Source organism: Stenotrophomonas maltophilia group sp. SKK55 (assembly GCF_057179845.1).
Genome location: NZ_JBXUHP010000011.1, coordinates 338314 through 388680 on the forward strand (window position 1 = coordinate 338314; position 50367 = coordinate 388680).

A 50367-nucleotide genomic window follows, 5' to 3' on the forward strand; every position below is an offset into this window, starting at 1 on the left:
TTGTTGATCTCGCCCTACTTCGTGCCAGGCAACGAAGGCCTGGATGGCTTTTCGGCCATGGCCGGGCGGGGCGTGCAGGTCGGCGTGGTGACCAACTCACTGGCTGCCAACGACGTCGCCGCCGTGCACGGCGGCTACATGAGCTACCGCGTGCCGTTGCTCGAAGCGGGCGTCCACCTGTACGAACTGAAGGCGCAGGGTCAGTCCGGCGATGCCGGCATGTTCGGCAGCAGCGGCGCGAGCCTGCACACCAAGGCGTTCGTGGTCGACGACCGCCGCGGCTTCGTCGGCTCGTTCAACCTCGACCCGCGCTCGGCCTACCTCAACACCGAAATGGGCGTACTGTTCGACGACCCGGTGCTGGGGGCGCGGCTGCGCGATGAGTACCTGCGCCTGGCAGACCCCAGGCATAGCTGGTGGCTGGCGCTGGACGACCGTGGCCGGTTGCGCTGGCTGGAACGCGAGCCGCCACCGCACTGGGTCGAGGCCGAGCCAGGGGCAACGGCGCGCAAACGCTGGCTGTCGCGGGTGATCAGCTGGCTGCCTGTCGAATCGCAGCTGTAGCACTCAGGCCGCCGGGCCGGCCTGGTCCTGTCCGGCCTCATCCAGCGTTTCCACGCTGCGCCCATGCAGGCGCCGCCAGATCCAGCGCAATGCATGCGGCGGCGCTGAAGGCAGCTGCTCCAGCAGCGCCAGCATGCGGCTCTGGCTGGCATGCCCATGGCGGCACAACAGGCTGGCCGCTGCGGCGGCGCTGGCCAGGCGCAGGCTGTCGGCCAGCGCCCCTTCTGCATCCACGGCCAGGGCCTGGTGAACCGGCTCAGGCAGCTCCCATGCGGCGGCCACCCGCTGCGCCAACGGTAACGACCACTGCTGCAGCAGCTGCAGGGCCAACGCCGGCTCCACGGCCTCGCCGCGGGCCTGCGCTTCCTGCAGCAGCTGGCGCATTACCAGTGACGCGCCCAGTCCCTGCACCAGGCCCAGCCACTGCGCAGCGAAGGCATCACCGAAGGTGACCGTACGTGCGTGATCGGCGGCCGCGCGCGAGGCCAGCAGCGCGTGCTCCCAGATGATCGCGCTGAACTGCGGGAACACTTCGCACTGCACCTGCATCACCGGCTGCACCAGTACCGCGCTGATGATCTGCCGCACGCCTTCGGTACCCACCAGTGTCACCGCCCGCTGCAGGCTTTCAACCGGGCGCTCATGCACCTTGTAGGCCGGGCTGTTGGCGATGCGCAGCAGGTTGCCGGTCAGTACCGGGTCCTGGCCGATGATCGCGGCCATCACCCGCGCTGAGGCGGCATCGTCGTTGACGGTCTGGATCAGCTGCGGCAGCAGTTGCGGCCGGCGGGGCAGCTGCCTGGCCGCCCAGTTGCGGTCCTGCAGCGCGCGCGCCACCGCCTCGCCCAGCCCTGCGGCCTGCACCGGCGTGGATTCACCGGCCAGACGCGGGTACAGGGCCAGCGCATGCAGGCCACGTTGCAGATGTGCAGCGATCTCGGCCGGGGGCAGCGCCTCGCCCTGCAGGCTCGCCGCTGCGGCGGCCACCGCCTGGCGGGACGCAGCAACCAGCCGCGACGGTGCCGCCCCGGTCGAACGCGCCAGCCAGCCGCGCAGCGATCGCCACCAGGCCGCTGTCATCGCCGCCTGCCCTGTCGTTGTGGTGCCCTTGCCGTCACTGACCGCCTGCCTCTTCACGCGAATCCGGCCACCCGCCGTCGTCGCAGCATCGGCCGCATTTTCATCTTCTTTAACTGCAAGGCATGCGATGTCGACGGCACCGGCCGGGGGAATGGACTAGAATGGCGCCGCGCGACCCGTCCCCCAGCCATGACGACGTCGCTTTTTTTGTTTTGGGACCCTACCGTTCACTGGCCGTTCGCTGCAGTTCGCCGCTGTTCGCGCCATCGGAGACGCCATGCTATTCGAAACCCTCGCCACCACCGGCCACGAACAAGTGGTGTTCTGCCACAACCACGATGCCGGCCTGCAGGCGATCATCGCCATCCACAACACCACCCTGGGCCCGGCCCTGGGCGGCGTGCGCATGCGTCCGTATGCCAGCACCGACGAGGCGCTGGCCGACGTGCTGCGGCTGAGCCGGACGATGACCTACAAGAATGCGCTGGCCGGCCTCAACGTCGGTGGTGGCAAGGCGGTGATCATCGGCGACCCGAAGGTGGACAAGACTGAAGTACTGTTCCGCGCCTTCGGCCGTTATGTCGACTCGCTGGGAGGGCGCTACATCACCGCCGAGGACGTCGGTACCGACGTCAACGACATGGAGAACATCTACCTGGAGAGCCAGTTCGTGACCGGCGTGCACCAGGTCCATGGCGGCTCCGGCGATCCGGCCCCGTTCACCGCCTACGGTGCGCTGCAGGCGCTGATGGCGGCGATGCGCTTCAAGTTCGGCCATGAGGAAGTGGGCAAGACCAGCATCGCAGTGCAGGGCCTGGGCCACATCGGCATGGAGCTGGTCAAGCTGCTGCGCGACCGCGGCGCCAAACTGTATGTCACCGACCTGGACAGCGCGCTGGTTGATCGCGCGGTCAGCGATTTCGGCGCCGAAGCGGTCAAGCCGGACGAGATCCACGAAGTGAACGCCGATGTGTTCGCACCGTGCGCGCTGGAAGGCGCGATCAACGCCGACACCCTGCCGCGGATCAAGGCGAAGATCATCTGCGGTACCGCCAACAACCAGCTGGCGAGCCTGGAAATCGGCGATGAACTGCATGCGCGCGGCATCCTGTATGCACCTGACTACGCGGTCAACGCGGGCGGCGTGATGAACGTGTCGCTGGAGATCGATGGCTACAACCGCGAACGCGCGATGCGCCTGATCCGCAGCATCTACCACAACCTCACCCGCATCTTCGAACTGTCGCAACGCGAGAACATCGCGCCGCAGCGGGCAGCCGACCGCATCGCCGAAAGCCGTATCCTGTCGATCGGCAAGCTGAAGATGCCGCTGGGCCGCAGCACCCCGCGCCTGGGCAACCTGCGCGGCGGCTGAGCCTGCCGATGTCGCGCCGGGCCTTTCGACCCGGCGCGACCGCCCGTTCAGAAGCCGGTGCTGTAGCGCAACGCCGCCTGGCGCGCGCCTTCGCCTCCGACGCGCTGGTCAAAGCCCAGGCTCAGGCGGCCGTTGCGGCCCCACCACGACTCCAGCGCCACGCCGAACAACGCACTGCCTCGCGGCGCGTTCCAGCCCGCCAGTGGCGCCCATGCATCAACGCCGACGAAACTGGCCTGCCAGTCCGCATCGGCACCATCGAGCCGCTGCTGCCATTCGGCATGCCCGCGCAGGGTCCAGCGCCCCCAGACACGTTCGCCGCGGATACCGGCCAGCATCTGGCTGCGCTGTACGCGGTTGGCATCGCCACGCAGGCCGAAGCCGAACCCGCCCAGTTCGTTGAAGGCATCGGTATCCACGCGCGTCGTGCTGGCGCCCAGATACGGTGTCAACGACGCACCCGCGTTGCCGAAGCGATAGCCGCCTTCGACACTGGCACTGCTGAAACGTCCGCCGTAACGTGCAGAGACACCGTAGGCGCCGGCGCCCAGCAGCAACTGGCGATCCAGCGCACGGGTGAACTGGCCGCTGCCGACCTGCGCCAGCGCATAGCCCCGGCCCAGGTTCCAGCCGGCGTACAGCTGCGCCTGCGCCTGGCGATCACGCCCACGATCACCGCCGAAGCCACTGCCACCATTGCTGCGGGTTTCGCCGAAGGCCACACCCATCAGCCCATTGCTGCCCAGCGGCAGGTCCTGGCCGGCCATCCAACCACGGCTGTCGGCGGCATTGCCGGCGAAACTGCCCTGCCCGGCTTCGCCGAGCGCGCTCTGCCAGGCCCCGCGCAGGCGCGGCGCCGCCTGCACGCGATCGAAGCGCTCGGCGATCGCGCGGCGTGACATGTCGATGCTGTCGAAGGTGGCCGACTCGGCCCGCGCATGCGCCTGTCCGGACAGGCTCTGCAAACTGGCCTCGAGGCCTTTGCTGCCACCGCCGGTCCACTGCAGCGCACCGGCGGCCGTACCGAAGGCCGAGCCCTGCAGCGTCGTATCGCCATCAAGCGCGCTGAACGCACTGTCCACGCGTTGCGCAGCCGACTGCGCCGAGGCCGTGAGGCCGGTCGCTGCCGCCGTGACGCTGACCTGGGTCAGGTTCAACCAAGCGTTGTTGCTGTCATAGCCATAGCTGCTCTGCAGCAGCGACAGGCCCTGCAGGCCGCTGGAGGTGGCCGGGCTGCTGAAGGTGCCGTTGAGGCCGCCGGCGGCGTGGATCAGGTCCTGGCGGCTGCCGTTCTGCGGCACATAGCCGGAGACGAAGCCGTGCACGCGCACGCCCCCGTTGATCGTGGCGTTGCCGGTGACCTGCAGCGCATTGGCACCCAGTGCGATCATCAGCTGTGCACCGGCCTGCTGGGTGTAGTTGCCCTCGATGGTGCCGGTGGTGTTGCCGGTGGTGAGGAACACGCTGCTGCCGTTGACCACATTGCCGATCACGCGCGGCGTACCGCCATTGAACTGCAGGCCGGTCGAATCCGGATCGGGCTGCGCCAGGATCGTCACGTTGGAGCGGATCACGCTGCCGTTCTGCAGTGACAGGATGCCGCGCTCGATGCGGGTGGCGCCGCTGTAGCTGTTGTTGCCACCCAGCACCAGGGTTCCCCCGCCCTGCTTGACCAGGCCACCGCTGCCGACGATGTCGTTGCTCCACAGCGAGCCACTCGATGGCGCATCGACATTGGCCACCACATCGCCCCAGTCGAAGCGCCCCGGCCCCTTGATCGCCCGCGAGATGTCGAGCAGGCCGTAGCCGAACACCGCATCCACGCCGGGCGCACCGATGTCCTTGGCGGTGCCCAGCAGGGTCTGCCGCACCAGGTTGTTGTCGAAGTACGGGTAGCGCTGCCAGACCAGGGCGGCGGCGCCGGAAATCAGCGGGGCGGCAAAGGACGTGCCGTAGTTCCAGTAATAGCTGCCGCCGTTGGCATCGGGATAGACCGCGCTGCCCGGCGCCGCCAGGCAGTAGCGCGCGGCCTGGCCGCAGGCATTGGCGTAGCTGGCCAGCGTGCCCGGTGCATACGGATCCACCGCAGTGGCCACCAGCCAGCCGCGCTCCAGATCGGCCGCTGGCAGCGAGCCGGCAACGCCCAGCTGGCTGGGCAGCGCGGCCAGACTGCTCGGCTCGGGGCGCGCATCGTTGCCGGCCGCGAACACCACCAGGCCGCCATGATTGATGACGAACGGCCGGTACTCGGCCGCCACCTGCGCGGTGGTCGGCAGGTCGGTCCAGTACAGGCCGCCCCACGAATTGTTCATCACCTTCACGTTGTAGCTGATCAGGTCCTGGTGGACCTGCGCCACGCCCAGTGGGCCGCTGAAGGAATTGCCCTTGCCGCTGCCGTCATCGACGGGCGGCTTGTCGGCGATGATCCGCGCCGAAACGATCTGTGCGCCGGGGGCGATGCCGCCCGGCCAGGACCCCACCGGAGCACCCGCGGCCAGGCTGGCCACCGCCGTGCCGTGACCCACCACGTCGTCCACCTGCAGGTTGTTGCGGGCGGGGTCGATGTAGTTGAGGTTGGCGACCACGCGCCCGTTCAGCGCCACTGCGTTGCGCTGCACGCCCGAATCGACGATGCCGATGCGCACCCCCTGCCCGGTCAGGCCGGCGGCCTGTGCGGCACGCGCATTGGTCACGGACAGGTGCGCGTCGAAGGCCGGCTCCTGCGGCTTGGCCGGAGGCGGGGTGGTCGGCGGGGGCGTGGTCGGGGGCGTCGGGGTGGTCGGGGGTGGATCGATGCGGACATTGCCGCCGCCTCCGCCGCCACCACATGCCGTCAATGCCATCGCCAGCGCCGACGCCAGCGCCGACCTCACCATCATCGTGCGTTCCATCGATTCCTTCCCATGAACGTTGGCCTGCCTACATCCCGGCAGGCGTGCGGTGCCGCCCAGCGGCGGCCCTCCCCGACCCTCTATACTTGGGTCGACCCCCACGCAGTCTGCCGGGAAATCGCGGCGCTTCCAACGTCTTCGGTCTCCTTTCCGAACATTGCTTACGCATCAACGAGATTGCCATGTCCAACATCGTCATCGCCGCCGCCAAGCGCACCGCCATCGGCTCCTTCCTCGGCCAGTTCAACGGCGTGCCGACCCCGACCCTCGGCGCGGCCGCCATCGCGGCCGCCCTGGAACAGTCGGGCGTGCCGGCCAGCGACGTCTCAGAAGTCCTCATGGGCTGCGTGCTGCCGGCCAACCTCGGCCAGGCGCCCGCCCGCCAGGCGGCGATCGCCGCCGGCATTCCGCTGTCGACCGGTGCCACCACCCTCAACAAGGTGTGCGGCTCGGGCATGAAGACCATCATGCTCGGCCATGACCTGATCAAGGCCGGTTCGGCCAGCATCGTGGTTGCCGGCGGCATGGAATCGATGTCCAACGCCCCGCACCTGCTGCCCAACTCGCGTACCGGCAACCGCTTCGGCAACTTCCAGGCGATCGACCACATGGCCCACGACGGCCTGGTCAACGCCTACGACGGCAAGGCCATGGGTGAATTCGCCGAATGCGCCGTGGACAAGTACCAGTTCAGCCGCGAGGAACAGGACGCCTATGCGATCGAATCGGTCAAGCGCGCACAGGCCGCACAGGCCAATGGGGCATTCGCCGACGAGATCGTCGCGGTGAAGGTCGCCACCCGCAAGGGTGAGGTCGAGGTCGCCACCGACGAGCAACCCGGCCGCTCCGACATCGCCAAGATCCCGACCCTGCGCCCGGCCTTCAAGAAGGACGGCAGCGTCACCGCCGCCAGCTCCTCCAGCATCTCCGACGGCGCCGCTGCGGTGGTCCTGCTGACCGAGGAAGACGCCAACGCACGTGGCATTACCCCGCTGGCGCGCATCGTCGGCCACGCCACCCATTCGCAGGAACCGGAGTGGTTCACCACCGCCCCGATCGGCGCGATCCGCACGCTGCTGGCCAAGACCGGATGGTCGCTGGACCAGATCGACCTGTTCGAAATCAATGAGGCCTTCGCCGTGGTGGCGATGGCACCGATGCGTGAACTGGGCATCCCGCACGACAAGCTCAACGTGAATGGCGGGGCCTGCGCACTGGGCCATCCCATCGGTGCCTCCGGTGCACGCCTGGTGGTGACCTTGGTCAACGCCCTGCGCACGCGCGGTGGCAAGCGCGGCATTGCCACCCTGTGCATCGGTGGCGGTGAAGCAACAGCCATCGCCATCGAATTGATTTAAAAAGATTTAACGACGATTTCGCAAAAATGAATGCGGGATCGCTTGACACCCAATCTTGGCTTGTCATCATGTTGTCGGCGCGCAGCATGCGCGTTGCCTAATTCTAACGACGAGGATTTACACAATGAGCATCAACAAGCTGCTGGTCGCGATGTCCCTGGCTCTGGCCCTGGCCGCCTGCTCGAAGCAGGAAGCTGCCCAGGACGCCGCTGCTTCGGCCAACGAAGCCGCCACCGAAGCCCAGGCTGCTGCCGACCAGGCCGCCGCTGCCGGCGCCCAGACCGCCGACGCTGCCCAGCAGGCTGCCAACACCGCCGCCACCGCTGCTGACGCTGCGACCGACGCTGCTGCCAACACCGCTGCTGCCGCGACCGACGCTGCTGCTGGCGAAGCCAAGGACGCTGCCAAGGCTGCCGAAGCTACCGCTGAGCAGGCCAAGGACGCTGCTGAAGAAGCCAAGAAGTAATAACTTCTTTCTTCAGGCTGTTCTGGAAAAGCCGCTGGTTCGCCAGCGGCTTTTTCTTTGGCCTGCTGCCTGCGCGCGCCTCGGATCGCGACCCCGTCTTCACAACGGCATGAATAGGCTGGCGTCCCCATCCATTGCAGTACCGGAGACCGCCATGAAGATTCGCCCGATCACCACCACGCTGCTGGCCGCCTCCCTGCTGCTGGCCCTGGCCGCCTGCAAGGGTCCGGAAGCCGAACAGGCCAAGCAGGACGCGCAGCAGGCCGCCGACAGCGCCGGCGCTGCCGCCCGTGACGCCGTGGACAGGGCCGCCGAAGCCACCCGCAACGCTGCCGACAAGACCGCTGCCGCTTCCGAGCAGGCCGCCGCCGATACCCAGCAGGCATTGGACAAGGCCGCAGACGCCACCGCAAACGCCGCAGACAAGGCCAAGGTTGCGGCAACCGACGCCGCTGCACATGCCAGCGACGCCACTGCGGACGCCGCACAGAAGGTTGCTGACAAGGCCCGTGATGTCGCCAATGACGCCAAGGCGAACGCCGCCAAGGAAGAAGCCAAGCACTAAGGCGTACCGGCAGCCGGGCATCGGCTCGGCGCCACAGGAAAAGCCGCGGCACTGCCGCGGCTTTTCTGCTTTTCGCTCTCTGCTCTTTCGGTTGATTCCGTGCTGGACGCGTACGGAAAGTGTCCAAGGACGCGCGGGTAGGTTGCGCAGGGGCGTAAGCGCCATGGATGGCGCGCCCGCGCCTACAAGGACGTATTCACGGCGCCCCCTGCACGACCTACCCGCGCGGCCCACCCATCAGTATCAGCGGCCACCACGAGGGGCTTCGCCGTTGGCCGCCCCTAAGGCAGCGCGCGCGCCAGCATTGCCGACAGATCCACACCCGCCGGCAGCGTCCCGAACACCAGCCCATGCTGCCCTTCCAGCCGGCTGCGCACGAACGCTTCAGCCATTGGACTGCCCGCCCGCAACATCAACGCCGCCTGCAGCAGCAACGCAGTGCGCTCGCAGAAAAGCCTCGCCTGCGACTCATCCGGTGCCGGTGCCGCTGCCCAACGCTGCAATGCCGCTGCGTAGCGCGCATCACGATCGGCCACCGCTGCCAGCTCGGCGCGCAGCGCCGCCAGTGCCTCCGGTTCACGTGCCAGCGCGCGCAGTACGTCCAGGCACTGGATGTTGCCACTGCCTTCCCAGATCGAATTCAACGGCGCCTGCCGGTACAGCCGCGGCAGCATCGATTCCTCCACATAGCCTGCGCCGCCGAGGCATTCCTGCGCTTCGTTGACGAAGGCCGGCGCGCGCTTGCACAGCCAGTACTTGCCCAGCGCCGTTCCCACCCGTGCCAGCGCAGCTTCGTTGGCATCCACGCCTGCGCGATCCACCGCGCGTGCGATGCGCATCGAAAGTACCGTGGCTGCTTCCGATTCCAGCGCCAGGTCGGCCAGCACGTTGGTCATCAACGGGTGCTCGACCAGCAGCTTGCCGAAGGTGCGGCGATGGCGTGCGTGGTGCAACGCCTGCGCCAACGCCATGCGCATTTCCGCCGCTGCGCCCAGCATGCAATCCAGGCGGGTCATCATCACCATGCCGATGATGGTGGCCACGCCACGCCCCTCCTCGCCCACCCGCCATGCCTGCGCGCCGCAGAACTCGACTTCGCTGGAGGCATTGGCCCAATCGCCGAGCTTGTCCTTCAACCGCATCAGGCGGAACGCGTTGCGGTCACCGTCGGCCAGCCGGCGCGGCATCAGCAGGCAGGTCAGTCCTCCCGGCGCCTGCGCCAGCACCAGGAAGCCATCGCACATCGGTGCGGAAAAGAACCACTTGTGGCCGACAAGGCGATAGCGCTCACCATCGATCGGTTCGGCGCGCGTGCTGTTGGCGCGCACATCCGAGCCGCCCTGCTTCTCGGTCATGCCCATGCCCAGGGTGATGCCGGCCTTGTCAGCCACCGGCACGTCGCGCGGGTCATAGACCGGCGCTGCGGCCTTGCGTGCCCACTCGGCCAGATGCGGCTGCGCGTGCAGCACCGCTACTGCTGCATGGGTCATCGTCAAGGGGCAACTGGTGCCGGCCTCGGCCTGGTGGTGCAGGTAGCTCAACACCGCACGCGCGACGTGCGCGCCGGGTTGCGGTTCGTGCCAGGACAAGCCGGCGACACCGTGCGATTTCGCCGTTTCCATCAACTGGTGATAGGCCGGATGGAACTCCACCGTATCGATGCGATGACCCTGCGCATCATGCGTGCGCAGGCGTGGGCGGTCGCGGTTGGCATCAAAGCCGAGCCGGTACAGCTCGTCGCCGGCCAGCGCGCCATAGACCGCCAGGCGTGGCGCGAAGCTGCCAGCGCCTTCGCGCTGCACGGCTTCCATCAGCGCCACGTCGTCAGTCCACAACTGGCGCCCCGCGAACGGTGGCGGCTGGTTCAACACCACATGGGTTTCGTAGGGCGCGTCGCTGCTGAAGCTCGGTCCACTCATCCGGTCCATCCTGGCGGCAAGAGGTATGCGGTCCGATTGTGCCGCATGACTTGCCAAGCCCGTGTTCAGGCCGGTTCTCGCCCTGTGCACGAGCGGCAGGCCACAGTAACCGCATGGCAGCCAACGACGATCTGGTGGTGTTGCGCCCGGAAGGGCTGTACTGCGCCGCCGGCGATTTCCACATTGATCCCTGGCGACCGGTAGCGCGCGCGGTCATCACCCATGGCCACGGGGATCACGCCCGCCCGGGCATGGGCGAGTACCACTGCAGCGAAGGCAGCCTGCCGATCCTGCGCTGGCGCCTGGGCGATGTGCCGGTGCAGGCGCACGTCGAGGGCGTGCCGTTCCGCCTGGGCCGGGTACAGGTATCGCTGCATCCAGCCGGTCACGTCCTGGGATCTTCGCAGGTGCGCATCGACGACGGGCGGCAGGTCTGGGTCGCCTCCGGCGACTACAAGCGGCAGCCTGACCCAACCTGTGCGCCGTTGGAAGTAGTGCCCTGCGATACCTTCATCACCGAAGCCACCTTCGCCCTGCCGATCTACCGCTGGCCAGACACGCCGGCCGTCGCTGCTGAGATCGTGGCGTGGCGCCGCGAATGCGAACAACGCGGCGAGGCTGCGATCCTGCTGTGCTATGCGCTGGGCAAGGCACAGCGGGTGCTGGCAGAGCTGCGGCCACTGGACGATCGGCCGGCCTGGCTGCATGGCGCCATCGCCAATGGCGTGGCGGTGTACCGGCAGGCCGGCGTACCGATGCTGGAGACGCTCACCGTAGCCGAACAGGGCCGCCAGCCCGATGCCGCCGGCCAGTTGATCCTCGCCCCGCCCTCAGCTGCGGGCACGCCCTGGATGCGCCGCTTCGGCCGTCACCAGCTGGGCTTCGCCTCGGGCTGGATGCAACTGCGCGGCAACCGCCGCCGCCGCAACGTTGATCGTGGCTTCGTCATTTCCGACCACGCCGATTGGCCCGCACTGCTGCAGACGATCGAACAGACCGGCGCGCAGCGTGTGATCGCCACCCATGGCAATACCGATGCGTTGATTCCGTTCCTGCGCGAACGCGGCGTGGCTGCCGAAGCCTTCCGTACCGATTTCGGGAGCGAGGAATGAAGGCCTTCGCAGCGCTCTACCAACGCCTGGACCGCAGCACTGCCACGCTGGACAAGCGAGCGGCACTGGTCGATTACTTCGGCCAGGCAGGCGCGCACGATGCGGCGTGGGCGCTGTACCTGCTCAGTGGTGGCAAGGTGGGCGGCGCGCGCAGGAAGATCGCCGCCAGTGGCGAACTGCGCGCCTGGATTGCCGAGGAATCAGGGTTGCCACCGTGGCTGGTGGAGGACAGCTATGCGCAGGTGGGTGACCTGGCCGAAACGCTGACCCTGCTGCTGGACGACCCACCGAACCCCTCGCCTGACCGGCCCCTGGCCGAATGGATCGAACAGCACCTGCTGGCGGTGGCCAACCAACCCGAGGCGATGCGCCGTGCGGCAGTCGTGGCCGGCTGGCAGCAGCTGTGCAGCAGCGAACGCCTGGTGTTCAACAAGCTGCTGACCGGCGCCCTGCGCGTTGGCGTCTCGCAACGACTGGTGCAGCAGGCGCTGGCCGAGTGGTCCGGCCTGGACATCGCACGCATCGCCCAGCGCATGCTGGGCGAGTGGGTGCCCTCGCCCGGGCTGCTGGCCCAGCTGCTGTCGCCGGATGAGCTGCCGCTGGACCGGCAGCAGCCCTACCCGTTCTTCCTCGCCTCGCCACTGGAGGGCAACCCTGCCGAACGACTCGGCGCGATCGATGACTGGCTGCTGGAATGGAAGTGGGATGGCATCCGCCTGCAGCTGCTGCGCTGGCGCGGCGAGGTCGCCTTGTGGTCACGCGGCGAAGAGCGGCTGGATGGCCGCTTCCCCGAGATCGAACAGGCGGCGATGGCGCTTCCCGATGGCTGCGTGCTGGACGGCGAGCTGCTGGCCTGGGACGAAGCCGCGGACCTGCCGCGTGCCTTCACCGCGCTGCAGACGCGCATCCAGCGCCGAAAACCCGGTGCGGCCACCCTGCGCAACACGCCGGTGCGGGTGCTCGCCTATGACCTGCTTGAACTCGATGGCGTGGACCTGCGCGAACGTCCGCTGCAGCAGCGGCGCGCGCGGCTCGCCGAGGTCGTCGGTGCACTGAACGATGCACGGATCCAGCTCTCACCCGGCGTTGACGCCGACGACTGGCTTCAGGCGGCGGCAATGCGCGACGTGGCACGCGAACGCGGCGTGGAAGGACTGATGCTGAAGCGGCATGCCTCGCCCTACCAGGCCGGACGCCGCCGTGGTGACTGGTGGAAATGGAAGGTCGATCCGCTCACCATCGATGCGGTGCTCCTGTACGCGCAGGCCGGCCATGGGCGGCGCAGCACGCTGTACACCGACTACACCTTCGGCGTCTGGGACGGCGACACGCTGGTGCCGGTGGCCAAGGCCTATTCGGGCCTGGATGACAAGGAAATCCTCGCGCTCGATCGCTGGATCCGCGCCAACACCCGCGAGCGCTTCGGCCCGGTGCGCAGCGTTCGCGCCGAACACGTCTTCGAGCTGGGCTTCGAGGCGGTCAACCGCAGCAGCCGGCACAAGTCGGGCATCGCTGTGCGCTTTCCGCGCATCCTGCGCTGGCGCCACGACAAGCCCGCCAGCGAAGCCGATCAGTTGGCCACGCTGCAGGCATTGGCACGATGAACCGCAGCCAGGCACTGCGCCGGCTGGAAGACTGGTTCGCGTCCAGAGGCTGGCGCTCACTGCCGTTCCAGCGCGCGATGTGGCGTCACTATCTCGCCGGCGAATCCGGACTGCTGCACACACCCACAGGCAGCGGCAAGACACTGGCGATGTTCGGAGGGCCGCTGCTGCAGGCCATGATCGACCCGCCGCCCTCCCCCCGCCGCGCCAGCGCGGTACGCCCGCTGCAGGTGCTGTGGGTGACCCCCTTGCGCGCCTTGGCCAGCGACACCGCGCGCGCGCTGCAGACCGTGGTCGATGGGCTGGGGCTGGGTTGGCGTGTCGGCCTGCGCAGTGGTGACGCCAGCAACCGCGAGCGGCGCCAGGCGCGCGAAGGCCGCATCGACGTACTGGTGACGACGCCGGAATCACTGGCGCTGCTGCTGAGCTATCCAGATACGCTGCCGCGCATGCAGCGGCTGCGCTGCGTGGTGGTGGACGAATGGCACGAACTGCTGGGAAACAAGCGCGGCGTCCTGCTGCAGTTGAACCTGGCGGTGTTGCGCGATACCACGCCGGCATTGCAGCTGTGGGGACTGTCAGCCACCCTGGGCAATCTGCAGGAGGCGCGCGACGTGCTGCTGCCCGGGCGACCGGAAGCACCTATCGTGCAGGGCGTACGACCGCGCCCACTGAGCGTGCGCAGCCTGTTGCCAGACCCCGGCGAGCGCTTCCCATGGGCGGGGCATCTGGGCCTGGCACAGCTGCCACGCGTGCTGGAGGCACTGATGCAGGCACGCAGCAGCCTGCTGTTCACCAACACCCGTGCACAGGCGGAACTGTGGCATCAGGCGCTGGCGGCGGTCTGGCCGGAAGAACCGGACACGCTTGCGCTGCACCACGGCTCGCTGGATCCGGCGCTGCGCCAGCAGGTGGAGGATGGCCTGCGCGCGGGCGCGCTGCGCTGCGTGGTTGCCACCTCCAGCCTCGACCTGGGTGTCGACTTCCCCGAGGTTGAGCAGGTCCTGCAGCTGGGCAGCCCGAAGGGCGTGGCGCGCCTGCGCCAGCGCGCCGGACGCGCACGCCACCGCCCGGGTGCCAGCGGCGCCATCCTGTGCGTGCCCAGCCATGCGCTGGAACTGGCCGAGTACGCTGCGGTGCGCCGTGCCTTGGCTGAAGGTGTGGTCGAAGCGCGCAGGCCGCCGACGCTGTCGCTGGATGTGCTGGCCCAGCACGCGGTCAGCCGCGCACTGGCGGGCGGCTTCGACAGCACTGCGCTGCTGGCACAGGTCCGGCGTACCCGTGCCTTCGCGTCGCTCGGCGACGACCAGTGGCAGGCCGTGCTCACGTTCATCGTGCAGGGCGGGCAGGCGTTGGCCCAGTACCCCGATTTCCACAAGGTCGTGCGAGATGCCGATGGGTGGTACCGCATGCACGACCGCCGCCAGGCGCTGCGTCATCGGCTGTCGATCGGCACCATCAGCAGCGATGGCAGCGTGCGCGTGCAGTTCCTGCGCGGCGGCAGCCTGGGCGCCGTGGAGGAGCAGTTCGCCAGCCGCCTGCGCCGTGGCGACCGCTTCCAGTTCGCCGGGCGCCTGCTGGAGCTTGTGCAGCTGCGCGACATGACCGCCTTCGTGCGGTTGGCACGAGGGCGCGGAGACGGTGTCGTGCCACGCTGGCAGGGAGGCCAGTTGCCGCTGTCGATGCCACTCGGACGCGAGCTGGAGTGGGTACTGTCCGGTGCTGACGACAGCGCCGAATCACGCTGGCTGTCGCCCTTGCTGGCACTGCAGCAACAGTTGTCGGCGCTTCCCGGCCCGGGCCACCTGCTGGTGGAAGAGGTGCGGCGTCGCGAAGGCCAGTTCCTGTTCGTCTATCCCTTTGCCGGCCGTCACGTGCATGAGGCGCTGGCCGCCCTGCTGGCGCTGCGCTGTACCCGCCGGCAGCGCAACAGCATCGGCTATGCGGTGAACGATCACGGCCTGGTGCTGGCACCGGCACAGGCTATCGATCTGGACGCGGCGCAATGGCGGGCGCTGTTCGCCTCCGATCAGCTGCTGGATGACCTGCGTGCTGCGGTGAACCTGGGCGAGCTGGCGCGTCGCCAGTTCCGCGGCATCGCACGCGTCGCCGGCCTGCTGGTCCCCAGCCTGCCCGGTGGCATGCCACGGGCACTGCGCCAGCTGCAGGCGTCCGCGGGACTGCTCTACGACGTACTGCGCGAGCACGACCCGGATCACCTGCTGCTGGCGCTGGCGGAACAGGAAGTGCTGAATGACAGCCTCGACATGCCGGGGCTGCAACAGGTACTGGCCAGGATTCGGATGCAGACCCTCTCGGTGCAGCGCCCGGCGTCACTGACGCCGTTGGGTTTCCCGCTGTGGGCCGAACGCCTGCGCGGGCAGTTCAGCAACGAAGACTGGCGTACCCGGGTGCAACGCGTGGCCCAGCAGCTGGAGCGTCGGCATGGCCGATGAACTGCCGCTGCTGCGCGCAGGCGAGCCGCTGGTGCTGCTTGGCGCGCGTGCACTGTACTGGCCCGCGCGGCAGGCACTGCTGCTCGCCGATCTGCACCTGGGCAAGGCCGATGTCTTCCGCCGCGCAGGCATCGCGCTGCCCGGCGGCGGTACCGGCAAGGACCTGCAACGCCTGCAGGGGCTGCTGGACGCGCGTGCCTGCCGCGAGGTGTGGATCCTGGGCGACATCCTGCATGGCCCGGCGCATCGTGCTGCGTGGTACCAGCAATGGCTGGGATGGCGCGAACGCAATGCCGCACTGGACGTGCATGTCCTGCGCGGAAATCATGACCGGCAGCTGCCGCATGCCGAGCTGCAGGTGCAGATCCACGACGAAGTACGGTTGCCACCGTTCCTGCTTCGGCATGAGCCGGTGCCCGATGCGGAGCTGCATGTGATCGCCGGGCATCTGCATCCACAGATCGCTTTGCCTCCGTTGCGGCGGCGCTTCCCCGCATTCTGGCTGCGTGACAGGATGACGCTCCTGCCGGCCTTCTCCGCGTTCACCGCCGGAAGCGTTCCTGTTCCCGCTGCCGGCGAACAGATGGTCGCCTGCGTGGACAACGGCCTGGTGGCACTGCCCCTGGCTTGAATCAGGCCGGACGGATATCCAGCTGCGGCATCAGCTGGAACTCAGGCGTGTCCTCTTCCCGTCGCCGCGGCAATGCCTGGATCGCCGCCAGCATCTCCTGCGCGCAGGTGCGGATGCGCGTGTGGTGCTCCGGCGACGCATGACTGATCAGGCTGCCGACATGGAACTCGAACACGTCCTCCAGTACGTCGGGCTGGTCCTCGTGCAGCATCTGCAACAGACCGCGCAGCTTGCAGATTTCCGATTCCAGCTCCTCGACCGCGAACAACATGGCATCCTCCTCTTCGACAACAGGCGGCACATCCGGGCCGCAACAGGCCGCGACGGCAGCGCCTCCCGGGCCACGCGCGATGTTGATCACGGAAAGGAAAACGGGCGACGCGCAATCGCGTGCAACCTACTTCTCGCATATGCGCAGTGAGGCAACCGTTAATTCACGTGACGACGCGTTTCACGCAGTGGCTGTGATCACGTTGATGCGAGGCACCTGCGCCGCAGTGGCCAGCGCGTCGACGAAGGCCGGATCCAGCGCGAGCGAACCGAACCAGCCATGCTGGGTACCGCTGAGCACACGCAGCATGTGACCACGTCCACCCGGCAGGCGCCCCATCGGGCCGAGCAGCACGTCGCGCGCTTTGGCCCAGGCATCGCGATCGGACTGGAACAGCGGCGTCAGCCAACGGCTCCAGCGCTGGTAGACCGCAACGTGTGCCCTGCGCTGCGCCTGGTAGGCCTGCAATGCCGCGGCACCGCCACCATGCGCGCGCAAGGCATCGCGCAGCGCCAGCGCATCGAGCAGCGCCATGTTCACGCCCTGGCCCAGCTGTGGGCTCATCGCATGCGCGGCATCGCCGGCCAGCACCATGCGGCCGTGATGCCAGCGCGTCATCACCGCGTCGCGGTAGACGGCCCGTGCCAGCTGGCCGGCATCACGCAGATGCGCGAAGCGTGCACTGGCCTGCGGCCACAGCGCATGCAGTTCGTCCAGCCAGGGCGTCATGCCGTCGGCCTGCCAACGTTCGAAATCGGCGCGTGGCAGGCTCCAGAAAAAGCTCAGGCGCGGCGTGTCATCACCGGGCCGCGTACCGACCGGCAACAGCCCGATCATCTTGCGCGCGGCCACGTAGCGCTGCCGCAGCTCCTGCAGGTGTGGCCAGTCTTCGGCCGGCAACAGGCACCACAGCGCACCCCACGGATACACGCGATCCAGTCCGTTACCGTCTTTGATCGTGCCGCGCAGCGTCGAGGCCGCACCATCGGCGGCCACCACCAGGTCGAACGCACCGTGCAGGCGCCCTTCGCTGTCACGCAGGCGGCCGTGCTCGGCATCCACTGCGGCGATGCTGACGCCGGCATGCAGCTGGCCCGCACCTGCACGCGCATCATCCAGCAACGAGAACAGGGCGCCGCGCTGCATGCCAAGGCCGTGCAGGCGCGCGTCCAGGCCGGCGTAGCGCATGTCCATCACTGCGCGTTCGCACGGCGTATCGCCGTACAGGCGATGCACCGGCGCGGCATGCGCGCGCACGGCGTCAAGCAGGCCCATCTGCCACAGCACCTGCAGGCCGCTGGGCTGCAGCAGGAAACCGGCGCCAACCGGTCCCGGCGTGGGCACACGTTCGAAGATCTCCACCTCGTGGCCATCACGGGAGAGCAGGATGGACAATGCCTGTCCAGCGGTGCCGTAGCCGATCACGGCGATGCGCAGTCGTTCCTTCATGGGCGCATTGTGCCCGAGCGCAAATCCGGATGCCCAGCGGGGCCTCCGCCCACGGCAGCGCAATTCTTGTCGCAGCGCAAAAAAAAACCCCGCCGGAGCGGGGTTTTCAACGCACTGTCGAGTGGATCACTCGGCCGGCGTGATGTTCGAAGCCTGGGCGCCCTTCGGGCCCTGGGTCACGTCATAGGTGACACGCTGGCCTTCCTGCAGGCTGCGGAAGCCCTTGGAGTTGATGGCGGAGAAGTGCGCGAACACGTCGGCGCTGCCATCCTCCGGCGAGATGAAGCCAAATCCCTTGGCGTCGTTGAACCACTTGACGGTACCGTTCGGCATGGTGATGCGAGACCTTATGCAATGAATGGGTGGTGTACGCTGAACCCGCGCACAAGCTGAGTATGCAAAGCTTGCTCGGGGAAGACAATCACCCCCGCGCCAATTCGCCCACCAGTTCCGGAAGTCCGTTGCTGGCCGCCTGCACATTGGCCAGCACTTCGGCCATCGTAATCTCCTCGCCATCACCGCAGCCGGCGGCCCAGTTGGCGATGATCGCCAGGCAGGCATAATCCAGCCCCAGCTCCCGCGCCAGTGCGGCTTCCGGCATGCCGGTCATGCCCACCAGATCGCAACCGTCGCGGCGCATGCGGGCGATTTCGGCGATCGTTTCCAGGCGCGGGCCCTGCGTTGCGCCATAGCAGCCACCGTCATGGACCGTGACACCGGTCACTTTGGCTGCCGCCAGGATCTTGTTGCGCAGCATCGGCGTGTACGGATGGCCGAAATCGACGTGGACCACGTCGGAGCCTTCTTCTTCACAGATCGTGCTGATGCGGCCCCAGGTGTAGTCGATGATCTGGTCCGGGCAGGCGAGCACGCGCGGACCGAAGTTCTCGGTGATGCCACCCACCGTGTTCAATGCCAGCACCCGCTGCGCGCCCAGCTGCTGCAGCACAGCCAGGTTGGCGCGGTAGTTGATCTTGTGCGGCGGCAGCGAATGCCCCTCGCCATGCCGCGCCAGGAACGCCACGCGATGGCCGAGCAGCGTGCCCACGCGCACCGGGCCCGATGGGCGGCCGAAGCGGGTGTCGACCTCGTGGGTCTGCACGTCGTCAAGCTTGGCCAGGTTGTAGACACCGGTACCGCCGATCACGGCCAGGGCGATCTGTTGCATTCGAAGCACTCCATGAAAAGACGAACGCCGGCACCCGAGGATGCCGGCGATGGAAAAGACGCGCCGCGGGCGGCCGCGCCGTTATTCCTTCATTGCGTAGATGGCCGGCACGCAGCGCAGGGTTTCGTTGACGTCCATGCCGAAGCCGAACACGTAGCGGTCCGGCAGCTCGATGCCCGCGTAATCGGCGGTCACGTCAGGCAGCGCACGGTCGTGCTTCTTCACGGTCATCGCAGCGATGCGCACATCGGTCGCGCCCTGCTCCAGGCACCAGGTGCGAACGCCCTGCAGGGTGTAGCCCTCGTCGAGGATGTCGTCGACCAGCAGCACGCGGCGGCCGAACAGCGAGGTGGCCGGCTTGTGCTTCCAGACCAGGTCACCGCCGGTGGTTTCGCCGCGGTAGCGGGTGGCGTGCAGGTAATCGAACTGCACGTCCTGGCCGCGCGCGCCCAGTTCCAGCGCCAGCTGGCCGGCGAACGGCAGCGCACCATGCATGATCGACAGGAACAACGGCACCTCGCCCTTGTAATCGCGCGCGATGGCGTCGGCGATAGCAGCGATGGCCTTGTCGATGGTGGGGCGGTCGACCAGCAGGTCAGCCTGGGCCAGGGCCTGGGAAATGGTGAGGTTGGGCATCAGACGGTTCTTCCAAGGGTTTCAAGCAGACGGGATTGGGTGTCGCCATGGCGGGCATCGGCCAGCAGGCCGTCCCAGCCGAGCGCGCCGCGGCCGAGCAGGCCCAGCAGCGCAGCAGTATTGAGGGAGCGTCCCTGCACCGCATGCAGGGCTTCATCGACCAGTTCCGGATGGCAGACCAGCACCACGTCGCAGCCGGCGTCCAGGTGCGCGTGCACGCGTGCCGGCACGCCGCCGGCGCTGTGCGAGGCGGCCATGCCGATGTCATCGGAGAACACCACGCCGCGGAAGCCGAGTTCGCCGCGCAGGATGTCCTGGATCCAGCGTGGGGAATAGCCGGCGGGCTCCGGTGCCACCTGCGGATAGATCACGTGCGCCATCATCACCGCATCGGCACCGGCGGCGATGCCGGCCTGGAACGGCACCAGGTCCTGCGCGCGCAGTTCGTCCAGCGCGCGTGGATCGATCGCGGTATCCACGTGGGTGTCTTCCAGCACGGTGCCGTGGCCAGGGAAATGCTTGAGCGTGGCGGCCATGCCGACCGCGTGCATGCCGCGCACATAGGCTGCGGTGAACGCGGCCACGACCTGCGGGTCTTCACTGAAGGCGCGGTTGCCGATGGCGCGGTTGCCGCGGCCAAGGTCGACCACCGGGGCGAAGCTGAGATCCAGGCCGCTGGCGCGGACTTCACTGGCCATCAGCCAGGCGTGCTGCTCGGCCAGCGCCAGGGCCTGCTGCGGGTCGGTGGCGTACAGGGCACCAATGTCCTGCAGCGGCGGAAGATCGCTGTAGCCCTCGCGGAAGCGCTGTACGCGGCCGCCCTCCTGGTCCACGCAGATCAGCTGCGGGCGCGGGGCAGCGGCACGGATGGCCGCGCTCAGATCGGTCACCTGCTGGCGCGAGGCGAAGTTGCGCTTGAACAGCACCACTCCGGCCACGGCGTCGTGCTGCAGCCAGTCACGTTCCTGGGCGGTCAGTTCGGTGCCGGCAACGCCGATCAGCAGCATGGTCGATCTCCACAACGCGCGCCCGCATGGCGCAGTGCCGCATTGTCGCAGAACCGGCCGACAGGCGCAGTGGTCAGAAAAAGGAGCCGGTCAGACCTTGCAGCTGTCCGGGCCGCAGGCCTCGTCGCCGTCAGCCGGGGTGGCCGGGGCGCCCTGTTCGGCCGCGATCTGCTGCAGGGCCTGGGCGAACGCTTCTGGCGGCTGGGCCCCGGAAATCGCCCACTTCCCATCGATGACGAAGGTCGGCACCGAAGAAATGCCCAGTGCATGGGCCTGCGCCAGCTTGGCTTCGACCTCGGCCAGCCCCCGGTCGGAGGCCAGCATCTGCGCGATTTCACCACCGTCCAGGCCGCCCGCCACGCCGGCCTTCACCAGCACTGCGGTATCGGCCAGGTTCTGGCCATGCTCGAAGTGGGCGCGGAACAGCGTTTCACCCACCGCATCCTGCACGCCATGCTGGCCGGCCAGCCACAACACCCGATGCGCCGGCAGTGTGGTCACCCGCACCTGGCCCTGGTTGAAATCCATCGGCAGCCCCTCCGCGCGCGCGGTGGTCTGGGTCTGGCCGAGGATCTGCTCGGTGCGCTCCACGCCCCCGAACTTGCGCGCATAGGCCTCGCGCAGCGGCACCGGGGTGTCGTCCGCATCCGGGTCCAGCTGGAACGGCTGCCAGTGGATATCGAGGTCAGGCGCATTGGCGCCCAGCAACTGCACGCCCTGCTGGAAACGATGCTTGCCAATCCAGCACCAGGGGCAGACCACGTCGGAGTAGATGTCGATTCTCATCCCCACGACATGGGGACCGCCTTCCTCGATAAAAGGGGACGGAGGGGATTAAGTCGCTTTCCGCACAGGCGGGGTAAAGACGACTTAATCCCCTCCGTCCCCTTTTTGGGGGTTCACCACTCTGAATACGGGCGGCTGGCCAGGGCAACGTTGTAGTAGCGGGCGTCATCGGTCACTTCGGCGCCGACCCAGTCCGGCAGGTCGATGGCTTGGTCCGCGCTTTCCAGCTCGACTTCGGCCACCACCAGGCCGGCGTTGTCACCGAGGAACTCGTCCACTTCCCAGGTCAGGCCGGCGTGTTCGACCAGATGGCGGCGCTTGTCGATCAGGCCGCCGACACACAACGCCAGCAGTGCGCGCGCGTCCTCCACGGGGATCGGGTAGTCGAACTCCTGCCGGGTGTGGCCGAGGGTGCGCGACTTCAGGTTCAGCGCGGCGTGGTCGCCTTCGATGCGCACGCGCACCGAGGCGTTCTGGGTGCCGCGGTCGAGCGCGCCCATGTCGTTGATGTAGCCCTGCGCCATCGGGATCACCCGATGCGCGGCGGTGCGCCAGCCATCGCTGCTGACCAGGAATTTGCGTTCGATTTCGATGCCCATGGCGCAATTATGCGCCACGGGTGATGACAGCTGCTCAGCGCTTTTCGAATACCGCGATGCTTTCCACGTGCGCGGTGTGCGGGAACATGTCCATGGCACCGGCGCTGACCAGGGTAAAGCCCTGTTCGTTGACCAGATAGCCGGCATCGCGCGCCAGCGAGCCCGGGTGGCAGCTGACGTAGACGATGCGCTTGAACTGCTTCAGCGGCAGCTGCTGCAGCACTTCGATCGCGCCCGAGCGCGGCGGATCCAGCAGCAGCTTGTCGAAGCCCTGGCGCATCCACGCCGTGCTGCGCTGGTCCTGGGTCAGGTCGGCGCTGAAGAACTGCGCGTTGGCCAGGCCGTTGCGCTCCGCGTTCTCACGTGCACGCGCGACGAGGCCGGCATCGCCTTCCACACCCACCACTTCACGCACACGGCGGGCCAGCGGCAGGGTGAAGTTGCCCAGGCCGCAGAACAGGTCCAGCACGCGCTCGTCCTTACCCGGCTGCAGCAGGTCCAGGGCGTGGGCGATCATCTTCTCGTTGAGCTTGGCGTTGACCTGGATGAAATCCAACGGGCGGAACGCCAGCTCGACATCCCACGGCGCCAGCCGGAACGACAGCGCCACGCCCTGCCCGTCCAGCGGCTGCACGGTGTCCACGCCGCCGGACTGCAGGTAGATCACGAACCCATGCTGCTGGCCGAAGGCAGCCCAGGCCGCGCGGTCCGCATCGCTGAGCGGTTGCAGGTGGCGCACGGTCAGCACCACCGCCTGGTCACCGGCGATGAACTCGATCTGCGGGATGTCGCGCTTGCCATCGAGCGTTTCAATGAAGGTGGACAGCGCCTCGACCTTGGTGCCGATTTCCGGAATCACCGTCAGGCATTGGCTGAGGTCGGCGACGAAACGCGGATCCTGTTCACGGAAGCCGACCAGGGTCTTGTCCTTCTTCTCGACCCGGCGCACCGAGAAGCGGCCCTTGCGGCGGTAACCCCAGCTCTCGCCGACCAGCGGCGGCAGCACGGTGCCCGGCTTCACATGGCCGATCCGCTCCAGGTTGTCCATCAGCACGCGCTGCTTGGCGACGATCTGCTGGGCCTCGTCCAGGTGCTGCAGTACGCAGCCGGCACAGGTGCCGAAATGGGGGCACTTGGGGGTCACCCGCTGCGGCGAGGCCTGCAGCACCTCCAGCGTGCGCGCCTCGTCGAAATGGCGGCTGCGGGCTGTCTGTTCGGCCATCACCACCTCACCGGGCAGGGCGCCGCTGACGAAGGTAACCTTGCCGCCCTCGCCTTCACGGCGGGCGACACCGCGACCATCATGGCTGAGGTCGAGGATCTCGGTCTGGAACGGGGTACGGTCGGTGCGGGAGCGGGATCGGGCCACGTGGCAACAGGCTGCGGGCAAAAATGGGGGCGTATTGTCGCAGATCCTGACCGATGGGGCCCGGACCCGCTTGCGCCCGTGGCCGCCGTGCTTGATGATTGGGACAGCTGACATGGAGGCAGCCCTGATGCAGATGACCCCGCGGGCCGCACGGCCCCGCTTCCTGCTTGTCGAGGACGACATCATCAGCCGCGGTTTTTTCAAGGCGGCGTTGGAAACGTTACCGGCGGATGTGGATACCGCAGATTCGCTGGCCAGTGCCCTGGCCAGTGCCGAGCCCGGCTCGCATGACCTGTGGCTGATCGACGTCAACCTGCCGGACGGCAATGGCGCGCAGCTGTTGCGTGAGTTGCGCCGTTCACATCCCGACACGCCGGCACTGGCACATACCGCCGACGGCGATGCCTCCATTCACGCCCGCCTGCGCGAAGCTGGTTTCAGCGACACCCTGGTCAAGCCACTGGGCCGCGACCAGCTGCTGAAGGCCGTGCGCCGAGCGCTGGTCAACAGCCCGGCGGGGATCTTCGTGGCACAGGCCCCGGCCGCGGTCGAACTGGCCGTACAGGACTGGGACGAGACCGCAGCCCTGGCAGCGCTCAATGGCCAGCGCAACCACCTGATCGCACTGCGCGAACTGTTCCTGGCCGAGTTGCCGGGCGTGCGCGACGCGGTCGAGCAGGCGGTCGACCAGCACGACGAGCGCCAGTTGCGCAGCCAGCTGCACCGGTTGCAGGCCAGTTGTGGCTTCGTCGGCGCGGCACGGCTGGGGCGCGCGGTGCGGCAACTGCATCACGCGCCCGAGTCCGGGCAGGCCCAGGCGGGGTTCCGCGACGCGGTGGCGGCCCTGCTGCATTGAGGGTTGCTCGGCAGGGCTGCGCCCTGCACCCGCAGAGGCTTCAAGCCAAGGCAACAGCAAAAGCTGGCATTCCGTGGGCTGGCGGGGCGGTGTCGGAGTGCGGGGACGCCGCAAGTACGTCCCTGTAGGCTTGGCAGCCGCATCCATGCGGCTGACACCCCGCCCTCCGATACCGCCCCACCTCTGACAGTTTTCCGCGATCGGGTAGATCCACGCCATGCGTGGATGAATCTCTGTCAGATATCGAAATCAATCTGGGGTCGGATCCGTTTTCCTGTGGAAAACGGATCCGACCCCATGCCATTCCGACAGCTCGCAAGAATCTGTCGAAGGCGGGGTGGGTCCGGTTGAGGGGGCGTGAGCCGCATGGATGCGGCGACCGAGCTTACATGGGTGAGGGGGCTTTGCTTGCGAAGCACTGCTTCGCAAGCGCCCGAACGCACAGCCGCCAGCGGCTGGGCCGGGCCCCGGCGGGGTACTTACAGCGCCCCCCTCAACCGGACCCACCCCGCCTCCCCACGGATAGCCAGCTTCTGCCGTTGACGTTGACTCTGCAGGTGCAGGGCTGCAAGCCCTGCCGAACACCCCCTACCTGCGGGGCGCGAGCTGCTCGAGCATTTCCCAGGACTTCAGGCCGCGTGGCCCCAGGTGATGGGCCAGCACCCGCCGCATCGGCAGGCGCAGGCTGGCCAGATCGGCGGCATCCGGCTCTTCGTCAGCCGCCAGCGCCAACAGCGCCGACCCGGTGGCGGCTGCCCGGCGCTCCCCGCCGCGCTCGCTCAGCAGGCGCTGCGCACCCTCCTGCGGGTCCAGTTCGTAGCGTGCCGCCGGGTCGATCGGCTGGCCATCGCTGGCGCTGTCCAGCTCGAAACCCAGGCCCAGTGCAGACAGCAGCTCGCGTTCGAAACGGCGCAGGGTCCAGGCCAGGCCAGCGCCCACCGCCAGCCGCGCACGCGCCTCGCCGTAGGCGAGGTACAGCTCCGGCAGCGGGTCCTGGCGCGGGGCCAGGCGCAGGGTCAGCTCGCTCAGGTAGAAACCGGCGAGCATCGCCTGCCCGACCAGGCGTGGCGCGGCATCCAGCGCCTCGGCGCCACGCAGCTGGGCCAGTTCCCCCCGCTGCTGGGCACTGAAGCGGATCCACTGCAACGGCTGCAGGGCGGCGCGCAGCACCTGGCCCTTGGCAGTGGACACGCCACGCGCAAGCAGGCCGATACGGCCATGCTGCGCGCTCAACACTTCGACCAGCAGGCTGGTCTCGCGGTAGGCCCGTGCGTGCAGCACGAAGCCGGTGTCGTCCTCGATCATCATCGAAGCGACTACAACGCCTTACTCGTAACCGAAGGCCTTCAGCGCGGCCTCGTCGTCGGACCAGCCTTCACGCACGCGCACCCAGGTTTCCAGGAACACCTTGGCCCCGAACAGACGCTCCATCTGCAGGCGGGACTTGGCGCCGATCTCCTTCAGGCGAGCGCCGCCCTTGCCGATCACGATGGCCTTCTGGCCTTCACGCTCGACCCAGATCACCGCACCGATGCGCAGCAGGTTGCCGTCCTCGGTGAAGCGCTCGATCTCGACAGTGGTGGCGTACGGCAGTTCCTCGCCGAGCTGGCGCATCAGCTGCTCGCGCACCAGTTCACCGGCCAGGAAACGCTGGCTGCGGTCGGTGATCTCGTCCTCGCCGAACATTGGCGGGGCTTCCGGCAGCAGCTTCAGCACGTCGCGCACCAGCGCTTCCAGGCCGTTGCGCTTCTGCGCGGAGATCGGATGCACGGCGGCGAAGTCGCGACCCTCGGTCACCTGCTGCAGGAACGGCAGCAACGCGCCCTTTTCCTTCAGGCGATCGATCTTGTTGACCACCAGCACCACCGGGATGCCGGCGTCGCGCAGCACGTTGAACGCCAGGCTGTCCTCTTCATCCCAGCGACCGGCTTCGATCACCAGCAGGCCGGCATCGACGCCTTCCAGCGAGCCACGCGCGGCGCGATTCATCACCCGGTTCATCGCACGCTTCTGCACCTTGTGCAGGCCGGGGGTGTCGACCAGCACCAGCTGGCCTTCCGGATAGGTGGCGATGCCCAGCAGGCGATGGCGCGTGGTCTGCGGACGGTTGGAGACGATGCTGACCTTGGCGCCGACCAGGGCATTGGTCAGGGTCGACTTGCCCACGTTCGGGCGGCCGATGACGGCCACGCTGCCGCAATGATGGGGAGTTTGTTCGCTCACTTGGAATCCAGTTGTTCTAGGACGGCCGCAGCCGCCTGTTGTTCGGCAAGCCGCCGCGAGGCGCCTTCGCCCTCGGTGCTGGCGGCCGGGTCGGCTACGTTGCAGCGTACCCGGAAGTGCTTGGCGTGGTCGTCACCGGATTCTGACACCAGTTCATACTGCGGCAACGGCTTCTGTCGGGCCTGCAGCCATTCCTGCAGGCGGGTCTTGGGGTCCTTCTCGGGTCGGCCGGAGGCCGGCAGTGCCTCGATCGAAGCGCTGAACCAGGGCAGTACCACCGCCCGGCAGGCCTCGAAACCGGCGTCCAGGTAGATCGCAGCCACCACGGCTTCCACCGCGTCGGCCAGGATCGAATCACGACGGTGGCCACCGGACTTCATTTCGCCCGGGCCCAGGATCAGCCGCTCGCCCAGCTCCAGGCTACGTCCAATCACCGCCAGCGCGCCCTCACGCACCAGTTCGGCGCGGGCACGGGTCATCGCGCCCTCGTCAGCCTTGGGCCAGCGTCGGTACAACGCCTCGGCCGCCATCATGTTGACGATGCTGTCGCCCAGGAACTCCAGGCGCTCGTTGTGTGGCGCACCGGCGCTACGATGCGTCAGCGCCTGCTTGAGCAGCGCCGGGTCGCGGAAGGGATGACCGATCAGGTCACCACGTTGGAAAGGTTTATTCGGCACCGCTTCGGGTCAGGTCCTGGGATGAATCGAATTTGCCAACCACGTCCAGGTTGCCGACCAGCGGACGGCGCACTTCGTAGTTGACCTTGAGAGTCCAGCCGTTGTCGCGACGGTCGAACTTCACGTTGGCCGGCTTCACGTTTTCCGAGTAATTGATGTACAGGCGCTTGAAGAACAGATCCTGGATCCGGGCCGGCTCCATGCTGCCCACACCCGGCTCCTTGGCCAGGCTCTTCATCGCCGAGCGCACCGCGTAATACTCCTGGTACATCGGGAACAGCTTCATGCCGATGTAAAGGAAGAAACCCACCACGATCAGGACCGCCAGGAACGAGGTCAGGGTCATGCCACGCTGCGTGTTCATCGTCTTCATTGCGTTCTCCCCAGATACGCGTTGGATGTGAAGGTACTCAGTTGATGCTCGAGCCGATCCGCGACGGCTCGAAGCCATCCTTGCAGAACCAGCCCTGGCAGTTCAGCCAGATCAGGAAGGCCTTGCCGCGCAGGTTTTCTTCCGGCAGCAGGCCCCAGAAGCGGCCATCGTCGCTGTTGTCACGATTGTCGCCCATCACCAGATACTTGCCGGCCGGTACGGTCCACTGGCCCTGGCCACGCGGATAGTCGGTCTCCAGCACGGTATGGGTACGGCCCGGCAGGTGCTCGACCAGCAGGTTGGCGCCCTCGCCCTGGCCCTTGTGGCCGGCATAGATGCCCTTGTTGTCGTACTTCAGCGGTTCGCCATTGAGGATCACGCCGTCGCCTTCGAAGACCACGGTGTCACCCGGCACGCCGATCACGCGCTTGATGAAGTTCTCGCCCTTGGCCGGGTCGTTGTCGCTGTGGCCGGGAAAGTGGAACACCACCACGTCGCCGCGCGACGGCTCGCCGAAGGGGACGATCTTGGTGTTGCTGATCGGCAGGCGCAGGCCGTAGGAAAACTTGTTGACCAGGATGAAATCGCCGATCAGCAGGTTCGGCATCATCGAGCTGGACGGGATCTTGTACGGCTCGGCGATGAAACTGCGCACGATCAGCACGATCGCCAGCACCGGGAAGAATGCACGCGAGTAGTCCACCAGCACCGGCTCGGTGTCGAGCAGGCCCGCGCGCTGGGCGCGGCGCTTGGCGAGGTACAGCTTGTCGGCGAGCAGGATCAGGCCCGAGGCCAGGGTCAGCACGACCAGGAGGATCTCAAACAGTTTCATTCAGGGTCCTTTGCAACGTCACCAGACGACCGGCCCCGCGAGGCCGGTGCGGGCTTACTTGTTGTCCATCTGCAGCACGGCCAGGAACGCTTCCTGCGGGATCTCCACGCGGCCGACCTGCTTCATGCGCTTCTTGCCTTCCTTCTGCTTTTCCAGAAGCTTCTTCTTGCGCGAGACGTCGCCACCATAGCACTTGGCCAGCACGTTCTTGCGCATCGCCTTGACCGTGGTGCGGGCGATGATCTGCGAGCCGACGGCGGCCTGGATGGCCACGTCGAACATCTGCCGGGGGATCAGGTCCTTCATCTTCTCGCACAGCTCGCGGCCACGGCGGTCGGCGTGGCTGCGGTGCACGATCAGCGACAGTGCGTCGACCTTGTCACCGTTGATCAGCACGTCGACGCGCACGAACGGGCCGGCGTCGAAGCGCACGAAGTGGTAGTCCAGCGAGGCATAGCCACGGCTGACCGACTTGAGCTTGTCGAAGAAGTCCAGCACCACCTCGGCCATCGGCAGCTCGTAGCTGATCTGCACCTGGCTGCCCAGGTAGTTGATGCCGATCTGGCTGCCGCGCTTTTCTTCGCACAGCTTGATGATGTTGCCGATGTATTCCTCGGGAGTGAGCACATTGGCGCGGATGATCGGCTCGCGGATCTCCTCGACCTGGTTCACCGGCGGCAGCTTGGCCGGGTTGTCCATGTTGATGACCGAGCCGTCGGTCTTCAGGACCTCATACACCACCGTCGGCGCGGTGCTGATCAGGTCCAGGTTGTATTCGCGTTCCAGGCGCTCCTGCACGATCTCCATGTGCAGCATGCCCAGGAAGCCACAGCGGAAGCCGAAGCCCATCGCTTCGGAGCTTTCCGGCTCGAAACGCAGCGCGGCATCGTTCAGGCGCAGCTTGTCCAGCGCTTCGCGCAGGTCCGGGTAGTCCTCGGCATCGACCGGGAACAGGCCGGCGAACACGCGCGGCTGCATTTCCTGGAAGCCCGGCAGCGGCTTCGGCGCCGGATCGCCGGCCAGGGTGAGGGTGTCGCCGACCGGCGCACCATGCACGTCCTTGATGCTGGCGGTGACCCAGCCCACTTCACCGGCACGCAGCGCCGGCAGCACCTTGCGCTTGGGAGTGAACACGCCGACGTTGTCGACCTGGTGGTTGCGGCCGGTCGACATCACCTGCAGCTTGTCACCGGCCTTGATCTCGCCCTGCATCACGCGCACCAGCGAGACCACGCCCAGGTAGTTGTCGAACCACGAGTCGATGATCAGCGCCTGCAGCTTGTCGGTGTCGCGCGGCACCGGCGGCGGGATGCGATGGACGATCGCCTCCAGCACGTCCTGCACGTTGAGGCCGGTCTTGGCACTGACCGGCACGGCGTCGGAAGCGTCGATGCCGATCACGGCCTCGATCTCGGCCTTGGCGCGCTCGATGTCGGCGGTGGGCAGGTCGATCTTGTTGATCACCGGCACCACTTCCAGGCCCTGCTCCACTGCGGTATAGCAGTTCGCCACCGACTGCGCTTCCACGCCCTGCGCCGCATCGACCACCAGCAGCGCGCCCTCGCAGGCGGCCAGCGAGCGGCTGACTTCATAGGAGAAGTCGACGTGGCCGGGGGTGTCGATGAAGTTCAGGTGATAGGTCTGCCCGTCCTTGGCCAGGTACGGCAGTGACACCGATTGCGCCTTGATCGTGATGCCACGCTCGCGCTCGATGGGATTGGAGTCGAGCACCTGCGCTTCCATCTCGCGGGCCTGCAGGCCACCACAGAGCTGGATGATGCGGTCGGCCAGCGTGGACTTGCCGTGGTCGACATGGGCGATGATGGAGAAGTTGCGGATGTTCCGCATCGAATCAGAAGACATAGGTGGCGGCGGCGCGCGGCGTCGTCAGGGTAACGGTCGATTATCGCATGCCCGGCGCCCGGCCGCGAAAACTGCCTCATCGGACCGGGGCCAGAACGGCCGAAGCCCCGCCGGGGCGGGGCTTCGGGGGCCGCGCCGGCGCCGCCGAAGCGGCCCCGGCAGGAGCCTTACTGGCCGGCCTTCACCGCCACGAAGGCGCTGTTGCCGTTGGCCGTGCGGACCAGCAGCATCACCACGTCGTCCTTCTTGAAGCTGGACAACGCCCGGTTCAGGGCATCCACGCTGCCGACCGCAGTGCGGCCGACCTGCAGGATCACCATGCCCGGCGACAGGCCGGCATCGCGTGCCGCCTGGCCCTTGACCCCGGTGATGCGCACGCCTTCATTGCCGTTGAGCCCCAACTGCTTGCGCTGGGCCGCGTTCAGGTCGCTGACATCCAGCCCCAGCAGGGCGTTGGCACCGGTCTGCGGAGCCGCCTCGCCACCGCCAGCCGACGGCCCGCGGGCATTGGCCTGCCCGTCCTCGCTCAGTGCGGTCAGCGTGGCACTGAGCTCATGCGGCTTGCCGTCGCGGTAAACCACCAGGTTCACCTTGCTGCCCGGCGCCATCGCACCGATCAGCGGCGGCAGGTCGGACCAGCTGTTGACCGCGCTGCCGTTGACCGAGCGGATGACATCGCCCACCTGCACGCCGGCCTTGGCGGCCGCACTGCCGGCCACGATCTGGTTGACCAGCGCGCCGCGGCTGTCTGGCAGGCCCAGTCCCTGCGCCTTCAACGAATCGATCGGTTCGACCACCGCGCCGAGCTGGCCGCGGGTGACCTTGCCGCTCTTCTTGATCTGCTCGACCGCGCTCATCGCCAGGTCGATCGGGATCGCGAAGCTGATGCCCATGTAGCCACCGGAGGCCGAGAAGATCTGCGAGTTGATGCCGACCACTTCGCCGCGGGTGTTCAGCAGCGGCCCACCGGAATTGCCCTGGTTGATCGCCACGTCGGTCTGGATGAATGGCACGTAGCGCTGGTCCGGCCCCCCCGTACTGCGACCGACGGCGCTGACCACGCCGGCGGTAACGGAATGGTCGAGGCCGAACGGCGAGCCGATCGCGACAACCCATTGGCCCGGCTTCAGGGTGTTGGAATCGCCCACGCGCACGGTGGGCAGGTTCTTGCCATCGATCTTGAGCAGGGCCACGTCGTACTGCTGGTCGCTGCCCACCACCTTGGCAGTGAACTCGCGGCTGTCGCCCAGCTTGACCTTCACCTCGCTGGCGTCGGCCACCACGTGGTAGTTGGTCAGCACATAGCCATCGGGCGAGATGATGAAGCCCGATCCCATGCCACGCCCCTTGATGCTGGGACCGCCATCCTGCCCACCCGGCCCCTGCCCCGGCATCGGGAAGTCAGGGCCGAAGAAGCGGCGGAAGAACTCCGGCATGTCATCGTCGCCCATCGGGCCGCGCGAGGCCTGGCGGTTGTTGCGGACGATGGTGGTGTCGACGTTGACCACGCCCGGGCCGACCTGTTCGACCAGGTTGGTGAAGTCAGGCAAGCCACTGACCAGCGGTTGTGCAGGCGCCCGCGGCGCCGCGGCCGGCGCAGGCTGGGCCGGGGCGGCAGGCGCCGGCGCCTGCGCGCAGGCCACCAGGGGAAGGGTCAGGGCCAGCAGGCCAATGGCCTGCGTGCGAAGTCGGGGAGTCATCGGACGGCAACCTCCGGGTCGGATGGAAAGAGGAATACGGGCCCCGCCGACGGCGGGGCGTGAAGGCGCCCGGCTCAGTCGCGCGGGCGCGGCGGCACCGGCAGGTCGTCCTGCAGGCGCGGCTCGAACGGGTAGAACGCGGCACCGCCGGCGCGGGCCGGGAAACTGGCATTGAGCGCACCACCCGCGGTCGGCGCCAGGCTGGAGCGCGGCCACGGCCGGGCCTGCAGCCCGCCGACCTCACCGAATGGCAGGTTGTGGTTGGCGTTGGCCGGTACGGTCGGAGCCAGCGGTGCCTGCAGGGCGGCGATGGCGCGCTGCGGAGCGTCATCGCGCTGGGCGGCACGCGCGGCCTGCTGGCTGCGGGTTGCACTGGCGCGGCGGGCGTCCTGGCGACGGCTGGTGGCAGCCATCGCCACAGCCGGCGCCGCCGCCACGGCCATCGCGGCGGTATCCACCGATGCTTCGGTCACCGGGGCCGGCGCGGTTGGCGCCGGCGGCAGTTCCGCCTGGCTGGCGATCACCTGCGGCGCCAGCGGTTCACCCGGCGTGGCCTCCTTCAGTTTCTCGCCGCCGATGAACAGCGCGACGGCGGCCACCGACGCGGCCAGGGCGGCGCCGCCGCCCCAGGCCCGCCAGCCACTGCGACGTACCTGGCGACGCGGCTCGGCCTGTGGCGCCGGCTCGGCCGCGATGGCGGCAGCCACGGCGGCACTGAACCCGGCCGGAGCCAGTGCCGACGCCTGCCCGCGCATCACGTCGCCCAGCAGCTGCCAGCGCTCCTGGCAACCGGCCAGCTCGGGGTCGTGCTCCATCCGGCGCAGCAGGAAACGCGCTTCATCGGCGCCCAGCTCGCCATCGACCAGGGCCGACAGCTGCTCGCGATGGCGCTGGTCCAGGCGCTGCCCGGCGGGCGATTGATGGTTCTGCGATTCGTTGAACGGGTTACTGGTCATACGCGGCTCTTCTCACGGGTGGCGCTGCCGATGTCCAGCAGCGGCCGGAGTTCGGTGTCGATCGCCTCGCGCGCCCGGAAGATCCGTGAACGCACCGTGCCGATCGGGCACCCCATCTTCTGCGCGATATCCTCGTAGCTCAGGCCTTCCACCTCGCGCAGGGTGATCGCTGACCGGAGTTCTTCCGGCAGCGCGTTGACGGCCTTCATCACCGTCTGTTCCAGCTCCTGGCGCATCAACTCGCGTTCGGGCGTGTCGGTGTCACGCAGGCGCGTACCACTGTCGAACTGTTCGGCATCGCCGATGTCGATGTCATCGGTCGGCGGCCGTCGATTGTGTGAAGCCAGGTAGTTTTTGGCGGTATTCACGGCGATTCGATGCAACCAGGTTGAGAACTGGGCATCGCCACGGAAACTCCCGATCGCGCGGTAGGCACGGATGAAAGTGTCCTGGGCGACGTCCTGACATTCGCTCCAGTCGGCGATGTAGCGACCGACCAGGGCCACCACCCGATGCTGGTACTTGCGCACCAGGACATCGAAGGCGGCACTCTCGCCGTGCTGCACGCGCCGGACCAGTTCCAGATCCAGCTCCTGTGGTGTATCAACCTCGGCCATGAGGGGCCGCACTCCTGTCAGCCCAACCGACGTCGGGCAATGAGACTGCCAATCCCGGGAAAAGTTCAGTCGCCGATCACCTGGCGCCGCACCAGCTTTTAACCACCGTTCCGTTAGCGTCCCGGTCCACGGCCATGGATCCGGGGGCGCCACTCCCCTGCTATTGGGATTTGACGCGGGGGAAACAACCTCTGGATCATAGCCGCTTCTCCATACACAACCGGATGGAACGTCCATGCTCTCAGGCTTCGATGGTCTCCGCTTCAGCCACTGGCACCCCGAGATCCGCGACGACGGCGTGGTGGTTCTCTCCCTGGATCGTCAGGACAGCAGCGTCAACGCGATGTCGCAGGACGTGCTGCTGGAGCTGGGCGACCTGCTTGAGCGCATCGCGCTGGACCCACCCAAAGGCGTGGTGGTCCAGTCACTGAAGAAGGCCGGCTTCATTGCCGGTGCCGACCTGAAGGAGTTCCAGGAATTCGACCGTCGTGGCACTGTCAACGACGCGATCCGTCGTGGCCAGGCGACCTATCAGAAGCTGGCCGAGCTGCCCTGCCCCACCGTTGCGGCGATCCACGGCCACTGCCTGGGCGGCGGCACCGAACTGGCGCTGGCCTGCCGCTACCGCGTGGCGTCCAATGACAGCAGCACCCGCATCGGCCTGCCGGAAACCCAGCTGGGCATCTTCCCGGGCTGGGGCGGCAGCGCCCGCCTGCCGCAGTTGGTGGGCGCGCCGGCGGCGATGGACATGATGCTGACCGGCCGCACCCTGTCGGCCTCGGCCGCGCGTGGCATCGGCCTGGTCGACAAGGTGGTGGCGCCAGCGGTGGTGCTCGACACCGCCGTCGCGCTGGCGCTGTCCGGCACCACCCGCCCGTTCAAGCAGCGCGCGACGGCGTGGGCCACCAACACCTGGCTGGCGCGCAGGCTTCTGGCGCCGCAGATGGTCAAGCAGGTCGCACGCAAGGCGAAGAAGGACCAGTACCCGGCGCCGTACGCGCTGATCAGCACCTGGCAACGCAGTGGCGGCAAGCCGATCCAGGCCCGCCTGGACGCCGAGCGGCGCGCCGTGGTGAAGCTGGCCAGTACACCGACCGCGCGCAACCTGATCCGTATCTTCTTCCTCACCGAGCGACTGAAGGGCCTGGGCAGTGGTGATTCCGGCATCCGTCACGTGCACGTGGTCGGCGCCGGCGTGATGGGCGGCGACATCGCCGCGTGGGCCGCTTACAAGGGCTTCGAGGTGACCCTGCAGGACCGCGAGCAGCGCTTCATCGACCCGGCCATGGAACGCGCGCAGGCGCTGTTTGCCAAGAAGGTGCGCGACGAAAGCAAGCGCCCCGCCGTGGCCGCACGCCTGCGTGCCGACCTGGAAGGCAATGGGGTTGCCGAAGCGGATCTGGTGATCGAGGCGATCATCGAGAACCCGGAAGCCAAGCGTGCGCTGTACCAGACGCTGGAACCGAAGATGAAGCAGGACGCCCTGCTGACCACCAATACCTCGTCGATTCCACTGGTGGAACTGCGCGATCACATCCAGCGCCCGGCGCAGTTCGCCGGCCTGCACTACTTCAACCCGGTAGCACAGATGCCGCTGGTGGAAATCATCCACCACGATGGCATGGCGCCGGAGACCGAGCGCCGCCTGGCCGCGTTCTGCAAGGCGCTGGGCAAGTTCCCGGTGCCGGTGGCCGGCAGCCCGGGCTTCCTGGTCAACCGCGTGTTGTTCCCGTACATGCTGGAAGCCGCCACCGCCTACGCCGAAGGCATCCCGGGCCCGGTGATCGACAAGGCCGCCGTGAAGTTCGGCATGCCGATGGGCCCGATCGAACTGATCGATACCGTCGGCCTGGACGTGGCCGCCGGTGTCGGCCGCGAACTGGCGCCGTTCCTGGGCCTGCAGATTCCGGCCGCGCTGCAGACGGTGGAACCGGACAAGCGTGGCAAGAAGGATGGCCAGGGCATCTACACCTGGGAAAACGGCAAGCCGAAGAAGCCGGACGTGGCCAGCGACTACCAGGCCCCGGCCGACCTGGAAGACCGCCTGATCCTGCCGCTGTTGAACGAGGCAGTGGCGTGCCTGCACGAAGGCGTGGTGGCCGATACGGACCTGCTGGATGCCGGCGTGATCTTCGGCACCGGTTTCGCTCCGTTCCGCGGCGGTCCGATCCAGCACATCCGTGCGGTCGGTGCCGATGTGATCGTCGAGCGGTTGAAGGCGCTGCAGCAGCGCCACGGCGACCGTTTCGCCCCGCGCCCGGGCTGGGACAACCCCGTCCTGCGCGAACCGGTGGTCTGAGTTCATCGGCCGGGCCTGCGGCCCGGCACCCGCAGAGGCAACCGCCGAAGCAAAAGCCAAAGCCAGAGCCGGAGCAACAGCCGGCTCTGGCTTTTCTGTTTGTTGGGCGGGACGGTGTGGGCAGGCAGGACACGCCGTAAACCCCGCTCCGCGGTCCGGCCCAGCCGCTGGCGGCTGTGCGTTCGGGCGCTTGCAAAGCAGTGCTTCGCAAGCAAAGCGCCCTCACCCATGGGGGCTCGATGGCGCCATCTATGGCGCCAACGGTCCTGCAAGCCCACACCGCCCCACCCAGACAGTTTCCCGGTGACGGTTGGTGAACTGCGATGGCTGGTAGGTGTCGACCTTGGTCGAAACGCTTGAACCACGCGTGGACGCGAGCGAAGCGACCGGCGTTTGATCTTGATTTTCTTTTTTTCTTCTCCGTGGCTGGACGCACACGGAAACTGTCAGGGGCCGGGCGGGGTGGGTTCGCGGGGGTGTCCGCGGCATGGATGCCGCGGCCAAGCCTCCACGGACGGATTCACGGCGTCCCCCGCGAACCCACCCCGCCCGGCCAAGCACGGCTTGTGCTTGTGCCGTCAGCGACCAAGCAACCAGCCACGAGGGGCTGCGCCGTTGGCTGGAACACCCTGTTACCCATACGAGGCATGTCCCCGTCACAGCCGCATGCGATGCTGATCGCCTGATCCCTGCCAGCGAGAACGCCCGCATGACCACCATCATCGCTCCGCGCGTGCACGACATCGGCGGCCTCGAAGTCCGTCGCGCCGTCCCCACCCTGCAGGCCCGCAGCATCGGTTCGTTCGTGTTCGTCGACCAGATGGGCCCGGCACTGATGCACCCCGGCACCGCCATCGACGTGCGCCCGCATCCGCATATCGGCCTGGCCACGGTCACCTACCTGTGGTCGGGCGCGATCGGCCACCGCGACACACTTGGATCGGACCAGGTGATCCGTCCCGGCGACGTCAACTGGATGACCGCTGGTCGCGGCATTGCCCATTCCGAGCGGACACCGCAACCGGACCGCGACCATGACAACCCGATCCACGGCATGCAGACCTGGGTCGCGCTGCCGAAATCGCACGAGGAAATCGAGCCGGCGTTCTATCACCATGCTGCGGCCACCCTGCCCGAGCAGCGCCGCAACGGCGCCTGGCTGCGGGTGATCGCTGGCCGCGCCTATGGCGAGGAATCGCCGGTGAAAGTGTTCGCCGATACGCTCAATGTGGCGATCGATCTGGACGCGGACGCGGAAATCGACATCGACGACGGCCACCGCGAGCGCGCGCTGTACATCCTTGAGGGCGACGCGCAGTTGGATGGCGTGGACATCCCCGCACAGCACCTGGTCATCCCCGAAGCCGGCGCACGCGGCCGCCTGCGCGCAAAGACACCGGTAAAGGCGATGCTGTTCGGTGGCGAGCCGCTGGATGGCCCGCGCCACCTGTGGTGGAACTTCGTGTCCAGCTCGAAGGAGCGTATCGAGCAGGCTAAGCACGATTGGGAGGCCGGTCGCTTCGGCACCATCCCCGGCGACGACAAGGAGTTCATCCCGCTGCCGCAGTACTGAGCATCGCGTGTTGCACACAGCCGAGGGTGTATTCCTGCACCCGGCGTTGACGCTACAGTCACCCGCTGATCATTGAAATGTGACATAAATCACACTTTCGACCGTCAAAGGAGTGCAACACATGAGCATGGGTAAACGCTTGTCCGCCGAATTCCTCGGCACGTTCTGGCTGGTTCTGGGTGGCTGTGGTAGTGCGGTGCTGGCCGCCAAGTTCGGTGGTGACGGCAATCCGCTGGGTATCGGTTTCCTCGGCGTGGCGCTCGCCTTCGGCCTGACCGTGGTGACCGGCGCCTATGCGTTCGGCCATATCTCCGGTGCGCACTTCAATCCGGCGGTCAGCGTCGGCCTGTGGGCGGGTGGTCGCTTCCCGACCAGGGACCTGGTGCCGTACATCATCGCCCAGGTCGCCGGCGGCCTGCTGGCCGGCTTCATCCTGCTGCAGATCGCCTCCGGCGCCAGTGGCTTCGCCATCGACGGCAGCCAGGCCGGAGCGTTCGCCAGCAATGGCTATGGCGCGCTGTCGCCCGGTGGTTACAGCGTGGCGGCCGCCTTCCTGTGCGAAGTGGTACTGACGGCGGTGTTCCTGATCGTGATCATGGGTTCCACCCACGGCAAGGCACCGGCCGGATTCGCCCCGCTGGCGATCGGCCTGTCGCTGACCCTGATCCACCTGATCAGCATCCCGGTCACCAACACGTCGGTGAACCCGGCCCGCTCCACGGCCGTGGCCTTCTTCGCCGGCAGCGGTGCGGTCAGCCAGTTGTGGCTGTTCTGGGTCGCCCCGCTGCTGGGTGGCGCGATCGGTGGCCTGATCTACAAGTGGATCGGCAACGACCGCTGATCCCCGCAGCAACCATTGCGGCCGACCCTCGGCCGCAATGGTTGCGCTTGCAACCGCGAATTGTGCGATTGCTCACGTTCCGTTAAGGTTGAGTTGACCGTCCGTGCACATGCCGGATGGGGGGCGTCCGGGGATGGGATGCCATGGTCGCCGGCTCTGCTGGCGAAGCCAACCAATTCATCACCTTGGGGGATGCATGAAGTTCGTGCCTGTCATGTTGTCGAGCCTGCTTTTCGCTGCGGCCCACGCCGCCGCGCAGGCGCCGTCCGAATGTCCTTCGCTACCGGCCAGCAGCGGTCTGCAGTGGCAGCAGCAGGTGCAGGCCGATTTCCTGGTCTGCCGCGCCAGCACCCCTGATGGCCGGGAAGTGCTGAGCCTGATGCTCAGCGCGCGTGACCCGTCCATTCCGCTGAACCGCTCGCTGCGGCAGGAAAAAGGCAGCTTCGGCGGTGAATCGCTGTACTGGTACCAGCCCGACCTGGGCGGCCAGCAACCGCCGGGGTATGCCGAACGGCGCATCAGCGTGGTCAAGCTCGACAAGGGGCGTTACGCGCAGATTTCGCTGTATCCGGACAGCGCGCAGGAGCTGGGGTCACTGCAACAGCTGGCGCAGGGCATGAGCCTGACCCCGTCGGCCGTGGCCGCCGGGCGCTGAGGATGACGGGGATGACTGCCTGGCAGCATCCCCGCAGCGCGACCCGATCCAACGGTAGTGCCGGCCGCTGGCCGGCACCCCGATCCGCCTCCAGGCGAGGCAGTTTCCGGCCAGCGGCCGGTACTACGTCAGAACTTGCCTTCCTGGAAATCGACGAAGGCCTGCATCAGTTCCTGCCGCGTGTTCATCACGAACGGCCCGTGGCGCATCACCGGTTCGCGCAGCGGACGGCCGGCCACCAGGATCAGGCGCGCGCCTTCATTGCCGGCCGAGATGTGCAACTGCTCGCCACCGCCCAGCACCGCCAGTTCCTGGCGAGCGACGTCGCGCGCGGCGTCCTGCTCACCCACAGTCACGCCACCTTCGAACACGTACGCAAAGGCGTTGTGCCCTTCCGGCAGCGCGTAGGTCCAGGCACGGTCGGGCGCCAACGTGATGTCGAGGTAGAGCGGGTCGGTGGCCGGTTGCACGATCGGGCCGCGGGTGCCATCGACCGTGCCAGCGATCACCTTCACCTCCACGCCCGCTTCCGGGTGCACCACGGGAATCCGCTCAGGCGCGAACTCCTGGTACTTCGGCTCGGTCATCTTCTCCTTTGCCGGCAGGTTCACCCACAGCTGGAAGCCACGCATCTGCCCGCTTTCCTGCTCGGGCATCTCCGAGTGCACCAGGCCGCGGCCAGCGGTCATCCACTGCACGCTGCCCGGGGTCAGCAGGCCTTCGTTGCCATGGTTGTCGCGATGCCGCATGCGCCCGTCGAGCATGTAGGTGACGGTCTCGAATCCGCGGTGCGGATGCTCCGGGAAACCGGCGATGTAGTCCTCGGCGCGGTCGGTGCCGAATTCATCAAGCAGCAGGAACGGATCGAGGTCGGGCAGCGTCGGGCCACCGATGACGCGGGTCAGGCGCACGCCGGCACCGTCGGAGGTGGGCATGCCACGGATGGTCCGCAGCACGCGGACCGGTTCGGGAAAGCTCATGGCGACTCCTGTTGGATGGATGCCACTGAAGATGGACGCCGCACGGCCACACGCCAATGGACGGCGCCGCAACCGATTGTTCCATCCCTGATGTTCGCTGCACGTCAGCACAACAAGCGTACGACCAAAGTACTACCGCCGATTCGTCCTGTGCCAATTGACCCTGTCGAGGGCACGCGGGACTCTTTGACTGTCTTTCCGGGAGAGAGCACCTCATGAAAGGGTTTTCCAAAATAGGCTGGGCGGCCCTCGCCCTGCTCGGCGCCTTCTGTCTGGGCACCGTGGCCCTGCGCCGCGGCGAACACATCAATGCGCTGTGGATCGTCGTCGCCGCGGTTTCGCTGTACCTGGTGGCCTACCGCTTCTACAGCCTGTTCATCGCCAACAGGGTGATGCAGCTGGATCCGACCCGGGCCACGCCGGCGGTGATCAACAACGATGGCCTGGACTACGTGCCGACCAACAAGCACGTATTGTTCGGCCACCACTTTGCCGCCATCGCCGGCGCAGGCCCGCTGGTCGGCCCGGTCCTGGCCGCGCAGATGGGCTACCTGCCTGGACTGCTGTGGCTGGTGGTGGGCGTGGTGCTGGCCGGTGCGGTGCAGGACTTCATGGTGCTGTTCCTGTCCAGCCGTCGCAACGGCCGTTCGCTGGGCGACCTGGTAAGAGAAGAGATGGGCCAGGTACCTGGCACCATCGCGTTGTTCGGTGCGTTCCTGATCATGATCATCATCCTGGCGGTGCTGGCGATGGTGGTGGTCAAGGCGCTGGCCGAAAGCCCGTGGGGCATGTTCACGGTAATCGCGACGATGCCTATCGCCATCCTGATGGGCGTGTACATGCGCTATATCCGCCCCGGCAAGATCGGCGAGATCTCGGTGGTCGGCCTGATCCTGCTGCTGGCCGCGATCTGGTACGGCGGCAAGGTCGCCGCCGACCCAGTGTGGGGCCCGGCGTTCACGTTCACCGGCACCCAGATCACCTGGATGCTGATCGGCTACGGCTTCGTCGCATCGGTGCTGCCCGTGTGGCTGTTGCTGGCCCCGCGCGACTACCTGTCGACCTTCCTCAAGATCGGCACGATCATCGCGCTGGCCGTCGGCATCCTGATCGTGATGCCGGAACTGAAGATGCCGGCGCTGACCCAGTTCGCCGCCAGTGGCGACGGCCCGGTGTGGAAGGGCGGCATGTTCCCGTTCCTGTTCATCACCATCGCCTGCGGTGCGGTCTCTGGTTTCCATGCGCTGATCTCCTCCGGCACCACGCCGAAGCTGCTGGCCAATGAAGCGCACATGCGTTACATCGGCTACGGCGGTATGCTGATGGAATCGTTCGTGGCGGTGATGGCGCTGGTCGCGGCCTCGATCATCGATCCAGGCATCTACTTCGCGATGAACAGCCCGGCGGCGGTGATCGGCGCCGATGCGGCGTCGGCGGCGCACTACATCACCAACACCTGGGGCTTCACCATCACGCCGGAGCAGCTGACCGCGACCGCGGCGGCGATCGGCGAGCCGACCATCCTGCATCGTGCAGGTGGCGCACCGACACTCGCGGTGGGCATCGCGCAGATCCTGCACGAAGCGATCCCCAGTGGCAGCGACGCAATGATGGCGTTCTGGTACCACTTCGCGATCCTGTTCGAAGCATTGTTCATCCTGACCGCGGTGGACGCCGGCACCCGTGCCGGACGCTTCATGCTGCAGGACCTGCTGGGCAACTTCGTCCCGGCGCTGAAGAAGACCGAGTCGTGGACCGCCAACATCATCGGCACCGCCGGCTGCGTGGCGCTGTGGGGCTACCTGCTCTACACCGGTGTGGTCGATCCGTTCGGCGGCATCCAGACCTTGTGGCCGTTGTTCGGCATCTCCAACCAGATGCTGGCCGGTATCGCGCTGATGCTGGGCACGGTAGTGCTGTTCAAGATGAAGCGCGACCGCTATGCGTTGGTCACTGCGGTACCGGCGGTGTGGCTGCTGATCTGCACCACCTATGCCGGCTTCATCAAGATCTTCGACAGCAACCCGGCGCAGGGTTTCCTGGCACAGGCACACAAGTTCCAGGCCGCGCTCGCCAGCGACACGATCACGGCGCCGGCCAAGTCGGTGGCGCAGATGAAGCAGATCGTGGTCAACGCCTACGTCAATACCGGCCTGACCGCGCTGTTCCTGCTGGTGGTGGGCGCAGTCCTGGTGTATTCGATCAAGACCATCCTGGCGGCACGCCGCAATCCGCAGCGCAGCGACCGCGAGACCCCTTACGTGGCGCTGAAGCCGCATGAAATGGTGGATCTGTGATGAGTACGCAACTGGTTCCCGCCGGCCAGTACCAGGCGCACCGCCGCATCTGGCGGCGCCTGGTGCAGACCGCACGACTGTGCTGTGGCATTCCTGATTACGACAACTACGTCCGGCATATGCTGGAAAAGCATCCGGACCAGGAGCCGATGGACTACAAGACGTTCTTCCGCGAGCGCCAGGAAGCGCGCTACGGCGGACGCAATGGTGGCCGCTGCTGTTGAGGGCCGGGACGGCCTTTTCGCAGGCAAAAGAAGGCCGAGCGCGTGCTCGGCCCTACACGGGCAGAGCGGGTTCGCGGCGCACGCCGCGAACCCGCAACAGGAACGTCCGGTCAGAACTCAGGCGCCGGCCATCCACTTCAGGATCAGGCCGGTGACATAGGCCAACCCGGTACCGGTGGCATAGCCCACCGTCCCCAGCAGCACCCCCACCGGCGCCAGCGTCGGATGGAAGGCCGCGGCCACCACGGGAGCCGAGGCGGCCGCCCCGATGTTGCCCTGCGAACCGATCGCGAAAAAGAACAACGGCGCGCGCAGCAGCTTGGCCACCACCCACAGCACCAGCACATGCGTAGCCATCCAGATCGCGCCGAGCAGGAACAGCCACGGCCGATCCAGCAGCGACAGCAGGTTCATCTGCATGCCGATGCAGGCGATCAGGAAGTACAGGAACACCGTGCCCAACCGCGAAGCGCCTGCGGCTTCCAGCCGGCGCGCACGGGTGAAGCTCAGGCCCAGGCCCATCGCCGTGGACAGCAGGATCACCCACACGAACTGGCTGTCCAGGCTGAACTGGCTGGCCCAACTGACGTTGGCCTTGAACCAGCCCGACAGCGGTGCGGCGATGGCGTGAGCCAGGCCGACGCCACCCAGTGCCACGCCGACGATCACCATCAGGTCGGTCATGCTGGGAATGCGCGCGTTCTGTGCCTCGTAGGCGCTGATGCGTGCCTTCATCTCGTCGATGGCGCGCGTATCGGCCCCGTTGCGGGTGTCGATCTGCTGCGCGCGGTTGGCCAGGAACAGCAGGATCGCCATCCACAGACTGGCGCAGGCCACGTCGACCACGGCGAACTGCCCGAAGGTGGTGGCATCGGTGCCGAACACTTCGCGCATGGCGACCATGTTGGCGCCGCCACCGATCCAGCTGCCGGCCAGCGCGGCCATGCCGGCCCAGGTATCACCGGCCACCGTTTCCGGATGGATCAGCTTCATCAGCTGGAAGGAGACGATCGCACCGAGCATGATGCCAGCGGTACCGGCACAGAACACAAGCAACAGCTTCGGCCCCAGCTTGATGACGCCCTTGAGGTCGATCGACAGCGTCAGCAGGACCAGCGCGGCCGGCAGCAGCACGTCACGCGCGACCGGGTTGTACAGCGAGGTGTTGTGGCCATCGATGACACCGGCGGTGTTGTAGATGGCGGGGATGAAGTAGCACAGCAGCAGTGCCGGCACCCAGGCGAAGATCTTCTTCAACAGCGGGGTCGGACCACTGGCGGCCCAGAAGATCAGGGCCAGGGTGGCGGCAATCAGGCCCAGTCCAACGATATCGTTGCTGATCAGGGCAGTAGCGGGTTCGGTCGGCATGGGATCCTCTGTCGATCGAAGGAGCGGGAAAAAAAAGCGCCGCATGAAGCGGCGCAGGTCGAGATTAACATTGTCTTCACGTCGGGTCATGCCGCAGCGCGGAGCAGGTCGGCCGTCCGATCAAGCGGGGCGCGAAGCGCCGAAGTCCAGGGTGACACGCGTCCCGCGCGGTTGGCGGGGCTGCAACTGCAGCGTCCAGCCCAGGTGCTCGCACAGCCGCGCGATCAGGTCCAGGCCGATGCCACTGCCTCGATCGGCACGCTCGCCGCGGGCCATGCGCGCGTGGATCGCCGCGATCTCCTCCGGGCTCATCCCGTGCCCGGGGTCCTGCAGGGTCAGTACCGCCGACGAACTCAGCTGCAGCTCGATATGGCCGCGGCCGCTGTTTTCGATGGCATTGCGCAGCAGGTTGCCGATCGCCGCCTGCACCACCGCCAGCGGCGCGACGATATCCACCGGCGCAGCCTGAATGCCGATGCTCAGGTCCTTGTCGCCGAGCAGGTAGCGATGGTCGTCGACGATCTCCGGCAGCAGCTGGTCCAGTGCGATGCGCTCGGCACGTGCGGCCAGGCGCGCGGGATCACGCGCCAGCACCAGCAGCAGCTCGATCAGCTGCTCCACGCTCTGTGCCGTGCGCAGCACCCGCTGCATCTGTTGGCGGGCACGTTCGGGCAGGCCCGGTTGCTCCAGCGCCAGCTCGGCTGCACCGGTCATCACTGCGATCGGCGTGCGCAGTTCGTGGCTGGCGGTACTGATGAAGACCCGCTCACGCTCGACGAACTGCTCGTTGCGGTCCAGGTAGTCGTTCAGCGCATCGGCGATGGTGTGCAGCTCGGAACTGCCGCGCGGGTCGACCTCGATGCGCTGGCCCTGAACGCCCGGCCGCAATGCGCCGATGTGCTGGGCCAGCAGGCTCAACGGGCGCACCATGCGTTCCATGCCGAAGGACGCCATCAGCACGGTGACGAAGATCATGATCACCCCGGCCAGCATCACCCAGCGCGTGGCGAACTGCTCCAGGTCATGGAAATCGGAGATGTCCAGCGCCAGCGCGACCCGTCCCATCGACCGGGTCTCGCGCACCATCACCGCCGTCTCCCGGCCTTTGATCATCACGCCGTCGTGAAGGCCCGGATGCAGCGTACGCAGGCTGTCAGGCAGGTTGACTGCATCGAAGCGGTACAGGCTGAGCGTGTCCGAATCCTGCCAGCGATAGTGCGGTTCATGCTCGACGTGCTCGACGATGCTGTCCAGTTCGGAATTGAGCAGCGCGCGCCAGGCGGCATGTTCGGCGTGTTCGTGCACGTAGTTGCCGACGCTGAACACAGCGATCGACAGCAGGGCCAAGTAGCCCAGCAACCACCACACCACGCGCCGGTACAGCGGGCCTGGCCTACGCGCCTTCATCATCATCCTTGCCTGCATCGGCGGCCGCGGTCACCGCAAGGCGGTAACCAACCCGCGGCAGGGTGTGGATCAGCTTGTCGGCAAACGGACCATCGACGCTGCGGCGCAGCTCATAGACATGCGAGCGCAGCAGGTCACCATCCGGTGGCTCGTCGCCCCACAGGGCGAACTCCAGCTGTTGGCGGGTGACCGCACCGGGGCTGGCGCGCATCAGCACCTCCAGCAGCTTGCGGCAGGCCGGGTAGAGGTGGAGCACCTGACCACCCCGCTGGGCTTCGAGGGTCGCCAGGTCAAGCACCAGGTCGCCCACCTGCAGGCGCTTGCGCGGGTTCCGGCCCTGCGCACGCAGCAGCAGCGCCTCCAGCCGAACTTCCAGCTCGGGCAGGGCGAACGGCTTGGTCAGGTAATCGTCGGCACCCGCGCGGAAGCCGGTGATCTTGTCCGGCAGTTCGTCGCGCGCGGTCAGCATGATCACCGGCACCTCCGAAGCCTGCTCGGCGCGCAGGCGACGCAGCACCTCCGGCCCCTCCATGCGCGGCAGCATCCAGTCCAGGATCACCGCGTCGTAGGGATGGCTGCCGGCCAGGTGCAGGCCGGTGATGCCGTCCGGGGCCACGTCGAGCACGTGCCCGCGCGACTCGAAGTAGTCGAACAGGTTGGCCACCAGCTGGCGGTTGTCCTCGATCACCAACAGACGCATGCACGAAACATCCACGGAAGTTCGTACCATGGTAGCGCTGCCCATGTCGGAATGCGGTCGTCCCGGCCTCCTCTGACGCTTTTCCAACCCCCGCCACCTCAGAATGGCCGTTTTTGCTCCCGGAGCCTGCCGTGCCCGTAGCCCTGCCCCGCCGTTGGCGCCTGCCCCTGTTGTGGCTGTTGATCGTTGCTGCGCTGGCAGCGGGGATCGGCCTTCGGCAGCCGCAGCCACCGGACGAGCCGCGCTTCGTGCTGGCGGCCCGCACCATGGTCGAGAGTGGGCAATGGCTGCTGCCGCACCGGGGCGTGGAGCTGTATGCGGAGAAGCCACCCGTCTTCATGTGGCTGCAGGCGGCGGCCTACGAGATCGTCGGCAGCTGGCAGTGGTCGTTCCTGCTGCCGTCGCTGCTGGGCGCCCTGCTCAGCCTGTGGTTGGTGTCGGATCTGGCACGCCGACTGTGGTCACCGCGGCATTCCCTGTACGCCCTGGCGGCGCTGTTCTGCACCCTGCAGTTTGGCCTGATGGCCAAGCGCGCGCAGATCGACATGGTGCTGGTCGGCATGACCACGGTGGCCCTGTGGGGCTTGATGCGCCACCTGTGCGAACGCCGCAACCTGGCTGCCTTGTGGCTGGCGGGGTTCGCCGCTGGCCTCGGCACGGTGACCAAAGGCGTGGGTTTCCTGCCGCTGCTGATGGTCCTACCGTGGTTCGGCTGGTGGCTGTACCAGCGTCGCCGCGGGCGCAGCGTTGACGGCCCACACCCGGCAACGCTGCTGTGGCTGATCCCGGCCTTCCTGCTGGGCGTGTCGGTGTGGCTTGCGCCGCTGGGCTGGGCCCTGCTGCACACGCCCAGCGCCGAACTGCAGGCCTACGCGCATGAACTGTTGTTCAAGCAGACCGGTACCCGCTATGCCAACGCCTGGCACCATCGCCAACCGGCCTGGTACTACCTGCAGGTGATCCTGACCCTGTGGCTGCCGGGCAGCCTGCTGCTGCCGCTGCTCTTCAAGCCGTGGTGGCGCCGCATCCGCCGGGGCGACCGCCGGCAGTGGCTGCTGCTGGGCTGGGCGCTGCTGGTGCTGGTGTTCTTCAGTGCCAGCCCGGGCAAGCGCGAGGTCTATGTGCTGCCGATGCTGCCTGCGATGGCACTGGCGGTTGCGCCGTTGTTGCCGGGCTTGCTGCGCCGGCTGTGCGTGCGCCGGTATCTGTTCGGCTACAGCGTGGTGCTGATGCTGGCCACCGGCGTGCTCGGCGTGATGCTGATGACCGAGCACCCGTGGGCCTTGGCGCAACTGGAGCGCCGGGCCATGCCCGATACGCTGCTGCCGGTGCTGGGTGATGGCCTGCTGACCTTCGCCATCGCGCTGGCCACGTTGGCCGTCTGGTTGCGGGTGCGCCGCGCCACGACACTGGTGCTGCTGACCCACGGCATGCTGTGGATGCTCTACGGCCTGGTGCTGATCCCGGCACTGGATCCCTACGCATCGGCATCGGCGCTGATGCGCCGCGTCGGCGCGCGGATCGGTCCGGACGCCGAACTGGCGCTGGTCGCCTGGCGCGAGCAGAACCTGCTGCAGGCTGACCGCCCGGTACGCGAGTTCGGCTTCAAGCGGCCCTGGGCCGAGCAATGGCACGATGCCGGCCCCTGGCTCGCCGAAGCGCCGGACAAGCGCTGGCTGCTGGTGCTGGACGAGGCGATGAGTCCCTGCGTGGATCCGGCCAAGGTGATCGACATCGGCATGGCCAACAGGAATCGTTGGCAACTGCTTCCCGGTACGGCCTGGGACCCGCAATGCCACGCCGAACGGGCCGGCTCGACCGCCGAAGAAGACTGAACGTTGACTCGTGCCGGGGAAATCATTAACCCGGCGCGAACGAGCGTCCGACCCTTCTCCGACATGCAGGTGACGAGCATGGCTGCGGATTCCCGAACCCGCCTTCCCTCAGCATGCCCGTTCGTCCCCTTGATTCGATCGCGCCGCTTGCGACATCGCCACTGGCGTCAAGATTCGCCGTAACTCACTTTTGGCTGCCTGTCGCAATCGGTCTGCCCGTGTTTGCGCTGCTAATGGGGTTCGGCGGCGACCAGTGGGTGGCCGATCACCTGTTCCGCCTTGAGGGCAGCCGATGGGTGCTACAGGACGCCTGGATCACCCGCAGCGTCGTGCACAAGGCCGGTAAATGGTTGAGCACTGCGGCGGCGCTGGTCGTGCTCCTGCTGTGCTTCCATCACTGGCGTAAAGGACGCGATCACACCCTGCGGTGGGCGCTGCTTTATGTCGTACTTGCCCTGGCGCTGGGCACCGGCGTGATCTCCCTGCTGAAGTCGCTGGTGCCGATGGAATGCCCTTGGGACTTGCTGCGCTACGGCGGCCACCAGCCATTTATCGGGCTTTTCACCGCACGCCCCGCTGGCATGGCCGCGCAGGCCTGCTTCCCGGCCGGGCACGCCAGTGCCGGCTACGCCTGGCTGTGCCTGTACTACTTCGCCCTGCTATGGCGCCCGTCGTGGCGCTGGGCCGGGTTGTGGATCGGCCTCGGCGCCGGTTTGGTGTTCGGCATCAGCCAGCAGCTGCGCGGAGCGCATTTCCTTTCGCATGACGTCGCCACTGCATTGATCTGCTGGCTGCTTTCGCTCGGCCTCTATCTGATCGTCAAGCGCGTCCTGACACACCGTCAACTGAACCATGCCAACCGTCAGGAGGCAAACGCATGAGCGCATCGGTCCAACGGCCCGCCCGCCTCCCCGCCCTTTCGGGTCTGCGCCACTGGCGGCCGCAGCTGTCCACCGAAGCGCTGATCGCGCTGACCAGCCTGTTCTTCGCGGTGGCCGGCAATGGCCTGTTCTGGCACAGCGCGATGGCCAGCCATCCAGGCAGCCTGCGCTACGCGCTTTCGCTGCTGCTGTTGCTGCTGGGTGCTCACGGCGTACTGCTGGGCATCCTGGTCTGGCGCTGGAACGCCAAGGTGGTGATCAGCCTGTTGCTGCTGGTGACCGCATTCGCCGCGCACTACATGAGCCGCTACCACATCTACCTGGATGCGGACATGCTGCGCAACGTGCTGGCGACGGACCCCAAGGAAAGCCGCGAGCTGATGACCGTGTCGCTGCTGTGGCCGGTACTGCTGCTGGCGGTGCTGCCGATGATCGTGCTGTGGCGCGTGCAGCTGCGCCGTCGCAGCTGGGGCCGCAGCCTGCTGTGGCGCCTCGGCTTCCTGGTGGTGTCGGCGGTGACTGCCGTCGGCGGCGCGTTGATCTCGTTCCAGGACGTCTCGGCACTGATGCGCAACCAGCGCGAAGTGCGTTACCTCGCCACTCCGGCCAACGTGCTGCTGGGCATGCCGCGTGCGCTGCGTGGCGACAACCCGGTGCAGCGCGCACCGAAGCTGCCGATCGGCACCGACGCCAAGGCCACTCCGCGAGCGCCGGCCAGCAAGCCGCGCCTGCTGGTGATCGTCATGGGCGAGACCGTGCGTGCGCAGAACTGGGGCCTCAACGGTGGCCGCAACACCACCCCGGAACTGGCGCAGGCCAGCGTGATCAATTTCCCGGACATGCATTCGTGCGGCACCAGCACGGAGGTCTCGCTGCCGTGCCTGTTCTCGCCGTGGGGCCGCCACGACTACGACGAGAAGAAGATCCGTGCGCACCAGTCGCTGCTGCACGTACTGAACCGCGCCGGCATCGCGCCGCTGTGGCGTGACAACCAGTCCGGCTGCAAGGGCGTGTGCGAGGGCCTGGACTTCCAGTCATTGTCCGACGCCACCACACCCGGCCTGTGCGCCGATGGCCGCTGCATGGACGAGATCCTGCTGCAGGACCTGGCCACCCAGGTGCGTGCGAAGCCCGGCGACCGGGTCGTGGTGCTGCACCAGCTGGGCAACCACGGCCCGGCCTATTTCGAGCGCTATCCGCCCGCGTTCCGCCGCTTCACCCCGACCTGCGACACCCGTGACATCGGCCGCTGCTCGCGCGACGAGATCACCAACAGCTATGACAACGCGGTGTTGTACACCGATCATTTCCTGAGCAAGACCATTGCTACCCTGCAGGGCATGCAGGATTACGACACGGCGATGATCTACCTGTCCGACCATGGTGAATCGCTGGGCGAGAAGGGCCTGTTCCTGCATGGCGTGCCGTATGCGATCGCACCGGCCGAGCAGACCCGCGTACCGATGACGATGTGGTTCTCGCCGGGCTTCGCCAGCAGCCGTGGGTTGGACCTGCAGTGCGTGCGCAAGCGTTCGGCGGCCTATACCGACCACGACAACCTGTTCCCGTCGGTGCTGGGCCTCATGCAGGTTAAGACGGCGCTGTACGAGCGCGACCGCGACGTGTTCGCCAACTGCGAAGGTTGAGGGGTGTTTGGCAGGGCTTGCAGCCCTGCACCTGCGGTAGTGCCGGCCGCTGGCCGGTAGCCTCGACAGCGACAGCGACAGCAACAGCAACAGCAACAGCAAAAGCAAAAGCAAAAGCTGGCATTCCGTGGATTGGCGGGGTGGGTCCGGTTGCGGGGGACGCTGCAAGTCCCCCTCCGGGGCCCGGCCCAGCCGCTGGCGGCTGTGCGTTCGGGCGCTTGCGAAGCAATGCTTCGCAAGCAAAGCGCCCTCACCCAT

The 50367-nt window shown here is 67.3% G+C and carries 44 protein-coding genes (1 of these 44 only partly in view); 19 read left to right on the plus strand and 25 right to left on the minus strand.

What is annotated here, in order from left to right; translation table 11 throughout:
* Positions 1–564, plus strand: the 3' portion of a protein-coding gene (locus AC2A1N_RS06530) for a phospholipase D family protein (protein ID WP_242893998.1). The gene continues 993 nt to the left of window position 1, outside the view; the window shows 564 of its 1557 coding nt (coding positions 994–1557); the start codon falls outside the window, past its left edge; the stop codon is at positions 562–564.
* Between the two features lie 3 nt (positions 565–567).
* Here the strand turns inward: AC2A1N_RS06530 and AC2A1N_RS06535 are convergent, their stop codons facing one another.
* Positions 568–1644: an HDOD domain-containing protein gene (locus tag AC2A1N_RS06535; RefSeq protein WP_180884613.1), complete on the minus strand. Its 1077-nt coding sequence runs from the start codon at positions 1642–1644 to the stop codon at positions 568–570.
* A 277-nt stretch (positions 1645–1921) separates the two neighbouring features.
* Between AC2A1N_RS06535 and AC2A1N_RS06540 the strand changes: the two genes are divergently transcribed.
* Positions 1922–3019, plus strand: a complete 1098-nt coding sequence (locus AC2A1N_RS06540) for a Glu/Leu/Phe/Val dehydrogenase dimerization domain-containing protein (RefSeq protein ID WP_049413064.1) — start codon at positions 1922–1924, stop codon at positions 3017–3019.
* Positions 3020–3066: 47 nt separating this feature from the next.
* On the opposite strand, the gene AC2A1N_RS06545 is transcribed toward AC2A1N_RS06540, so the two are convergent.
* Positions 3067–5910: an autotransporter serine protease gene (locus AC2A1N_RS06545; protein WP_242894000.1), complete on the minus strand. Its 2844-nt coding sequence runs from the start codon at positions 5908–5910 to the stop codon at positions 3067–3069.
* Between the two features lie 182 nt (positions 5911–6092).
* On the opposite strand from AC2A1N_RS06545, the gene AC2A1N_RS06550 reads away from it, so the two are divergent.
* The 3 genes from AC2A1N_RS06550 (at position 6093) to AC2A1N_RS06560 (ending at position 8299) form a co-directional block, all read left to right on the plus strand.
* A complete protein-coding gene (locus AC2A1N_RS06550) occupies positions 6093–7268 on the plus strand; it encodes a thiolase family protein (protein WP_049413060.1) in 1176 nt (391 codons plus the stop codon).
* Between the two features lie 124 nt (positions 7269–7392).
* A complete protein-coding gene (locus AC2A1N_RS06555) occupies positions 7393–7734 on the plus strand; it encodes a hypothetical protein (RefSeq protein ID WP_005418203.1) in 342 nt (113 codons plus the stop codon).
* A gap of 154 nt (positions 7735–7888) precedes the next feature.
* A complete protein-coding gene (locus AC2A1N_RS06560) occupies positions 7889–8299 on the plus strand; it encodes a hypothetical protein (protein ID WP_005418205.1) in 411 nt (136 codons plus the stop codon).
* A gap of 281 nt (positions 8300–8580) precedes the next feature.
* Here AC2A1N_RS06560 and AC2A1N_RS06565 read toward each other — a convergent pair whose 3' ends face one another.
* A complete protein-coding gene (locus AC2A1N_RS06565; RefSeq protein ID WP_065196913.1) occupies positions 8581–10218 on the minus strand; it encodes an acyl-CoA dehydrogenase family protein in 1638 nt (545 codons plus the stop codon).
* Between the two features lie 113 nt (positions 10219–10331).
* Between AC2A1N_RS06565 and AC2A1N_RS06570 the strand changes: the two genes are divergently transcribed.
* Genes AC2A1N_RS06570 through pdeM form a run of 4 tightly spaced genes read left to right on the plus strand, consistent with a single transcriptional unit; the run spans position 10332 to position 16021 of the window.
* Entirely contained in the window at positions 10332–11330 is a 999-nt protein-coding gene (locus tag AC2A1N_RS06570) for a ligase-associated DNA damage response exonuclease (protein WP_484371807.1), read from the plus strand.
* The gene (locus tag AC2A1N_RS06575) at positions 11327–12934 is read left to right on the plus strand and encodes an ATP-dependent DNA ligase (RefSeq protein ID WP_242894002.1); all 1608 of its coding nucleotides are present in this window, start codon (positions 11327–11329) and stop codon (positions 12932–12934) included. Before AC2A1N_RS06570 ends, AC2A1N_RS06575 begins: the two co-directional genes overlap by 4 nt.
* A complete protein-coding gene (locus AC2A1N_RS06580) occupies positions 12931–15390 on the plus strand; it encodes a ligase-associated DNA damage response DEXH box helicase (protein WP_242894004.1) in 2460 nt (819 codons plus the stop codon). Before AC2A1N_RS06575 ends, AC2A1N_RS06580 begins: the two co-directional genes overlap by 4 nt.
* On the plus strand, positions 15380–16021 hold the full coding sequence (gene pdeM, locus AC2A1N_RS06585; protein ID WP_242894006.1) for a ligase-associated DNA damage response endonuclease PdeM: 642 nt from the start codon (positions 15380–15382) through the stop codon (positions 16019–16021). Before AC2A1N_RS06580 ends, pdeM begins: the two co-directional genes overlap by 11 nt.
* A 1-nt stretch (position 16022) precedes the next feature.
* Here pdeM and AC2A1N_RS06590 read toward each other — a convergent pair whose 3' ends face one another.
* The 9 genes from AC2A1N_RS06590 to rlmD all read right to left on the minus strand — a co-directional run bounded on the left by AC2A1N_RS06590 (position 16023) and on the right by rlmD (position 23306).
* On the minus strand, positions 16023–16292 hold the full coding sequence (locus AC2A1N_RS06590; protein ID WP_053500349.1) for a hypothetical protein: 270 nt from the start codon (positions 16290–16292) through the stop codon (positions 16023–16025).
* Positions 16293–16472: 180 nt separating this feature from the next.
* Positions 16473–17741, minus strand: a complete 1269-nt coding sequence (locus AC2A1N_RS06595; protein ID WP_242894009.1) for an FAD-dependent oxidoreductase — start codon at positions 17739–17741, stop codon at positions 16473–16475.
* Between the two features lie 126 nt (positions 17742–17867).
* Complete coding sequence (locus AC2A1N_RS06600) at positions 17868–18074, minus strand: cold-shock protein (RefSeq protein WP_005410590.1); 207 nt, start codon at positions 18072–18074, stop codon at positions 17868–17870.
* Between the two features lie 88 nt (positions 18075–18162).
* A complete protein-coding gene (locus AC2A1N_RS06605) occupies positions 18163–18909 on the minus strand; it encodes an S-methyl-5'-thioinosine phosphorylase (RefSeq protein WP_242894012.1) in 747 nt (248 codons plus the stop codon).
* Positions 18910–18990: 81 nt separating this feature from the next.
* Positions 18991–19545 carry a hypoxanthine-guanine phosphoribosyltransferase gene (locus AC2A1N_RS06610; protein ID WP_005418223.1) on the minus strand — a complete coding sequence of 185 codons (555 nt, stop codon included), beginning with the start codon at positions 19543–19545 and terminating at the stop codon, positions 18991–18993.
* Positions 19545–20552, minus strand: a complete 1008-nt coding sequence (gene nagZ, locus AC2A1N_RS06615) for a beta-N-acetylhexosaminidase (RefSeq protein ID WP_061479808.1) — start codon at positions 20550–20552, stop codon at positions 19545–19547. Before nagZ ends, AC2A1N_RS06610 begins: the two co-directional genes overlap by 1 nt.
* Before the next feature lie 90 nt (positions 20553–20642).
* The gene (locus AC2A1N_RS06620; protein ID WP_061479809.1) at positions 20643–21338 is read right to left on the minus strand and encodes a DsbA family oxidoreductase; all 696 of its coding nucleotides are present in this window, start codon (positions 21336–21338) and stop codon (positions 20643–20645) included.
* 113 nt (positions 21339–21451) lie between these two features.
* On the minus strand, positions 21452–21937 hold the full coding sequence (locus AC2A1N_RS06625; protein ID WP_031270571.1) for a CYTH domain-containing protein: 486 nt from the start codon (positions 21935–21937) through the stop codon (positions 21452–21454).
* Positions 21938–21971: 34 nt separating this feature from the next.
* Positions 21972–23306, minus strand: coding sequence for a 23S rRNA (uracil(1939)-C(5))-methyltransferase RlmD (rlmD, locus tag AC2A1N_RS06630; protein ID WP_061479810.1), 1335 nt, complete (start codon positions 23304–23306; stop codon positions 21972–21974).
* 127 nt (positions 23307–23433) lie between these two features.
* Between rlmD and AC2A1N_RS06635 the strand changes: the two genes are divergently transcribed.
* Positions 23434–24162 (plus strand): response regulator, encoded by a 729-nt coding sequence (locus AC2A1N_RS06635; RefSeq protein WP_005418228.1) that lies wholly within the window; start codon positions 23434–23436, stop codon positions 24160–24162.
* A gap of 588 nt (positions 24163–24750) precedes the next feature.
* Here AC2A1N_RS06635 and recO read toward each other — a convergent pair.
* From recO to rpoE, 9 genes are all read right to left on the minus strand, one after another.
* Complete coding sequence (recO, locus tag AC2A1N_RS06640; RefSeq protein ID WP_049447075.1) at positions 24751–25470, minus strand: DNA repair protein RecO; 720 nt, start codon at positions 25468–25470, stop codon at positions 24751–24753.
* 18 nt (positions 25471–25488) lie between these two features.
* Positions 25489–26385: a GTPase Era gene (era, locus tag AC2A1N_RS06645; protein ID WP_005410599.1), complete on the minus strand. Its 897-nt coding sequence runs from the start codon at positions 26383–26385 to the stop codon at positions 25489–25491.
* On the minus strand, positions 26382–27062 hold the full coding sequence (gene rnc / locus AC2A1N_RS06650) for a ribonuclease III (RefSeq protein ID WP_061479811.1): 681 nt from the start codon (positions 27060–27062) through the stop codon (positions 26382–26384). Before rnc ends, era begins: the two co-directional genes overlap by 4 nt.
* On the minus strand, positions 27052–27435 hold the full coding sequence (locus AC2A1N_RS06655) for a DUF4845 domain-containing protein (RefSeq protein WP_014038086.1): 384 nt from the start codon (positions 27433–27435) through the stop codon (positions 27052–27054). The genes rnc and AC2A1N_RS06655 overlap by 11 nt, the downstream gene beginning before the upstream one ends.
* A 37-nt stretch (positions 27436–27472) precedes the next feature.
* On the minus strand, positions 27473–28267 hold the full coding sequence (lepB, locus tag AC2A1N_RS06660) for a signal peptidase I (RefSeq protein ID WP_005418234.1): 795 nt from the start codon (positions 28265–28267) through the stop codon (positions 27473–27475).
* 54 nt (positions 28268–28321) lie between these two features.
* Entirely contained in the window at positions 28322–30115 is a 1794-nt protein-coding gene (lepA, locus tag AC2A1N_RS06665) for a translation elongation factor 4 (protein ID WP_005418237.1), read from the minus strand.
* A 182-nt stretch (positions 30116–30297) separates the two neighbouring features.
* A complete protein-coding gene (locus tag AC2A1N_RS06670) occupies positions 30298–31830 on the minus strand; it encodes a DegQ family serine endoprotease (RefSeq protein ID WP_061479812.1) in 1533 nt (510 codons plus the stop codon).
* A 74-nt stretch (positions 31831–31904) separates the two neighbouring features.
* Entirely contained in the window at positions 31905–32786 is an 882-nt protein-coding gene (locus tag AC2A1N_RS06675; RefSeq protein WP_061479813.1) for a sigma-E factor negative regulatory protein, read from the minus strand.
* The gene (gene rpoE / locus AC2A1N_RS06680) at positions 32783–33403 is read right to left on the minus strand and encodes an RNA polymerase sigma factor RpoE (protein WP_005418256.1); all 621 of its coding nucleotides are present in this window, start codon (positions 33401–33403) and stop codon (positions 32783–32785) included. Before rpoE ends, AC2A1N_RS06675 begins: the two co-directional genes overlap by 4 nt.
* A 235-nt stretch (positions 33404–33638) precedes the next feature.
* Between rpoE and AC2A1N_RS06685 the strand changes: the two genes are divergently transcribed.
* From AC2A1N_RS06685 to AC2A1N_RS06700, 4 genes are all read left to right on the plus strand, one after another.
* Entirely contained in the window at positions 33639–35702 is a 2064-nt protein-coding gene (locus AC2A1N_RS06685) for a 3-hydroxyacyl-CoA dehydrogenase NAD-binding domain-containing protein (protein WP_484371813.1), read from the plus strand.
* Between the two features lie 709 nt (positions 35703–36411).
* Positions 36412–37275, plus strand: coding sequence for a pirin family protein (locus tag AC2A1N_RS06690; protein ID WP_061479815.1), 864 nt, complete (start codon positions 36412–36414; stop codon positions 37273–37275).
* A gap of 121 nt (positions 37276–37396) precedes the next feature.
* Positions 37397–38116 carry an aquaporin Z gene (gene aqpZ, locus AC2A1N_RS06695; protein WP_057493448.1) on the plus strand — a complete coding sequence of 240 codons (720 nt, stop codon included), beginning with the start codon at positions 37397–37399 and terminating at the stop codon, positions 38114–38116.
* Positions 38117–38312: 196 nt separating this feature from the next.
* Positions 38313–38771 (plus strand): hypothetical protein, encoded by a 459-nt coding sequence (locus AC2A1N_RS06700; RefSeq protein WP_032954397.1) that lies wholly within the window; start codon positions 38313–38315, stop codon positions 38769–38771.
* 128 nt (positions 38772–38899) lie between these two features.
* Here AC2A1N_RS06700 and AC2A1N_RS06705 read toward each other — a convergent pair whose 3' ends face one another.
* Complete coding sequence (locus AC2A1N_RS06705) at positions 38900–39751, minus strand: pirin family protein (RefSeq protein WP_053499689.1); 852 nt, start codon at positions 39749–39751, stop codon at positions 38900–38902.
* Between the two features lie 215 nt (positions 39752–39966).
* On the opposite strand from AC2A1N_RS06705, the gene AC2A1N_RS06710 reads away from it, so the two are divergent.
* Positions 39967–42048, plus strand: a complete 2082-nt coding sequence (locus AC2A1N_RS06710) for a carbon starvation CstA family protein (protein WP_484371816.1) — start codon at positions 39967–39969, stop codon at positions 42046–42048.
* The gene (locus tag AC2A1N_RS06715) at positions 42048–42272 is read left to right on the plus strand and encodes a YbdD/YjiX family protein (protein WP_005410613.1); all 225 of its coding nucleotides are present in this window, start codon (positions 42048–42050) and stop codon (positions 42270–42272) included. Before AC2A1N_RS06710 ends, AC2A1N_RS06715 begins: the two co-directional genes overlap by 1 nt.
* Positions 42273–42389: 117 nt before the next feature.
* Here AC2A1N_RS06715 and AC2A1N_RS06720 read toward each other — a convergent pair whose 3' ends face one another.
* The 3 genes from AC2A1N_RS06720 to AC2A1N_RS06730 form a co-directional block, all read right to left on the minus strand.
* Positions 42390–43640 (minus strand): DUF819 family protein, encoded by a 1251-nt coding sequence (locus AC2A1N_RS06720; RefSeq protein ID WP_005418276.1) that lies wholly within the window; start codon positions 43638–43640, stop codon positions 42390–42392.
* 120 nt (positions 43641–43760) lie between these two features.
* Entirely contained in the window at positions 43761–45047 is a 1287-nt protein-coding gene (locus AC2A1N_RS06725) for a sensor histidine kinase (protein ID WP_061479822.1), read from the minus strand.
* Entirely contained in the window at positions 45034–45747 is a 714-nt protein-coding gene (locus AC2A1N_RS06730) for a response regulator transcription factor (RefSeq protein ID WP_072169171.1), read from the minus strand. The genes AC2A1N_RS06725 and AC2A1N_RS06730 overlap by 14 nt, the downstream gene beginning before the upstream one ends.
* Before the next feature lie 131 nt (positions 45748–45878).
* On the opposite strand from AC2A1N_RS06730, the gene AC2A1N_RS06735 reads away from it, so the two are divergent.
* From AC2A1N_RS06735 to AC2A1N_RS06745, 3 genes are all read left to right on the plus strand, one after another.
* Positions 45879–47582, plus strand: coding sequence for an ArnT family glycosyltransferase (locus AC2A1N_RS06735; protein ID WP_061479818.1), 1704 nt, complete (start codon positions 45879–45881; stop codon positions 47580–47582).
* Positions 47583–47695: 113 nt separating this feature from the next.
* Positions 47696–48463: a phosphatase PAP2 family protein gene (locus AC2A1N_RS06740; RefSeq protein ID WP_061479819.1), complete on the plus strand. Its 768-nt coding sequence runs from the start codon at positions 47696–47698 to the stop codon at positions 48461–48463.
* Complete coding sequence (locus AC2A1N_RS06745) at positions 48460–50109, plus strand: phosphoethanolamine transferase (RefSeq protein ID WP_484371819.1); 1650 nt, start codon at positions 48460–48462, stop codon at positions 50107–50109. The genes AC2A1N_RS06740 and AC2A1N_RS06745 overlap by 4 nt, the downstream gene beginning before the upstream one ends.
* The last annotated feature ends 258 nt before the right edge of the window (positions 50110–50367 follow it).

Excerpts from the sequence above, each read along its gene's own strand:
- AC2A1N_RS06535 (WP_180884613.1), bottom strand. The coding sequence starts at position 1,644 with ATGACAGCGGCCTGGTGGCGATCGCTGCGCGGCTGGCTGGCGCGTTCG.
- AC2A1N_RS06540 (WP_049413064.1), top strand. The coding sequence starts at position 1,922 with ATGCTATTCGAAACCCTCGCCACCACCGGCCACGAACAAGTGGTGTTC.
- AC2A1N_RS06545 (WP_242894000.1), bottom strand. The coding sequence starts at position 5,910 with ATGGAACGCACGATGATGGTGAGGTCGGCGCTGGCGTCGGCGCTGGCG.
- AC2A1N_RS06550 (WP_049413060.1), top strand. The coding sequence starts at position 6,093 with ATGTCCAACATCGTCATCGCCGCCGCCAAGCGCACCGCCATCGGCTCC.
- AC2A1N_RS06555 (WP_005418203.1), top strand. The coding sequence starts at position 7,393 with ATGAGCATCAACAAGCTGCTGGTCGCGATGTCCCTGGCTCTGGCCCTG.
- AC2A1N_RS06560 (WP_005418205.1), top strand. The coding sequence starts at position 7,889 with ATGAAGATTCGCCCGATCACCACCACGCTGCTGGCCGCCTCCCTGCTG.
- AC2A1N_RS06565 (WP_065196913.1), bottom strand. The coding sequence starts at position 10,218 with ATGAGTGGACCGAGCTTCAGCAGCGACGCGCCCTACGAAACCCATGTG.
- AC2A1N_RS06570 (WP_484371807.1), top strand. The coding sequence starts at position 10,332 with ATGGCAGCCAACGACGATCTGGTGGTGTTGCGCCCGGAAGGGCTGTAC.
- AC2A1N_RS06575 (WP_242894002.1), top strand. The coding sequence starts at position 11,327 with ATGAAGGCCTTCGCAGCGCTCTACCAACGCCTGGACCGCAGCACTGCC.
- AC2A1N_RS06580 (WP_242894004.1), top strand. The coding sequence starts at position 12,931 with ATGAACCGCAGCCAGGCACTGCGCCGGCTGGAAGACTGGTTCGCGTCC.
- pdeM (WP_242894006.1), top strand. The coding sequence starts at position 15,380 with ATGGCCGATGAACTGCCGCTGCTGCGCGCAGGCGAGCCGCTGGTGCTG.
- AC2A1N_RS06590 (WP_053500349.1), bottom strand. The coding sequence starts at position 16,292 with ATGTTGTTCGCGGTCGAGGAGCTGGAATCGGAAATCTGCAAGCTGCGC.
- AC2A1N_RS06595 (WP_242894009.1), bottom strand. The coding sequence starts at position 17,741 with ATGAAGGAACGACTGCGCATCGCCGTGATCGGCTACGGCACCGCTGGA.
- AC2A1N_RS06600 (WP_005410590.1), bottom strand. The coding sequence starts at position 18,074 with ATGCCGAACGGTACCGTCAAGTGGTTCAACGACGCCAAGGGATTTGGC.
- AC2A1N_RS06605 (WP_242894012.1), bottom strand. The coding sequence starts at position 18,909 with ATGCAACAGATCGCCCTGGCCGTGATCGGCGGTACCGGTGTCTACAAC.
- AC2A1N_RS06610 (WP_005418223.1), bottom strand. The coding sequence starts at position 19,545 with ATGCCCAACCTCACCATTTCCCAGGCCCTGGCCCAGGCTGACCTGCTG.
- nagZ (WP_061479808.1), bottom strand. The coding sequence starts at position 20,552 with ATGCTGCTGATCGGCGTTGCCGGCACCGAACTGACCGCCCAGGAACGT.
- AC2A1N_RS06620 (WP_061479809.1), bottom strand. The coding sequence starts at position 21,338 with ATGAGAATCGACATCTACTCCGACGTGGTCTGCCCCTGGTGCTGGATT.
- AC2A1N_RS06625 (WP_031270571.1), bottom strand. The coding sequence starts at position 21,937 with ATGGGCATCGAAATCGAACGCAAATTCCTGGTCAGCAGCGATGGCTGG.
- AC2A1N_RS06635 (WP_005418228.1), top strand. The coding sequence starts at position 23,434 with ATGCAGATGACCCCGCGGGCCGCACGGCCCCGCTTCCTGCTTGTCGAG.
- recO (WP_049447075.1), bottom strand. The coding sequence starts at position 25,470 with ATGATGATCGAGGACGACACCGGCTTCGTGCTGCACGCACGGGCCTAC.
- AC2A1N_RS06655 (WP_014038086.1), bottom strand. The coding sequence starts at position 27,435 with ATGAAGACGATGAACACGCAGCGTGGCATGACCCTGACCTCGTTCCTG.
- lepB (WP_005418234.1), bottom strand. The coding sequence starts at position 28,267 with ATGAAACTGTTTGAGATCCTCCTGGTCGTGCTGACCCTGGCCTCGGGC.
- lepA (WP_005418237.1), bottom strand. The coding sequence starts at position 30,115 with ATGCGGAACATCCGCAACTTCTCCATCATCGCCCATGTCGACCACGGC.
- AC2A1N_RS06670 (WP_061479812.1), bottom strand. The coding sequence starts at position 31,830 with ATGACTCCCCGACTTCGCACGCAGGCCATTGGCCTGCTGGCCCTGACC.
- AC2A1N_RS06675 (WP_061479813.1), bottom strand. The coding sequence starts at position 32,786 with ATGACCAGTAACCCGTTCAACGAATCGCAGAACCATCAATCGCCCGCC.
- rpoE (WP_005418256.1), bottom strand. The coding sequence starts at position 33,403 with ATGGCCGAGGTTGATACACCACAGGAGCTGGATCTGGAACTGGTCCGG.
- AC2A1N_RS06685 (WP_484371813.1), top strand. The coding sequence starts at position 33,639 with ATGCTCTCAGGCTTCGATGGTCTCCGCTTCAGCCACTGGCACCCCGAG.
- AC2A1N_RS06690 (WP_061479815.1), top strand. The coding sequence starts at position 36,412 with ATGACCACCATCATCGCTCCGCGCGTGCACGACATCGGCGGCCTCGAA.
- aqpZ (WP_057493448.1), top strand. The coding sequence starts at position 37,397 with ATGAGCATGGGTAAACGCTTGTCCGCCGAATTCCTCGGCACGTTCTGG.
- AC2A1N_RS06700 (WP_032954397.1), top strand. The coding sequence starts at position 38,313 with ATGAAGTTCGTGCCTGTCATGTTGTCGAGCCTGCTTTTCGCTGCGGCC.
- AC2A1N_RS06705 (WP_053499689.1), bottom strand. The coding sequence starts at position 39,751 with ATGAGCTTTCCCGAACCGGTCCGCGTGCTGCGGACCATCCGTGGCATG.
- AC2A1N_RS06710 (WP_484371816.1), top strand. The coding sequence starts at position 39,967 with ATGAAAGGGTTTTCCAAAATAGGCTGGGCGGCCCTCGCCCTGCTCGGC.
- AC2A1N_RS06715 (WP_005410613.1), top strand. The coding sequence starts at position 42,048 with ATGAGTACGCAACTGGTTCCCGCCGGCCAGTACCAGGCGCACCGCCGC.
- AC2A1N_RS06720 (WP_005418276.1), bottom strand. The coding sequence starts at position 43,640 with ATGCCGACCGAACCCGCTACTGCCCTGATCAGCAACGATATCGTTGGA.
- AC2A1N_RS06725 (WP_061479822.1), bottom strand. The coding sequence starts at position 45,047 with ATGAAGGCGCGTAGGCCAGGCCCGCTGTACCGGCGCGTGGTGTGGTGG.
- AC2A1N_RS06730 (WP_072169171.1), bottom strand. The coding sequence starts at position 45,747 with ATGCGTCTGTTGGTGATCGAGGACAACCGCCAGCTGGTGGCCAACCTG.
- AC2A1N_RS06740 (WP_061479819.1), top strand. The coding sequence starts at position 47,696 with ATGCCCGTTCGTCCCCTTGATTCGATCGCGCCGCTTGCGACATCGCCA.
- AC2A1N_RS06745 (WP_484371819.1), top strand. The coding sequence starts at position 48,460 with ATGAGCGCATCGGTCCAACGGCCCGCCCGCCTCCCCGCCCTTTCGGGT.